Origin of the sequence: Photobacterium aquae (genome assembly GCF_001029445.1) — a bacterium.
Taxonomy (GTDB): Bacteria; Pseudomonadota; Gammaproteobacteria; order Enterobacterales; family Vibrionaceae; genus Photobacterium; species Photobacterium aquae.
In genome coordinates this window covers 1-57671 of record NZ_LDOT01000006.1, presented here as the reverse complement: position 1 = coordinate 57671, position 57671 = coordinate 1, and the positions used below count along the sequence as shown (strand labels likewise).

Annotated in this window: 44 protein-coding genes (1 of these 44 running past the window's edge); 23 read left to right on the top strand and 21 right to left on the bottom strand. The window is 46.5% G+C overall.

Features of this window, described 5'->3' with window-relative positions:
- From ABT56_RS05765 to ABT56_RS05745, 5 genes are all read right to left on the bottom strand, one after another.
- Positions 1-531: the 5' portion of a tetratricopeptide repeat protein gene (locus ABT56_RS05765; protein WP_157037783.1), read on the bottom strand. Its footprint begins 588 nt before the window's first position; the window shows 531 of its 1119 coding nt (coding positions 1-531); the start codon lies at positions 529-531; its stop codon lies beyond the left edge, outside the window.
- A 23-nt stretch (positions 532-554) separates the two neighbouring features.
- A complete protein-coding gene (locus tag ABT56_RS05760; RefSeq protein ID WP_047877918.1) occupies positions 555-1505 on the bottom strand; it encodes an LPP20 family lipoprotein in 951 nt (316 codons plus the stop codon).
- Between the two features lie 25 nt (positions 1506-1530).
- On the bottom strand, positions 1531-3072 hold the full coding sequence (locus tag ABT56_RS05755; RefSeq protein ID WP_205626049.1) for a hypothetical protein: 1542 nt from the start codon (positions 3070-3072) through the stop codon (positions 1531-1533).
- Positions 3072-4091, bottom strand: coding sequence for a penicillin-binding protein activator LpoB (locus ABT56_RS05750; protein ID WP_240478257.1), 1020 nt, complete (start codon positions 4089-4091; stop codon positions 3072-3074). Before ABT56_RS05750 ends, ABT56_RS05755 begins: the two co-directional genes overlap by 1 nt.
- 62 nt (positions 4092-4153) lie before the next feature.
- Positions 4154-4765: a hypothetical protein gene (locus ABT56_RS05745; RefSeq protein WP_047877917.1), complete on the bottom strand. Its 612-nt coding sequence runs from the start codon at positions 4763-4765 to the stop codon at positions 4154-4156.
- 867 nt (positions 4766-5632) lie between these two features.
- On the opposite strand from ABT56_RS05745, the gene ABT56_RS05740 reads away from it, so the two are divergent.
- From ABT56_RS05740 to ABT56_RS05670, 16 genes are all read left to right on the top strand, one after another.
- Entirely contained in the window at positions 5633-6226 is a 594-nt protein-coding gene (locus tag ABT56_RS05740; protein WP_047877916.1) for an HD domain-containing protein, read from the top strand.
- A gap of 166 nt (positions 6227-6392) precedes the next feature.
- Positions 6393-8891 (top strand): diguanylate cyclase domain-containing protein, encoded by a 2499-nt coding sequence (locus ABT56_RS05735; RefSeq protein ID WP_240478256.1) that lies wholly within the window; start codon positions 6393-6395, stop codon positions 8889-8891.
- Positions 8831-9541 carry a putative bifunctional diguanylate cyclase/phosphodiesterase gene (locus ABT56_RS24475; RefSeq protein ID WP_240478255.1) on the top strand — a complete coding sequence of 237 codons (711 nt, stop codon included), beginning with the start codon at positions 8831-8833 and terminating at the stop codon, positions 9539-9541. The genes ABT56_RS05735 and ABT56_RS24475 overlap by 61 nt, the downstream gene beginning before the upstream one ends.
- A 100-nt stretch (positions 9542-9641) precedes the next feature.
- Positions 9642-9977 (top strand): hypothetical protein, encoded by a 336-nt coding sequence (locus ABT56_RS05730; RefSeq protein ID WP_047877915.1) that lies wholly within the window; start codon positions 9642-9644, stop codon positions 9975-9977.
- A 576-nt stretch (positions 9978-10553) separates the two neighbouring features.
- The gene (gltS, locus tag ABT56_RS05725; protein ID WP_047877914.1) at positions 10554-11780 is read left to right on the top strand and encodes a sodium/glutamate symporter; all 1227 of its coding nucleotides are present in this window, start codon (positions 10554-10556) and stop codon (positions 11778-11780) included.
- A 300-nt stretch (positions 11781-12080) separates the two neighbouring features.
- Positions 12081-12317 carry an HP1242/YdcH family protein gene (locus ABT56_RS05720; protein ID WP_047877913.1) on the top strand — a complete coding sequence of 79 codons (237 nt, stop codon included), beginning with the start codon at positions 12081-12083 and terminating at the stop codon, positions 12315-12317.
- A gap of 417 nt (positions 12318-12734) precedes the next feature.
- Complete coding sequence (locus ABT56_RS05715; protein WP_047877912.1) at positions 12735-13961, top strand: L-lactate MFS transporter; 1227 nt, start codon at positions 12735-12737, stop codon at positions 13959-13961.
- Between the two features lie 453 nt (positions 13962-14414).
- The gene (locus ABT56_RS05710) at positions 14415-16772 is read left to right on the top strand and encodes a cytochrome c peroxidase (protein WP_047877911.1); all 2358 of its coding nucleotides are present in this window, start codon (positions 14415-14417) and stop codon (positions 16770-16772) included.
- Positions 16773-17081: 309 nt separating this feature from the next.
- A complete protein-coding gene (locus ABT56_RS05705) occupies positions 17082-19358 on the top strand; it encodes a cytochrome c peroxidase (RefSeq protein WP_047877910.1) in 2277 nt (758 codons plus the stop codon).
- 186 nt (positions 19359-19544) lie between these two features.
- Complete coding sequence (locus ABT56_RS05700; RefSeq protein ID WP_053062381.1) at positions 19545-20489, top strand: SPOR domain-containing protein; 945 nt, start codon at positions 19545-19547, stop codon at positions 20487-20489.
- Positions 20490-20774: 285 nt separating this feature from the next.
- On the top strand, positions 20775-22004 hold the full coding sequence (locus ABT56_RS05695; RefSeq protein ID WP_240478254.1) for a transporter substrate-binding domain-containing protein: 1230 nt from the start codon (positions 20775-20777) through the stop codon (positions 22002-22004).
- A 30-nt stretch (positions 22005-22034) separates the two neighbouring features.
- Positions 22035-23243 carry an amino acid ABC transporter permease gene (locus tag ABT56_RS05690; RefSeq protein WP_420835119.1) on the top strand — a complete coding sequence of 403 codons (1209 nt, stop codon included), beginning with the start codon at positions 22035-22037 and terminating at the stop codon, positions 23241-23243.
- A 17-nt stretch (positions 23244-23260) separates the two neighbouring features.
- The gene (locus ABT56_RS05685; protein ID WP_047877908.1) at positions 23261-24358 is read left to right on the top strand and encodes an amino acid ABC transporter permease; all 1098 of its coding nucleotides are present in this window, start codon (positions 23261-23263) and stop codon (positions 24356-24358) included.
- A 22-nt stretch (positions 24359-24380) separates the two neighbouring features.
- Positions 24381-25130, top strand: coding sequence for an amino acid ABC transporter ATP-binding protein (locus ABT56_RS05680; protein WP_047877907.1), 750 nt, complete (start codon positions 24381-24383; stop codon positions 25128-25130).
- Positions 25131-25495: 365 nt separating this feature from the next.
- On the top strand, positions 25496-26161 hold the full coding sequence (locus ABT56_RS05675; protein WP_047877906.1) for a Bax inhibitor-1/YccA family protein: 666 nt from the start codon (positions 25496-25498) through the stop codon (positions 26159-26161).
- A 148-nt stretch (positions 26162-26309) separates the two neighbouring features.
- Positions 26310-26639, top strand: a complete 330-nt coding sequence (locus tag ABT56_RS05670) for a TusE/DsrC/DsvC family sulfur relay protein (RefSeq protein WP_047877905.1) — start codon at positions 26310-26312, stop codon at positions 26637-26639.
- Positions 26640-26712: 73 nt separating this feature from the next.
- Here ABT56_RS05670 and yccX read toward each other — a convergent pair whose 3' ends face one another.
- The gene (yccX, locus tag ABT56_RS05665) at positions 26713-26985 is read right to left on the bottom strand and encodes an acylphosphatase (RefSeq protein ID WP_047877904.1); all 273 of its coding nucleotides are present in this window, start codon (positions 26983-26985) and stop codon (positions 26713-26715) included.
- A 98-nt stretch (positions 26986-27083) separates the two neighbouring features.
- Between yccX and ABT56_RS05660 the strand changes: the two genes are divergently transcribed.
- The 5 genes from ABT56_RS05660 to ABT56_RS05640 all read left to right on the top strand — a co-directional run bounded on the left by ABT56_RS05660 (position 27084) and on the right by ABT56_RS05640 (position 35645).
- A complete protein-coding gene (locus ABT56_RS05660; RefSeq protein ID WP_047877903.1) occupies positions 27084-28484 on the top strand; it encodes a methyl-accepting chemotaxis protein in 1401 nt (466 codons plus the stop codon).
- Positions 28485-28597: 113 nt separating this feature from the next.
- Positions 28598-29788 carry a class I SAM-dependent methyltransferase gene (locus tag ABT56_RS05655; protein WP_047877902.1) on the top strand — a complete coding sequence of 397 codons (1191 nt, stop codon included), beginning with the start codon at positions 28598-28600 and terminating at the stop codon, positions 29786-29788.
- Between the two features lie 292 nt (positions 29789-30080).
- Positions 30081-30731, top strand: coding sequence for a YccT family protein (locus ABT56_RS05650; RefSeq protein WP_047877901.1), 651 nt, complete (start codon positions 30081-30083; stop codon positions 30729-30731).
- A 612-nt stretch (positions 30732-31343) separates the two neighbouring features.
- Entirely contained in the window at positions 31344-34532 is a 3189-nt protein-coding gene (locus ABT56_RS05645) for a chitinase C-terminal domain-containing protein (protein ID WP_047877900.1), read from the top strand.
- 465 nt (positions 34533-34997) lie between these two features.
- Positions 34998-35645, top strand: a complete 648-nt coding sequence (locus ABT56_RS05640) for a murein L,D-transpeptidase catalytic domain family protein (RefSeq protein ID WP_047877899.1) — start codon at positions 34998-35000, stop codon at positions 35643-35645.
- A gap of 152 nt (positions 35646-35797) precedes the next feature.
- On the opposite strand, the gene ald is transcribed toward ABT56_RS05640, so the two are convergent.
- The 9 genes from ald to ABT56_RS05595 all read right to left on the bottom strand — a co-directional run bounded on the left by ald (position 35798) and on the right by ABT56_RS05595 (position 45241).
- Positions 35798-36913, bottom strand: a complete 1116-nt coding sequence (gene ald / locus ABT56_RS05635; RefSeq protein WP_047877898.1) for an alanine dehydrogenase — start codon at positions 36911-36913, stop codon at positions 35798-35800.
- 482 nt (positions 36914-37395) lie between these two features.
- Positions 37396-37662, bottom strand: a complete 267-nt coding sequence (locus ABT56_RS05630) for a hypothetical protein (RefSeq protein ID WP_047877897.1) — start codon at positions 37660-37662, stop codon at positions 37396-37398.
- 15 nt (positions 37663-37677) lie between these two features.
- Positions 37678-38325 carry an HAD family hydrolase gene (locus tag ABT56_RS05625; RefSeq protein WP_047877896.1) on the bottom strand — a complete coding sequence of 216 codons (648 nt, stop codon included), beginning with the start codon at positions 38323-38325 and terminating at the stop codon, positions 37678-37680.
- Positions 38326-38399: 74 nt separating this feature from the next.
- The gene (gene arsJ, locus ABT56_RS05620; protein WP_047877895.1) at positions 38400-39620 is read right to left on the bottom strand and encodes an organoarsenical effux MFS transporter ArsJ; all 1221 of its coding nucleotides are present in this window, start codon (positions 39618-39620) and stop codon (positions 38400-38402) included.
- A gap of 63 nt (positions 39621-39683) precedes the next feature.
- On the bottom strand, positions 39684-40685 hold the full coding sequence (locus ABT56_RS05615; RefSeq protein ID WP_047877894.1) for an ArsJ-associated glyceraldehyde-3-phosphate dehydrogenase: 1002 nt from the start codon (positions 40683-40685) through the stop codon (positions 39684-39686).
- Positions 40686-40896: 211 nt separating this feature from the next.
- On the bottom strand, positions 40897-41391 hold the full coding sequence (locus ABT56_RS05610; RefSeq protein WP_047877893.1) for a phosphatase domain-containing putative toxin: 495 nt from the start codon (positions 41389-41391) through the stop codon (positions 40897-40899).
- A gap of 45 nt (positions 41392-41436) precedes the next feature.
- Positions 41437-42204 carry a metalloregulator ArsR/SmtB family transcription factor gene (locus ABT56_RS05605; RefSeq protein WP_084722182.1) on the bottom strand — a complete coding sequence of 256 codons (768 nt, stop codon included), beginning with the start codon at positions 42202-42204 and terminating at the stop codon, positions 41437-41439.
- A gap of 140 nt (positions 42205-42344) precedes the next feature.
- Positions 42345-43427: an alpha/beta fold hydrolase gene (locus tag ABT56_RS05600; RefSeq protein ID WP_047877892.1), complete on the bottom strand. Its 1083-nt coding sequence runs from the start codon at positions 43425-43427 to the stop codon at positions 42345-42347.
- A gap of 179 nt (positions 43428-43606) precedes the next feature.
- Positions 43607-45241 carry a GMC family oxidoreductase gene (locus ABT56_RS05595; protein WP_047877891.1) on the bottom strand — a complete coding sequence of 545 codons (1635 nt, stop codon included), beginning with the start codon at positions 45239-45241 and terminating at the stop codon, positions 43607-43609.
- 316 nt (positions 45242-45557) lie between these two features.
- Between ABT56_RS05595 and ABT56_RS05590 the strand changes: the two genes are divergently transcribed.
- Positions 45558-45824 (top strand): acyl-CoA-binding protein, encoded by a 267-nt coding sequence (locus ABT56_RS05590; RefSeq protein WP_047877890.1) that lies wholly within the window; start codon positions 45558-45560, stop codon positions 45822-45824.
- A gap of 178 nt (positions 45825-46002) precedes the next feature.
- Here ABT56_RS05590 and ABT56_RS05585 read toward each other — a convergent pair whose 3' ends face one another.
- Together ABT56_RS05585 and ABT56_RS05580 are read right to left on the bottom strand one after the other, a co-directional pair.
- Entirely contained in the window at positions 46003-47667 is a 1665-nt protein-coding gene (locus tag ABT56_RS05585) for a wax ester/triacylglycerol synthase family O-acyltransferase (protein WP_047877889.1), read from the bottom strand.
- Positions 47668-47764: 97 nt separating this feature from the next.
- A complete protein-coding gene (locus ABT56_RS05580; protein ID WP_047877888.1) occupies positions 47765-48124 on the bottom strand; it encodes a phasin-related domain-containing protein in 360 nt (119 codons plus the stop codon).
- A gap of 312 nt (positions 48125-48436) precedes the next feature.
- Here ABT56_RS05580 and ABT56_RS05570 point away from each other — a divergent pair, with 312 nt between their 5' ends.
- On the top strand, positions 48437-50686 hold the full coding sequence (locus tag ABT56_RS05570) for an acetyl-CoA hydrolase/transferase C-terminal domain-containing protein (protein WP_047877886.1): 2250 nt from the start codon (positions 48437-48439) through the stop codon (positions 50684-50686).
- A 345-nt stretch (positions 50687-51031) separates the two neighbouring features.
- On the opposite strand, the gene ABT56_RS05565 is transcribed toward ABT56_RS05570, so the two are convergent.
- The 4 genes from ABT56_RS05565 to ABT56_RS05550 form a co-directional block, all read right to left on the bottom strand.
- Entirely contained in the window at positions 51032-51277 is a 246-nt protein-coding gene (locus ABT56_RS05565; RefSeq protein WP_047877885.1) for a hypothetical protein, read from the bottom strand.
- 175 nt (positions 51278-51452) lie between these two features.
- Positions 51453-52595 (bottom strand): carboxynorspermidine decarboxylase, encoded by a 1143-nt coding sequence (gene nspC, locus ABT56_RS05560; RefSeq protein ID WP_047877884.1) that lies wholly within the window; start codon positions 52593-52595, stop codon positions 51453-51455.
- 123 nt (positions 52596-52718) lie between these two features.
- Positions 52719-53963, bottom strand: a complete 1245-nt coding sequence (locus ABT56_RS05555) for a carboxynorspermidine synthase (RefSeq protein ID WP_047877883.1) — start codon at positions 53961-53963, stop codon at positions 52719-52721.
- Positions 53964-54041: 78 nt separating this feature from the next.
- On the bottom strand, positions 54042-56939 hold the full coding sequence (locus tag ABT56_RS05550) for a pyridoxal phosphate-dependent class III aminotransferase (RefSeq protein WP_157037782.1): 2898 nt from the start codon (positions 56937-56939) through the stop codon (positions 54042-54044).
- Positions 56940-57671: the final 732 nt, after the last annotated feature.

The window sequence follows — 57671 nt, the reverse complement described above, 5'->3', positions numbered from 1 at the left end:
TACTCGTGAGTAATCTTGGGATTGTACGGCAGCCGATAGCAATTTGACGGCGCTGCTCTCGACTTCTGCACGCGGAATCGTCACACCGTTGGGTTGAAATTGTTTGCTATCAACAACCACAACGTATTCTTGGATACAGTTGTTTGCGGCGGTATTACGGTCAAATAGCAGCTGATGCTTTAGCACAGTTTGAGCATTCAATTGTGTTGAAACATCCAGCTTAATGTCACTTCGCAACGGCTGAGTAATATCAGCAATACGATCAGAAAAAGAAACACTCCTATCTACCATTTCTCGGGCAAGCATTTTATAGAACTCTTGCTCCGCGGCTTTGGATTCAGCGGTTCCTGCATATTTTTTCTTTGAGAGACACTCTTGCTTTACAACAAAATAGACATGTTCATCTACCGTATATACACCGGTATCATTGTTAGAGAGTGTATTTTGATATACATCCGCTGGCGTTTGTGCCATAAGCATCGGACTCATCATTACACACATCGCTGTGGCAATTCTTTTTCTTAAAGACATGCTAACTGACCTTTACCTAACTGCTATTGGATAACAACATCGCTTGTTGCTGGGTCTAGCAAAAAATTCATCAGAGAATTTGAACGATCGAAATGGCGGTTGAAGACATCCGTTGCGTTAATGAGTGCCGCTTTTTTCGAACCGCTGCTCTTGCCTTCAAGAGCGACCGTTTTGGACCTAACGACTGGCGAACCCAATTCAAAATACAGGGTAATCGCATCCACCCTCTGGGTGCCCGAACGACTCGACTCCGAACTCGCATTAATATCAAGCGTTTCACAGGCCGCATCATTCTTCACATTGACACCTGCCGTAGATAACGCTGACTCAACCATAGGCTTGAATATCTTGCCTTCGTACGAATGCCCTTTGTAATTAACCTTCAGGCAAGATGAAGACTGATACCCATTAAGCTTTGTAAGCAATTCAACAAACTGAGCGTGATAGTGTTTACCGGCCGCAGAACTATCAGAAATAATAGCGGCACGCTTTGCCGACAAAGCGAGCTCATCACGCGCTTCAAACAAGCGTAAGTAATCTTTAAAACTTAACGCCCCCGGCCCTGTTTGACCGCTGAACTCGCTGCTCGATATAGCCAGTGTCCTTTCATACAAGTTCACCAACTCCGTTTTGGAGACTTTCCCCATGACATAATAGATACCGTCTTCGGATGCTATTTGCGGCCATGAAATCTCCGGCAAAAGAATATGATCGGCGTTTGTATGAGTATGGGACGAAGAACGTTGCGTTCCTTCATCCCCTATTGTCTCGACGGTCTGGCTAATTTCAAATGAGTGCGTAGAGCTGATAGAAGATGCGATCTGATTCTTCGCATCTAACTTTGCATTTGCCAATGTATCACCGATTCCAATGCCCACATAGGCACTGGAATCAGGCTTAACTTGTTCAACCCAGTCCGGTTGAGCCCAAGCATTTAGAGAGGCGAATACAACAATAAATAAGCTGTATTTCATCGCGATTCCATTGAACCTATTATTTCTAGCTAGTAATTATTTTGAATTCAGCAGTACGATTATTAATCGTTTCAGCATGCGGTCGACGGCCCTTACCTTCTTGTTTAAACGTACGGTAAATTTCATTCAAACTCTGGTCGAAAGCCTCGCTCAATGGCCCCGAATAACGGAAATCCAGAATCATCACCTTTCCGTTTTTATTCCAGTTCCACCCTTCGACTTGACCACCGCTTCCATTATTTAGCACATGCTTAAATAGCTCTACGTCCGTACGCTTGGCGTTCTTCAGCACAATTTGATAAAGCATTCCCTTTTCCGCATGGCGGGCCAGTGATTGGATAATTTCCACACCCATTGCATTTTTCAATTGCTTATAGGCCACATGCTCCGAAACTTGTTTTGAGCGGCTGATAGGATCTACATAAATCCGACTCTTTAACGGGTCATTGGTAACCGTGAAAAGAATTTCACCAGTCTGGTTATCTTTTAACTCCACACTTACCGCGGTTTCGATTCCGTGGACACCTTTGTGATTTTCTACCGATTTCTGTTTTTGGTTGAGGTAAAAACTATGTGTCGATTTCGTTTTTCCATCATTGATAGAAAAACCCAGTCTTTCCAACTCATCGACTAGCCAGTCTGTCTTAAAGCTATTTTCTGAATGAACATCAAAAACCGGCTGGCCAAAAATTTTCGTATAAAAACTGACGTCATTAAGCAGTTTTCCTGAATTAACTTCAGCTTCGATAATGACGTAGTATTGGCCACGAGCAATATCTTCATCCAACAATTCATATCCACTCACATAGCCTTCGCTTTTAGTAGAAATTGCCAATGCAATTGCATCGTTAAATTTGCCGGATTTTCCTTGCAGCATAACGCCCTGCACTTGCTGAATAGCATTATGCAGCGCATTTGTCAGAGCTAGCTTGCGAGCTTCTGCCTCGCCATGCTTCATATCGGCAAGCCCTTTAGCCTCGACAAATTCAGATTTTAGCTCTGCCTGTGCGATCGAAGCGCCATCACTACCATTGGCGATAATAATCGTATTACCCGCCACACCAGAATGACTCGAAGATGCTCTGAGCTTGCTGATTTTGTTAACGTCAGATTCAGTAATCAGCATCGCAACAAAATAACTGCCGTCATACTTACCAGACTTCAGCTCTTTAACTGCTGACAGTGAACCACTGAAGCGGGTGTTAACAACATCGACAAATGATTCTTTGGAGAACTCGCGATCTTCCTCCGCCGACACCGTGATATATTCCATAGATGCCGAGGAGCTGCCGCTCATTGTAACGCCATTGATCATTTCGTTGAGCTTCCTCAACGCATCAATACGCGCTTCTTCCAACCCCTTCGTTTCATTTGAGCGATCGGATAATCCCATAGCCACTACGTAATAACCTGTCGCAGCGCTGCGGCCTGAGATGGTGCCGCCCCCCATATCAAACAAAGTAAAAACATCATCCATGGGCTCTGCGATTACCGGCACACTCATGGTTGATGAGGCGATAACAACAGCGGCCGTCTTAAGAATATTACGTAGCAGCTTTTTCATCATTAAAGAGCCCAGTCTTCAGGTGTACCGACTGATACGGCGTAGATCTTATGACGTTTTAGGTACTCTTTACCCATGGCTTCCAGATTTTTCTGGACGTCTTGAGCGTCAAGATCATCTTCTTTCCACGTAAACAAAACACCAGAACCGCTTTCTGCTTTTGGCGTTACTTCACCAGAGGCAATTGGAATATCCAGTCCATCATCGCTTAGGAACAAAACAACAGGCTGCTTGGTCGCAAAGCCCTGGTTGATACCTGCATCAATCGCAAAACGACCATTACGGAAGTTCGTCACGCGACCACCCACTGGGTAGTAGTCAATGGTACGGTTTACCAAGACCTGAATTGCCTTTTGCGCAGCTTCTTTATAGGCTTCCTGCAATTCATTTTGCTTACGGTAATCAAAACCGCCTAGGAATGTCCCCTCAACCATAAAGAAACGCTTTGCCGGCATATTGTGGCGAATGGGTTCAAATGAGTGGATGATACGACCCGTTTGAGGATCAACAACTTTTGTCGTCACCAAACTACGGAAAATGATTTCGTTGTGATCGCTTTTCTTTTTGATTACGCTGCCTAGGGCAACGGATGTTTCAAAAACAAAATCCGGGTTCAGTTGGTTACCACGCTGAATCGCACCTTCTTCCTGCGTATTTTCAGCTTGATATGCAACCTCGTAATCACAAGCATCACAGTTACGAGTAAGTACTTCATAACGCTTGGTACGAGCTAGTTCATTTTCCAAAAGCTTTGCGATGATACCGGTATCAATCGTCGTCTTTTCCGCGTCATTTTCGAATCGGATATGATCTACGTATGCTGCAATGGACATTTTGCTAAATGCCTTTACATCATAGTTACTTGGCAATTGGATATTCTGGCTCTCATAGAGTGCTTCTTTGTTGACTCTATGGATTTTTGAGTTGACGTCTACATCAGCCTCAGAGTTGATTTTTAGGCTTGTCGATTGACAGCCTGAGATAGCGGCAATCATCACCGCTAGGCTTAGATATTTTTTCACCACAACACTCTCACAAAAAATAAGAATATTAAAAAAGCCAGGCTAGCTGGCTTTTTTTAAAATTATCCTGCACGGCTGAACGCAGATACTGTCTTGTAGTTGTTGTATGCACTAATAACAGTTGCGTTCAGGTATGAGATTTGATCGATAGTGAAAGAAACGTTTTCTTTCTCAGTTAGCAACTGAGTGAAATCAATACCTGACAGCATATCTGTAGAATCTAGCGCTAGGAAGTGTGATGAGTTTTCAAGGGCAACTTTAGCAGCTTCGCCTAGGCCAGACATCATCTCTTCAGACATAGATGACTTCATGAAATTATCGACAACTTTCTTCTGATCTGCTGGTAGAGCGTCATAAATTGCACGCTTTTCTTCTTCAGTTTCAACTGCTTCTGTTGCTGCAAAATAGTTGCCTAGTACAGGAGTGCTCTTTAGCTCGTCAATGTAACGCTCATAAGTAGGCTTCGCTGCAAGGAACGCTGTATTTACAGTAAAGCGAACAACTTCAAGCTGCTTAACATTCGATGGCTGGTAGCCTTCCGCATTTGCTTTAGTCATCAGCTCAGCACCGTCTTTACGCAGCGCATCGTAATTAACTGTGTCTGATTTATTCAGCATTGAACAGCCTGAACCCAAAGATGCAACAAGTGCCACTGCTAATAGTGTTTTTTTCATTTTTATGCCCTTTATTTAACCAATGCCATGAGGAGCTTATAAATATTAAACGTGCTTAGTCACAATTTAATTTTTGGAAAATTTAGATTAAACCGGACTCTATACACAAAGCAGCCATTTAACTATTAGCCTTGCGAACTTTCGTAAGGTTTAATGAGATTAATGACGCATTTAAAACCACGCGAATTTAGCCAAAAACTAAAGCCGACGCAACTGAGCAAGAGCGATAGAAGCAACCATGAAACATGCATAAAAATGCAAACAAGAAGCCTATAAAGTTGATATTACTCCCATATTTTAAGAGAAAGCCGTTTTTACACATGCTTTTCTGAACATAATTCAACCTACTTATACACTATTTGTCGCGCCATTTTTTTGACGCGCCGGAATTTATTCATCAAACTGAATAAATTTATCATGGTATATATTGGCATAATTTATTTATTTTTGTGATCTTAAACATTAGCCGTTCATTATTTATACTTTTAAGTAGTAAATCATTAAACACCAAATACTCACAAGACAAAATCATCATTCATTACAAAACAATAAAACAACGTTTAATTTATGAATATTTACCTCATCCCCCTCAAAAACATACATTCAATGTAAATAAAATGTTTCATAAAATGCTTTCACCCATCGCATGCTTCCGCGGAATTAACTTATCTCAACAGCGGTGATAAGAAACAGCCAGACTTGAGTAAATAATTTCATTAACAGAATAAAACAAGCTAGATATTGTGCCATCGTGCAATTGCCGTTTACACTCATTCCTTAAGCCTTGTCTAATACAGGCAACCCTATTTCTGGCCTACTCCACCTGCCGAGAAATAACAAAATCACCGCTTACACACCGAGGATATAATGAACAAACTTGAACAACAGTTGGCTTTTATCCATGAATTAGACAAACTCAAAACCGTCTACCGAAAGACAATGGTAAAGCCTGACAATAACCGACAGGAAAACAGTGCCGAACATAGCTGGCATATCGCTCTAATGGCACAAGTACTCAAAGAGTATGTAGCAGAAACAGTGGATATCAACCGGGCAGTATCGATGCTGCTTATTCACGATATTGTTGAGATTGATGCAGGCGATACCTTCGCGTTTGCAGCGCAGAGCGATCTTGATGGGCAAGAAGAAAAAGAACTCATCGCGGCTAACCGCTTATTCGGCCTATTACCTGAAGCACAGTTTAATGAAATGAAAGCGCTATGGATCGAGTTCGAGCAAGCTCAAACTGCTGATGCCCGTTTCGCAAAAGGTATGGATCGCATTTTGCCACTCCTACAGAACATGGCGAATAACGGTGGTAGCTGGGTTCAGCATCACGTCTCTCGTACACAAGTGCTCAAGCGCAATGAATACCTAAAAAATGTCACACCGGCACTTTGGGATTACGCCTGCAGCCAAATTGATCTTGCCGTTGAACGCGGCTGGTTAGTTGACCAGTAACACTCTAGATACAGCCAGTATGGCCACCGTCATACTGGTTTTCTTTTTTTTCCCGCTAAATCGTGATCAACTATGTAAGTTTATCTAGATAAAACCGCACAGTATATGCAACACGTAACAATGCTTAACTATAATAGTTTATACCTAACGCTATCATGGATGATATATGAAGGCTGTACTATTGCGTTTTCTTATACTGTTGTTTTTGCTGCTCGGGCTTACATCCGTTGCAACGTACTATTTTTACAGCGAGGATGTAAAACAACTACACCATCAGATTCAGGATAGGGAACGAAGCCGTCACCTGTCCAACCTTCATATTACCCGTTTGCACTTTTCCCCCATTATCGATGATCTCAACTATTTAACGGAGAAGGCCAAAGAAACTCTCCTGTCAACACCCTCACAGTTCGAGCAACAGATGGTCGCCAGTTTTATTCGCATGAGCCGCACCCGTGGCTACTACGATCAAATTCGCCTGATTGATAGCAAAGGACAGGAAATCATTCGTGTTGACCGAAACGAGGGAAAATCAACCCTAGTCGCCAAATCACAACTACAAAACAAGAGTCATCGTAATTACATTCAATCAGCGCTTAAAATTCCGCTCGATAGCATTTTTACCTCTCAATTCGACCTCAATACAGAACATGGTAAAATTGAGCATCCATACAAACCGACCCTACGCTTTATCAGCCATTTTAAAGTTGGCGAAAAACGGTGGTTATTGTCATTCAACTATCTGGGTGAAGATTATCTCAGCGAATTGAAACGTCAATTTGGCTCAACCGATGTCCAAAACTGGCTAATCAACAACCACGGCCAGTGGTTATTGGGCCCTAACGGGCAAGAGTGGCTGTTCATGGCAGATCCCGAGCGGCGACCAAGTGATGATTTCCTCACACAGTACCCAACATTATGGCAACAGATCTTAAGTCATCCCAAAGGCCAATATGTCCAAGACGGCTTTCTTTATACCTATACACGCTTCTTTTCCGGCTCATCATTTTCTGGCCACAATCATTTTACGCTCCCTTTCAAAGGAACCGACTTACCGTGGACTATCATTTCACGAGTGAATCTCGATCAAGCAGTGGCAAATCTAGCCTATTCACCTTCTCGTGTTATCAAGTTCATTGTCTTGGGCATTCTGCTTGTATCCTTACTTTCAGGTTGTATGGCACTATCCTGGCATTTATTCCAACTACTTTCAGCACAACGGATCCTCTCTCAGGCAAATGAAGATTCCGCAAAGAAGTACCGTACCGTTCTTAAACACGCACCTGATGGCCTACTCACCATTAACGAAAAGGGTGAGATCATCACTATCAATCAGGCAGCCAAGACCATTCTCAACATTACTAATCAAGACACCGAAGGTCGTATCCTAATAAAGCAGTTATCTGGAATACAGGCCCGTAAAGAAGTCAGAAACCTTATCAAAGACATTAAAGGAAAGAATTACAAATCGGGGCCGTTAAAGACTCGAATCCAGCTAAAGAACCTAAAAACCAAACACATAGAAATCATTGCGACTCAAACTTTATACAGTAACAGCACTGAGATTCTGCTCAATCTACGCGACATTACCTATTGGATTGAACGTGAAGAAAAACTCAAAAGCATGTCTCGTGCTTTAGAACAAAGCAACGATGCGATTATCATCACCGACTACAAAGGTATCATTGAATACGTAAATCCATCATTTGAAAAAAATAACAAAGTTAAACACAAAGATGTTGTCGGAACTCAATCAATCAATCTTCTTAGGCAGGCTTTACTCAGCAATAATGAAGTCTTTGAAGTGCAGCAACAGCTGAAATCAGGTCAGACAATAGAGCGAATCATCACTCATCGCGATAAAGGCGACGATATCATTTACGAAGAAAAGACCATCGCCCCCATTCGTAATAATAGAGGGAAGATCAGTCACTACATTTCAACCGGTAAAGATATTACCGAAAGGGTGCTTTTCGAGAACAAAATTCACCGACTGGCTCATTATGATATTCTGACCGAGCTCCCAAATCGTATGTTGTTCCAGCAAGACCTCGAACGTGCTATTGCTCAAGCCGGGCTAACAAAAAGCGTGTCGCTAATGATTTTGAATTTGGACCAATTCAAACACGTCAACGACTCCTATGATCATGAGGTCGGCGACAAAGTTATACAGTCTATAGCAAAGCGGCTCAAACACACCTTACGTGAAGGCGATATACTCGCGCGCCTTGGCGGCGATGAGTTTGCAATATTGGTTTCACAGAACTTGTCCCCCACCGAGATCGCTCAAATGGCCAGCCGTATCATTTCACATATTTCATCACCGTTAGCCATTGATAGCCTCGAGCTATTCCTCACAGCGAGTATTGGTATCAGTATTTACCCCCAAGACTCAACCAACCCCGAGGAAATCAACAAATATGCGGATATTGCCCTACACCGAGCCAAAGAGCTTGGCCGTAATCAATTCTGTTTCTATACCTCACAAATGCGAGTAGAGAGTACGCGTCTACACCAATTGGAATCCGAGCTGAGAAAGTCATTGGGCACGGATCAATATGCACTCTATTATCAACCGAAAGTCAATTCTCGCTCGCACAAGATATGCGGTGTAGAAGCCCTCTACGCTGGCATAATCCTCAGGGAGAAATCCAACCGCCGCTAGAAATCATCCCGATTCTAGAACGCTCTGGACTTATCATCGACGTGGGTGAAGATCTGATCTATCGGGCTTGTAAACAATTAAGACAGTGGCAAGATAACAACATCTTCTTGTACTTTGCCCTGAATATTTCGGCGCGACAGTTGCTGAACTCCCATATTGTCGAAACAGTACAAAATGCCATTACAGAATCCGGTTGCGATCCAAACTATCTCGAATTAGAAATCACCGAGTCCGTTTTGATGTCAGATGTCAAAAATGCACTCGACAAGCTCATCAAACTTGAAGCTATTGGCGTTAAAATTGCCATTGACGATTTTGGCACCGGCTATTCATCACTGGCTTACCTAAACCGGTTCCCAATCCATATCTTGAAAGTCGATCGTGAGTTCGTCAAAGATCTCCCATGGAGCAATGACAATATCACTATTACACGTTCTATTATTGAGCTGGCCCACAACTTGAACATGCGTGTCGTGGCTGAAGGGGTAGAAAACGAAGGGCAAGCAGATTTCCTTGCCAGTGTCGGTGTCGAAGAATTTCAGGGGTACTACTTCGGCAGGCCTATGTCGGTCCCTGAATTTGATGCCATGTACGGTTTTTCTCTCACTAAACGGCCTACCCCCTACCCAGATGAAATTGCGACACATTAAATTTGAGCAAGGAATTGATTTTCGGACAGAGAGCAGATAACGTTTAAGTAGATACCCATGCGGCCAATGTGTTATTGGCCATGACAGACAGGGTTAGCCCATGAGTTTTAGTGATCATTTAGACAATATATTAAAGCAGCGCGAACAAAAAGCACAAGGGCTCTCAGTAGCTGGCCAACCGCGCAAACACACTATTCAGGATCCTACGAACCAAAGCCTGGCACGAGAAGCCATGGCCAAAGCTCAGGAGGATGCTTCTCGCCAGGCGGAATACGATACCAAACTCCCCCATTGCTGTATTAATGGCCGCTATGTTACAGAGGAAGAAGCCGAAGCGATGAAAAAAATGCACACAAAGTGTGCACCGGCCAACCCTGACCGCATTGCTTATATAAACCAACTACGTCGCAATTTAAAATTAAAAAAACGCAATTAAGATTAAGAGGAGGCAATAGCCTCCTTTTTTGTAAAAAGTGTCAACACCACTATCAAACGCCGTTTTATTAAACAAAATTTAGCGCAAAATACATTGCGTATCTCACCCAATTCTTACTGTGTGCAATTTTTTTTATTTATTTCGACAAAATTTTAGCTTAACTCCTGCTTGTCGGTAGAGTCACTTGAGAATTGGTCAACAAACAACCGCCACCGCCACGACATTAACATATCAGTCACAAATGGCTTATCTGCTTCAATCTACGCTAAACGCTTAACCTGTTTACCTATATTGGCTAGCAACAATGATTTGATAGGGAATCCATACGGTAAATATACTGGATAAATGACCAGTTATACAAAGATACCCATCAATTCAAAATGCAAAGATAAAAACAAATTACGAACAAATTAGCACCAAACACAAGCAATTAATCAACATTAGATTGCAATAATAAACATGAATAACAATTAGGAAATCACAGCCCTACACTATTTTCATTGGGCACACAAGATATGCAGGCACGTTTTCTGGCGGTAAAATTGACGTCTAAAAAAACAACGAAAAGACATAATCATGAATACAACTTTACAAGTGAACGAACTTGAATCATTTCTGATCGCGATTATTGTGCTTTTTCTTGGCTACTTTATTAATAGCAAAGTAAAGGTATTGCGGAAGTATAATATTCCCGAACCTATTGTTGGTGGTTTAATTGTCGCTATCATTATCGCTTTAATGCACAAGCAAGGCGTCGACATTACATTTAAACTGAGCCTAAAAGACACGCTCATGCAAATGTTCTTTGCCACAGTAGGTCTTGCTGCCAGCGTGAAACTACTCGCTAAGGGCGGCTCTCGCGTATTTCTGTTCTTGGGTGTTGCTACACTGTATATCATTATCCAAAATGCTGTCGGTGTAAGCCTAAGTTCGATGCTTGGCCTTGATCCTCTAATTGGCTTGATGGTCGGTTCGATCACCCTTTCTGGCGGCCACGGTACAGGTGCGGCATGGTCTCAAACTTTTGCTGAGCAATATGGTCTTCATACTCTTGAACTTTCTATGGCTGCAGCCACTTTCGGCTTGGTGATGGGCGGTATCATTGGTGGCCCTGTTGCACAGCGTCTTATCGACAAATTCGAACTAAAATCTGAGTTTGGTGGCGGTAGCGAAAAACACCACCACGATCATCCAGATCTCATTACCTATAGCGAAAATGAAGAAGATCGCATTACTTCCAAAAATACTATCGAAGTTTTGTTTATTCTTCTGATCTGTGTCGCTGGTGCTGCGCACGTTAAAGAACTGGTAGATAGCTTTGGTATCAGCTGGCTACGCATCCCAGACTTTGTCTACGCACTGTTTATTGGTGTTTTCATCACTAACTTTTGCGAAACCACCAAGGTATACAAGATCAACAGCGAAACCGTCGATGCCCTAGGCACAATCTCACTGTCTCTGTTCTTGGCGATGGCGCTGATGAGCCTGCACCTATGGGAACTGACTGGGCTCGCTATGCCAATGCTGGTGATCCTTGCGGTTCAAACACTTTGCCTCGCTGCATTCTGTTATTTCGTCACCTTTCGTCTGATGGGCTCAAGCTATGATGCAGCTATCATCGCTGGCGGCCATTGCGGCTTTGGTATGGGCGCAACGCCTACCGCGGTGATGAATATGGGCGCATTGGTTACACGAAATGGCCCTTCACCGCAGGCATTCATGGTGGTGCCTATTGTCGGTGCGTTCTTTATTGATATTGCCAACTTGGTGGTCCTCCAGACCTTCATCAGCTTTATCCAGTAACCGCTCTCCGGGCCTGTCATACGACAGGCCCGTTTTCTATCTCGCTCTCGAAAATCCCTTGGCCTCCCCCCACATCATGTCACCTTGAGCAGCGCTCATGCAGCAACTATTCTTACAGATATAAAGTAGGCTATTGCCTCAAACCAGCCAGTGGTGGGTTTTCACTGCTGATACAAACAAAAAACAATGCGACTTATTCACTTGGGGATCTGTAAATCAAAAAGCAGGCATTAAACCTGCTTTTACCAGCCAGGCCACGCAACGTGCGCCACCGCCCACTCGACTGACGGAGTTATAACAATGCTAGGTGAAAGTCATTCATTGAACGTTGAATTTCCTGAGCATCAGGACCGCATCCAAGAGCTCAAATCGTCTAACGAACATTTCAAACTGATGGCAGACAGATACCACCACCTTGACCACAAAATAAGAGGCTTAGAGTGCAGCAATGTCCCCACTGATGACCAGCACTTCACCCAACTCAAGCTAGAACGGCTTCAACTTAAAGACCAAATATTCAGTATTCTCTCCAACTAGCCCACCGCACCCCGCTCAAGCGGGGTGATTCTTTTCCGTTAGGAAACAGGCCCCCCGTCCGCTGCAAAGTAGCTAAACAGAATCTACAACCCAGCGTGGAATTTCATCGACTTACAGAATGTAAATACACATTTTTACATTTGTCACTCTCTACAGCCTTTTTTAATAAAAACGATCCAACTCATTGATTCATAATGGCAACACCGATGAACAAATTATGAATACATCCGCAACCAACGGAAACATTTGTAACAGTGTGTGTCTACCTGTTTTCTCGCCAAATAAACTTGATAGAATCCGCGCAACTTTGGCAGCAGTATAACTTTTGTTGATAAAGCCAAAATTTTTTGAGCACATATTTTTAGCGTCAGCAGCCGGTATCCATACCGCTGTCACGTCGTGGTGACTGAGAGCAAAATGAAAAAATTCGATAAAGCTATGCAGATCCTGTTCGCAGGTTTCTGTATCAACCTGTGTATGGGTATCCTGTACGCATGGAGTGTATTCAAACAAGCACTAGTCGTTGACCTAGGTTGGTCAAACGCTGATGCATCTATGCCATATACCGTTGCTGTTATTACTTTCGCAGCTTCTCTGCTTGTTGCAGGTGTACTACAAGACCGCATGGGTCCACGCCGTATCCTTATCCTAGGTACTGTGATGGTTGGCCTTGGCATGATCATCTCTAGCTTTGCGACATCTCCACTGCTACTTATCGTAACTTTCGGCCTACTCACTGGTTGTGGTATCGGTTTCGGTTACGCGTGTCTTGCACCATCTGCAATGAAGTGGTTCCACCCTTCTAAGAAAGGTATGGTAAACGGTCTTATCGCTGCAGGTTTCGGTCTGGCTGCGGTTTACCTTGCACCACTGACTTCTATGCTAATCAGCACTTACGGTATCAACACCAGCTTCCTGATCCTAGGTGGCGCAGTATTGGTGATTGCCGTTCCTCTTGCATGCACTATCAACAACCCACCAGCAGACTACACACCCGTTGCACCAGCGAGCGCGGCAGGCAAGCCAGCATCTAAGCCTGTTGATATCAACTGGCGTGCAATGGTTAAAACACCACAGTTCTACTCTCTGTGGGTAATGTTTGCACTAGCCTCTTCTGCGGGTCTAATGGTTATCGGTAACATCACGTCTATCGCTGCCCAGCAAGCTAATATCACTCAGGCGGCTTACCTTGTTGTGATCCTATCGATCTTCAACTCAGGCGGCCGTATTGCGGCGGGTATGTTGTCTGACAAGATTGGTGGTGTGAAAACCCTAATGATCGCCTTCATCATGCAGGGCATCAACATGGCACTATTCGCCAGCTTCACATCAGATTTCACGCTGATGATCGGCGCGGCACTAGCCGGTGTGGGCTACGGTACGCTTCTAGCCGTATTCCCATCAATCACGGCTGACTACTACGGTCTGAAAAACTACGGCGCAAACTACGGCGTACTGTACACCGCTTGGGGCGTAAGTGGCTTCATCGGTCCAGTAGTTGCAGCTGTTGCAGTAGATACCACAGGTACTTACACGCTGGCTTACACCATCTGTGCAGCAATGATGGCAGTGGCCGTATTCCTGTCGTTCATCACTAAGCCTGTTGATGCCGAAGCACTAGAGAAAAAACTGGCTAACGCTTAATACGATACAGCCTCGATAAAAAAGCACAGCTTCGGCTGTGCTTTTATTTTTAATCCCAGCAAAAAGACACAAATCTCTCTTTCAAATAAATAACACATAATCTTACATCTCCACCCATTTCTTATTCTTACTGAAGCATACTCTCCAACCCTTAAAACCCCATATTTCCCATTGATTTATAACTTATAACACCAGAAATCCGCATAATCTCTATTATTAGAAAACGGACAAATCTTCATTATTTACTATCTTCCCTGTCAGTAAATTGCTTTATTGCTACGAATTCGACTTATCTTTAATAATTTTGAATATTTTTATCTGTACTTTATTTACCGATGAGTTCGGTCTTTCACATTATTGATAATCAAAAATACCAAAACGCCACCATTCTTATCCATCGAGAGGTAACTTCAGAAGTAAACACAGTAATTAGATGGATTTTAGGGGTGAGTGATGAACGACAAATCAATCAAAAACCGCCATCGACTTCAAGCATTAATAGCAATGAGTCTATTGGGCTTGTCGGCAGGCTTTGCCGTCGCGGAGGTCGAAGAGGAAGTTCCTGAGCCTATTGATTTCTCAGGCATAGGTTCACTAAAAGGTATTCAACCAGCCCCCGTTCCCGGGTTGGATTACTACATAAAAGATAAAGAGGCTGCGATCAAGCTCGGTAAGGCCCTGTTCTGGGATATGCAGGCGGGTAGTCAGGGACAAAGTTGCGCCAGTTGTCACTATAGTGCTGGTGCTGACAACCGAACGAAAAACCAACTCAGTCCAGGTCTCAGACACACAGATCCGGCCAAACGCGAGATTTTTGACCCTACCCTCTCGGGTGGCAAAGGTGGTCCTAACTACACTTTGACTCAGGCAGACTTCCCGTTCCGACTCTATGCCGATCCCGATGACCGCCATTCGGCCGTACTTTTCGATTCCGATGATGTCGCGTCATCACAAGGGGTCTTTGCCAGTGTATTTAATGATCTGTTCGGGGCTACCTACGATCAGCAATTTTCAGATGGGCGGGAAGATTGTTCTAGCGTCAAGGACATCTTCCATGTAAACCATATTAGTACCCGTCGGGTTGAACCACGTAATACGCCAACCGTCATCAATGCCATTTTCAATTTCCGCAACTTCTGGGACGGCCGGGCTAACAACTCCTTCAACGGTGTAGACCCGTTCGGACGTCGCAACAAAGACGCGAGAATAATGCATTACGATCGCTACAGCGGGAAAATTAGCCTCAAAGAGGTTGATCTAATTAACTCCAGTGCTGCCTCGCAAGCCGTAGGGCCTCCTGGTAGTGATTTCGAAATGACCTGTGCCACTAAAGCGTTTCAGGAAATGGGCAAGAAACTGCTACGTCTGACACCGCTGGGTATTCAGAAAGTCGACGTCAGTGATAGTGAACTGGGCCCAATGAGTGCTTTTCCAAACAACGGGTTACGTACTTCATATCGCCGAATGATCCAAGCGGCATTCCACGATACATTTTGGGGACACCCAGGGAAAATCGATGGCTATGAGCAGATCGAGCACAATTTCAGCCTATTCTGGGGACTCGCTATTCAAGAATATGAAGCGACATTGATCTCCGATGACTCCCCGTTCGATCGATATATGGATGGCGATGACTCTGCGCTGACCGAGCAAGAAATCAAAGGCATGGAAGTATTTGTCGGCAAAGGTAAATGTGTCAACTGCCATAGCGGGCCTGAATTCTCCAAAGCCGCCACTCACCTCGTTGCAGAGGAAGAGGAAGAAGGCTTAGTAGAGCGCATGCATATGGGTGACAATAATATCTCACTCTATGATAACGGTTTCTACAATATCGGTGTCCGTCCAACCGAGGAAGATATCGCATTGGGTGCAGAAGACCCGTGGGGTAACCCGCTGTCATTCACCCGTCAGTACCTTGATATCCTACGAGGCAAGAATGTACCTGATAACTTCGAGGTTGATCCGTGTACCTTTGAAGCCTTGGTCTTTGAGCAAAGCCCATGTAACTCAGCACAACAAACAGCCGCTCTAATACCGCGTGTTCTCAATAACCAAGAACGGACAGCCGTTGATGGTGCGTTCAAGACACCTGGCCTGCGTAACGTAGAACTCACCGGCCCGTATATGCATAACGGCAGCATGTCTACCCTTGAACAGGTCGTTAACTTCTACAACCGTGGCGGTAACCGAACCGGAGATGATAACGGCGATTCATCTGGCTTCAACGGCACACCTTCTAACCTTGACCCGGATATCCGCAGTCTTGGCCTAGACGAAGATGAAAAAGCCGCACTTGTTGCCTTTATGAAAGCACTGACCGACGAACGTGTTCGCTGGGAAGTCGCACCGTTCGATCACCCGCAGCTGTTCATTCCAAATGGCGCTATCGGTGATGAATATGCCGTCACAGACAATGGCAACGGCACAGCTGAAGAGGAATGGAAAGAAATTCCAATGGTAGGTGCTGCTGGCCGTTACGCTAAAGGACTAAGCCCTGTAGAGCCATTCCTCAACGAGGAGCCCGTGAGCAGTGTGGTCGCCAACGATGATGATGCACAGGTCAAGCGAGGCTACACCGTCACTATCAACGTCATCAGCAATGACAGTGCAGGTAGCGGCAGTATCGATCCAACCAGTGTGACTATTATTAGTGAGCCAAACCTTCGTTATGGCCGCTATACCAATAATGGCGATGGTACGATCAGCTACACGGCATTACGCGATACGGATGCCACTATTACCTATACGGTAAAAGACACCAACGGTAATATTTCGAACGAAGCCACCGTCAATATTGACGCCTATCGCTAATAACAACGCTCATCCAATGGGTACATGATATAAAGCCGATCATTTATTGATCGGCTTTCTTTATGAGAGAAATAATATTAACGATGATGCGTATCATTTTTAACTGAATAAATCACCTAATCACAACATGATTAAATAAATGAATTTCCAAAACATAATAACAACCTATCTAACGTATCAACCATACTTTTATTATTGATAAAAACTATAACCACACATTATCGAGATGCTAATTCCGCCTGCTCTGAATCCAGCAACTGAGACGTGTGGGTATCAATACCAATAACTATAATATTTACGGAGCAAACAATGAGATTCTCGTCATTGAATAAACGAGCGGGGCTAGGTGCTATCATTACATCTATATGCCTTGTGACAAGCAATGCTCAGGCAAAGCCAAGTGATTATCTGCCAGATAACTTGCCGCCTGTTCCTCAATTAGATAATTTTATCAAAGACAAAGATGCCGCTATCCAATTAGGTAAAGCTCTCTTCTGGGATATGCAAGCCGGTAGCCAAGGTCAGAGTTGTGCGAGTTGCCATTTTGCCGCCGGCGCTGATAACCGTTCAAAGAACCAAATTAGTCCGGGGTTACTACACACTAACGAATCACTCCAAAATCTATTTAATCATGTTGACTACCCTCATTTACCTTCTGGTGGTGATGGAGGGCCTAATTATCAACTCACTAAAGATGATTTCCCTCTTTATAAATTATCTGATATGAACGATAGAGATTCTGATATCGTCTATGAGACAGATGATGTTATCTCTTCACAAGGGGTTTCTCTGGCTAAATTCAGTGGCCTTAACGGAAATGATTATCGCAGTGATTTCGAAGATCGACGTGAAAAATGTCAAACAATTCCTGATATTTTCCATGTCAACCAGCTAAATACAAAACGAGTCGAGCCAAGAAACACCCCAACGGTTATCAATGCCGTTTATAATTTCCGTAATTTCTGGGATGGGCGTGCAAATAATATATTCAATGGCGTAGATCCCTTTGGCCTGCGTAATAAAGATGCCTATATCTATGTCTATGATTACAGCTCAGGTAAAATGAAACCTGAAAAGGCAAACCTAATTAACTCCAGCTTAGCATCACAAGCGGTCGGTCCTCCAGGCAGTAATTTCGAAATGACCTGTGATGGAAAACCATTCCAAGCTATGGCTAAAAAATTACTGTCCCTGCGACCATTGGGCTTACAAGAAGTGCATCCCGCAGACAGCGCGTTAGGCGAAATCAGTGCTTTCCCGTCACCCGGACTCCGTCTCGACTACCGTAAGCTAATCCAAACCGCCTTCCATGACAAACTATGGAAATACCCGCACCGCGATGAACAGGGCTACAGCCAAATTGAAAAGAACTTCTCCCTCTTCTGGGGGCTTTCCATCCAGATGTATGAAAGCACCCTAGTCTCTCTGGGGGCAACGCGAAATGAGCAAGGTGATGATAAGCTAACGGCACAAGAACTTGCGGGTAAGCAACTCTTCAACAGCCCTCAAGGTACATGCGTATTCTGCCACTCAGGCCCTGCATTTAGTAGCGCAACGCGATCATTGATTAACCCAACCGGCGATGTCGTCAATCGCATATTTGTTGGCCCGACCAACCCATTCCCACCTGGCCCTCAAACTCGCAGTGCATTTTCCGATACCGGTTTCATGAATATTGGGGTACGACCAACTAGTGAGGATCTCGGGCTTGGCGGCGTCGATGATTTCGGCAACCCACTCTCTTTCACCCGTCAGGCACAGGCTTTATCCTCTGGTGGATATGCACCTGACGGCCAGTTATTGAGTGGGCAACTCCCCCCAACAGCAGCAACCGCAGTTGATGGCGCATTCAAAATCCCACTGCTTCACAACATCGAATTAACTGGGCCGTATATGCATAACGGTAGCCTTGCGACACTGGAAGAAGTTGTTGAGTTCTACAACCGTGGTGGTAACCGTCGAATCGTCAATCAGAATCCACTTCAAGATTCTTCTGGGCATAATGGTACCGATTCAAACTTAGCCTTTAACCTGCGTCCTCTTGGACTTACCGAAGAGCAAAAGGCTTCTCTGGTGGCCTTCATGAAGACCCTCACTGACGAGCGGGTTCGATGGGAGCAAGCTCCATTTGATCATCCGCAACTCTTTGTCCCTGTCGGTCACTTCGGTGATGAACACAATGTTCAAGACGACGGAACCGGCAGAGCAGAGACTGAATGGCTGGAAATTCCGAGTGTGGGTGCCGCGGGCCGAAGTGCAGAACAGTTACCGCCCGTCAAAGGATTCTTGAGCGAAGAGCCCGCAAGCGCGCCTCAGGCCAACGACGACACCTTCAACGTTAAACGGGGTACAAGAACCACCTTCAATGTACTGGCCAATGATATCGCCGGAGATGCCCCTCTTGGCAATCAGGTTATCATTGGCACCGAGCCTAACCGGCGATTGGGAGCCGTCTCAGTTAATCCTGACGGCACTCTCCTCTACACGGCACTACGTGATGGTGAGAGCACCTTTACCTATCGGGTCATTGATGAGAATGGTCAGGCATCGTCATCTGCAACCGTGACAGTACGAGCTAGCCGATAGCTAATTCTACTGTTTGAATAAACAAAACCCTGCCAAGGCAGGGTTTTTCTATGCAAGAGACCCAATACACGTTAGATATTTAACCATTGGCAAATTTCACTTAGATAACTTCAGATGATTTCACATTCTTTTTAGTTATTTTATGTTAATGATATGAATGTAAGTAATCTAATGAGTGTTTGTGTCATGTTCAAGTTGCACTGCCCTGTCATCTTTGGCGGTCTGATTATCGGTTCTTTGTTTACATTTACCAGCCCCATCTTAGCTACCGAAACCACCTCACCATCTTCCTGCTCGGCAAAAACATTAAGCAGTGCATGGCGCATACTGGATCCGAACTGTGATATCGGAAAGGCACTGTGGGGCAAGGAGCCGATTAACGCTTCGCAAAGCCAGTACTGGGTACAGTGCAACTACAGCAAGGCAATGCCCGACAAGGCGTTTAGGGAGAAGATCGCCAAACTCTTTATCAACAATTTATTTTTATATAATGATCAAGGACATTATCGCTGTTTAATTGGGCCTATCGATAATTATCCAGCGGCACAGCAGATCACCCAAATATTGTCTGCTAACGAGATTAAAAATAGCTTTATACGACAAACTACAGACACTGTAGAACTTGAGGCGATCCACACAGCATCTAATCATGCTGCATCAGCCACTCACGAGGTTTCAGAGAACCTGTCTCGCCATCGTCCCGCGCAAGACACGACCTCAAAAGAGAGAATTGCCACAGATCGAGTCATTCTTGATTCTGCCATTTATGCCTTTACGTTTAATAACCTTGAATATTATCAACCATTAACGATTGACTCTACCCAAGACATGCCCCCGAGCTTCATCAAGGAAAACGGTGAATTCTGGTCTAAAGTCAATATCCAAGCAGCAACGAATTGGTGTACCCGGTACCAACTCCGTTTGCCTAGTTATGATGAACTAAAGCAACTACAAACCTATGGTCAACGCTTCTTGTTACGCAATCATTGGCCGATATCAAACAATTACTGGAGCAGCACCATCAGCAGTTACTCAGGTGAGATACAAACCCTGAATCTTCGCAGTGGCCGAGCCGATGATTACCGTCCTCTCGCACAGCTCTATACCACATGTGTAAAAGAAGCGAGCTAACGTAAACTGCCGCCGCTATCACACGAACTCCGCACTCCAACGCCGAATAAATACGGCTCTGGGATGGCACACTCCCTGCCTCCGGATTCTCTTTCCTTTCTTCGTAAATGTTAGGGATATGTTAACTAGACGTATCCCCGTCAGTTCCTATACTGAATAATGACACTATTTCAGGCAGTTATTTTTGTCGAAATACACAACACAATAAATCATTAATAAATGCGGCATACAACACCGTCAACATCTGCTGTCGGTGCATTGACTAAGGACTGATAGGACATCGATATGAAACCATCCATTCGCTCTACGCTCGCCATCTCTTCCTTCGCCTTATTCCTGTACGGCTGTGATAATGGGAGCAGTCAAGACAAAGCAACTATTACAGCGCTTGAATCGAAAATTAGCGAACTCGAAAAGCAATTAGAATCCTCAGGCAATGCTGAAATCATAGAGGCCGGCTCAGAAACTGCTCAGCTCGAAGCTAAAATTGCCGAACTCGAAAAACAGCTAACAAATAGCCCGTCACCATCGTCCACCAGCCCCAAACCAACAACCGCCTCATCCAGTGACACTCTCGCAAAAGTCCAAAAACAGGGATATATCCAATGCGGTGTGACCACTGGCTTACCGGGTTTTTCAAACCCCAACGAAAAAGGTGAATGGGAAGGCTTGGATGTGGAATTCTGTCAAGCCGTGGCTGCGGCCACTCTTGGTGACAAAACCAAAGTGAAATATATTCCGCTTACCGCCAAAGAGCGCTTTACTGCCCTGCAATCTGGTGAGATAGATCTACTTTCACGAAATACCACATGGACCTTGCACCGCGATACCTCCTTGGGGATCAATTTTGCGGGTATCAACTATTATGACGGACAGGGTTTTATGATCAGCAAATCGTTGGAGATCGAGAGTGCAACTGAACTCGACGGTGCCGCTGTTTGTGTCCAATCCGGTACGACAACCGAGCTCAATCTCGCTGACTACTTCCGCTACCGTGAAATGAAATATACGCCAGTGGTGTTCGATACCGCCGCCCAAACAGTGAAAGGATTCGAGGCCGGTCGCTGTGATGTTCTAACGACTGACCAATCAGGATTATACGCACTGCGCCTTAATCTCCAAGACCCCAGCTCTGCCGTAATCCTGCCCGATATTATTTCCAAAGAGCCGCTAGGCCCTGCCGTCCGCCAAGGTGATGACCAATGGTTCAACATCGTAAAATGGACGCTATTTGCCATGCTCAACGCCGAAGAGCTCGGTGTTTCTTCACACAATGTTGACGACATGAAAAAATCCAACGACCCCAATATTCGCCGCTTAATTGGTGTCGACGGGCCGAAGGGCAAAGGGCTGGGTCTCAATGATGATTGGAGCTACCAAATCATCAAACAAGTCGGTAACTACGGCGAAAGCTTTGAGCGCACAATAGGAATGAGCTCTCCGCTCCAGATCAAACGTGGCCTGAACGCACTGTGGAACGATGGCGGTCTTCAGTACGCCCCGCCTATGCGTTAATACAAGATACCTTGCTATCCGGCGGGGAAATTGACTCCCCGCCCAGACCTTTCTTGCACAGGACGTGAAGTAGTGAGTAATTCCAAACGCAACCTGTTCTATAACCCCGTTTTCCGCTCAATTGCCTTTCAAGCTGTGGCACTGGCCATCCTTGGATTTGCTATCTATTCCATTGTTGACAATACGCTATACAACCTCGAGCAACGCGGTATCACCACGGGGTTTGATTTTCTCCACCAAGAAGCTGGGTTTGGTATCGGGCTAAGCCTGATCGACTACGACGAAACATACAGCTATGGGCGTACATTTTTTGTCGGCCTGATTAATACGGCTTTAGTGTCTATTCTTGGCATTCTACTCGCTTCGCTTCTCGGCTTTACAATTGGCATTGCAAGACTATCGGGTAATTGGCTGGTCAATCGGCTGGCTGCTGTTTATATCGAAACCTTTCGCAACATCCCACTTTTGCTACAGATCTTCTTTTGGTACTTTGCGGTACTACAAGCACTGCCTTCCCCCAAACAAAGCATACAGCTCAGTGATGCGGTATTTCTCAATGTCAGAGGCCTGTACCTTGCCAAACCGGTACTGCAGGAAGGGGGCGGATGGCTTATTGCCACCGTCGTGGTTGCCATCACGCTGGCCATCATATTTCGATTTTATGCCAAGCGAAAACAGCGAATAACGGGTCAGCAATCTCCCATCATGTTAATCAACTGTCTCATCCTGATCGGGCTACCTATCTTTGGCTATTTTGCCAGCGGCATGCCCGTTAACTTTGAGTACCCCGAACTCAAAGGCTTCAACTTTCAAGGTGGCATCGCCATTATTCCTGAATTGGCAGCACTGCTATTGGCATTGAGTATCTATACTGCCGCCTTCATTGCCGAGATTGTCAGGGCCGGCATCAATGCCGTCGATACAGGGCAAACCGAAGCCGCACGCTCTCTGGGCCTATCTGCAGGTAAAACCCTCCGGTTAATTGTCATCCCTCAAGCACTTAGGATCATTATTCCCCCATTAACCAGTCAGTACCTCAACCTAACCAAGAACTCTTCATTAGCAATGGCCATTGGGTACCCTGACTTAGTATCAGTTTTTGCCGGTACGACCCTCAATCAAACGGGGCAAGCCATAGAGATCATCGCTATGACGATGGCGGTCTATTTGGCATTGAGCCTACTCACCTCTTTGCTCATGAACATCTATAACCGCAAAGTTGCCCTTGTCGAACGATAAAACTATGGTTATCGCCTATGAATAAACATTCCTTTCGCCCCGATCTTCCGCCTCCGGTCAACACGACAGGCGCGATTGAATGGCTGCGTAAAAACCTGTTTTCGTCACCGCTCAACTCTCTGACTAGCATCGTGCTCGGCTTACTGATCATGGCGGGGATCGGATCGATTATCGAATGGGCGGTAATAAACGCTGACTGGGTAGGAACCAGCCGATCCGACTGCAGCAAAGAAGGGGCATGCTGGGTATTCATCAAAATGAGAATAGACCAGTTCTTGTATGGGTTTTATCCTAGTGATCAGCTATGGCGCCCCCAGCTCTTCTATGCGACTCTGGCGGTGTTTATCAGCTTACTCGCCATAAACAAAGTCCCCGGAAAGCTCTGGATCTGGCTTATCTTCGTCAATATTTATCCTTTTTTTGTCGCAGCTTTATTATATGGCAATGTCTTCGGGCTACCTTTAGTTGAAACCCACCTTTGGGGCGGCCTGCTAATCACCCTGATTATCGCCATCGTCGGCATCGTCGTCTCTTTGCCCATAGGTATTATGCTCGCGCTGGGTCGCCGCTCAACAATGCCGGTCATTCGAGGCCTATGTACCCTGTATATCGAGATATGGCGCGGCGTACCACTTATCACCGTGCTGTTCATGGCCTCCGTCATGCTCCCCCTATTCTTAGACGCAGAAATGGAAACAGATAAATTATTCCGGGCATTGGTTGGCGTCGTCTTGTTTAGCGCAGCCTACATGGCCGAGGTAGTGCGTGGCGGGCTACAAGCGATACCTAATGGCCAATATGAAGCCGCCGATGCCCTTGGCCTTAACTACTGGAAAAAAATGGCACTGGTTGTACTACCCCAAGCATTGAAAATTAGCATTCCAGCGATCGTCAACACCTTCATTGGCCTGTTCAAAGACACCAGTTTGGTACTCATCATCGGCATGTTTGATGTCTTGGGTATTGGTCAAGCGGCAAATACTGATCCCAATTGGCTTGGCTTTGCCACTGAAAGCTATGTTTTTGTCGCCTTGGTATTCTGGGGATTTTGTTTCAGCATGTCCCGCTACAGCATTTATCTTGAACAAAAATTACACACAGGCCACAAACTCTGATCGATAAACAAGGAAGCGTTCTATGTCAGCATCCCCTCAACAACCGGTCATATCCCTTTCTGGCGTTAATAAATGGTATGGGCAATTTCATGTATTGAAAGACATTAATTTGACCGTCAACAAAGGAGAGAAAATCGTTATCTGCGGCCCATCCGGTTCAGGAAAGTCAACCCTGATACGTTGTATAAACCGACTTGAAGAACACCAACAAGGCACGATCCAAATCGCTGGGCACGAATTGACCAACGACCTAAAAAATATCGAACTTGTCAGACGGGAAGTTGGCATGTGTTTTCAACATTTCAACCTGTTTCCCCATCTGACGGTATTGGAAAATTGCACTCTAGCACTGGTTTGGGTAAAAAAAATGCCACAAAAAGAAGCAGAGCAAACGGCCATGCAGTTTTTGGAACGGGTAAAAATACCAGAACAAGCCGGGAAATACCCAGGCCAGCTCTCTGGTGGCCAACAACAACGAGTCGCCATTGCTCGTGCGCTATGCATGACCCCCCAGGTAATGTTATTTGACGAGCCCACCTCCGCACTCGACCCGGAAATGGTCAGGGAGGTACTCGATGTCATGACCGAACTGGCCAACGAAGGGATGACCATGATCTGCGTGACCCATGAAATGGGATTTGCACGCGAAGTGGCTGACAGAGTCATCTTCATGGATATGGGGGAAATTATCGAAGAAAGTGCCCCGCAAGCCTTCTTCGAGAATCCCGAATCAGACAGAACCCAACTGTTCCTAGAACAAATATTGCATTAACGTGAGTCGATATTTCGCAGAAATGACAGTCAAAGATCCGCACTGGCAAACCATTGCTGTAAAACAAAATAGTGGCGTAATGTTACATTCATTTACAACTTGGCATTCAATATTAGACCATTGTTAAGTATTATCTTAATCGTTAGCGTACTGATTTTGTTATAGGTTAGTCGAGAATATGCATATTTGAACCTTGCATTTCATCTTGATTAGCTCAATATAGGGTTTAGCAATCAACATAACGAACCCTTTAGGGACGACTGATGGTTGATCACTGCACTGTCGCACAGTATAACTGCGGCAGAGGCGCTCGAGCATTTGAGTCGACGTTTTAAAACATATATTGCATTGATACAGGGCTTATTATGAATTTCAATGAACAATACCAATCTAGTTCTGTAGGCTTGAACATCCCTACAAACAAGGTTTTGCGTAACACTTACTTTTTGCTCTCTCTGACGCTGGTATGGTCTGCTGTCGTGGCAGGCTTTGCGATGGCAATGAACATGCCGCACCCAGGGTTTATCCTTACGCTGGTTGGCTTTTACGGCCTGATGTTCCTGACCGAGCGTAACCGCAACAGCAGCTTGGGTATCGTATTTACCTTCGCCCTAACAGGTTTTATGGGTTACACCCTTGGCCCGATCCTCAACATGTACATTGGCGCGGGCATGGGCCATGCGATTATTCCGGCGCTTGGCGGTACAGCGGTGACCTTCCTCGCCTGTTCAGCCTATGCACTAACCACAAAACGTGATTTGTCTTTCCTTGGTGGCATGCTAATCGCAGGTTTCGTGGCTATTCTGGTTGCTATGGTGGCGAATATCTTCCTACAGCTGCCGATGCTATCACTCGCAATCAGCGCAATGTTCGTCTTGTTCTCATCAGCAGCAATCCTGCTTACGACTCAAGAGATCGTTCGCGGCGGCGAGACAAATTACATCTCAGCAACCGTGACGCTTTATGTCTCAATCTACAACCTGTTCCTGAGCCTACTGCAAATCCTTGGCATCATGGGCAGCGACGACTAACCTGTCGTCTGTCATTAAGCAAAAAGCGCCTGAGGGCGCTTTTTTTGTATCAAGCAAAGCCCACCACAACCTCACTGTTTATAGAACAATGCTTGCAGCACACGGTAATAGTCACTATTCTTGGCGCGTTCCATTGACGAGGCTTATCATGCTTGAATTTGAAGGCAAACAAATCGAAACCGATGCCCACGGTTATTTAAAGAATGTTGATGACTGGTGCGACGGCTTGGTGCCATTACTGGCTGAAGAGGAAGGGTTAACTCTAACAGATGCGCACTGGGAAGTTGTCCTGTTCGTTCGTGACTTCTACCAAGAGTTCAATACCTCTCCAGCGATCCGAATGCTGGTTAAGGCAATGGCTCAAAAATATGGCGAAGAAAAAGGTAACTCCCGTTACCTATTCAAACTCTTCCCTAAAGGACCTGCGAAGCAAGCGACCAAACTGGCCGGCTTGCCAAAGCCAGCAAAATGCTTGTAAGCCACTCATAGCATTTCCATGGCTATCCATAAGGACGGTATCCCGTCCTTATTTCATTTTCAACCAACAAAGATTACATAATTTCAAAGCCGTCAATATGGCGCCATTCCACATCCTCTACGACCAGCGCATCAACCCGTGACGTCTTTGGCCCGTCCTCAAGCCATACCATTAGGGCATCAACCTGCTCCTCCTCACCACATGCGAGCACCTCAACGGTTCCATCGGGGAGATTCTTGGCGTAACCGCTCAAGCCGAGTTTCAACCCTTGATGAGCCGTATGAAAACGGAAACCCACCCCCTGAACCATCCCTTTTATTAGCGCTTTTACACATTTATGTGACATGCCTCACCTCAAGCTTTCTATCCATTCACTGATAACAATATAAAATTAGACCTGTTTTGTTTTCCCCAGCTAAGCTTCTGTTTTATAAAGGCACAATTATGAAAGAAGTTGCATTTCGATGGATCGACCGATACCTTATTCACATTACTCTAAAGGAAAAGTTTTATCTTCTCTTCCTGATGCCTCTCGTTACTGTCCTTACCGTTGGATTGATTCTAGCGGATGCGGCAAACAAGCAACGTATTGAAATCACGACTCAACAATTAAACACAACCGCTACCCTGTTTTCGCAACACAAAATCAGCATGGCTGATGCGGGCCAGCTACTGGCAGGAAGCGCGCTCAAAGTAGGACAAGGGGAGCACTCAGCCGCCATTAACGAAATGGGCTATAGCATTAGCATCAGCGAACTCCCAAATCTACTGTCATATCTCAGTCCGCTTCAAATCGCTATTGCGGCAGCTATTCTCATTGCCGTCTGGGCAACCATCTACTACATCATGACCTTTATCGGCGGGGCAATGTTCGTGACAAACCGCGCTTTGCAGTCGCTTGCTGATGGTGATCTCACCTCTCGCCTAAATTTCTTCCCGGTGCGAGACGAATTCAGCACCATTGCGATTACCATCGATCGGGTCACAGAACGTGAGCACCAACTCGTACTGGCAACCCAAGAAGCCACGCAGTTAATGCAGCAAATCAGCCAGAGCCTGCAACAACGAAGCCTTGAGAATGAACACTTATCTTCATCCCAACAGCAGCACTTGAATTCTCTGGCCAGTGCCACTGAAGAGATGGCAAGCTCTATTCGAGAAGTCGCCAGCCATGCCCACGACACCTCGGCCCAGACCCGCGAAGCCCAGCAAGTATCAGAACATGGCCGGGCTCAAGTCGGCCAAACACGCAGTGCTATCGCAGTACTAAGCAACGAAATCAGCCAAGCCGCTGACGCTGTTGCCAAGCTCGACAGCAATGCCGCCAGCATCGATGATGTGGTCACCACCATCAATGGTATTTCTGAGCAAACAAACCTGTTAGCCCTAAACGCAGCGATAGAAGCCGCACGTGCGGGTGAACAAGGCCGTGGCTTTGCCGTGGTTGCCGATGAAGTCCGAACACTTGCTGGCCGTACCCAAGGGGCAACCGTTGAAATACAGCAGATGATCGAATCACTGCAGCAGAACAGTCAGCAGCTACTTGCTGTCATGCGCCGCACTGTCGAGCATGCCCAAAACAGTGAGTCATTAATGAATTCGGTTGACCAAGAAATCGCACAGATTACCTCTCGGAACGAAACGATCTCCGAACGCAGTACCGAAATCGCAGCAGCCGCAGAGCAGCAAGGCAGTGTGGCCGATAATATCGCCGCCAACGTCGAGCAGGTACGTTCGCAATCAGAGCAGGTATGCGGGGTTATTCGCGAATCAACCCACGACATTGCCAAACTAAACGAGCAAGCCAAAGTGCTTGATTCGCTGATGCGAGGTTTGCGCACTTAACATATCGCTATAAAATCAAGGGATGCCAACGGCATCCCTTTTTTGTTTCATTTGCTTTTCCCTTGATTCGACAACATAATACGCCCCCTCCTTAAATCCATACTGGGCATGTCATGACAGCTTCAATTTATCTGGTAAAAGGCCGTGAAAAGTCACTGCGCCGTCGCCACCCTTGGGTATTTTCTCGTGGTATTCAGCGTATTGAAGGTACACCTTCTCTCGGTGAAACCGTCGATATTTACGATCACAAAGGCGAATGGCTAGCACGTGGCGCGTACTCTCCTCAATCACAGATCCGCGTTCGCGTATGGACTTTCGAGCGTAATGAAACCATTGATGTCAATTTCTTCATCAAACGCCTGAACGCAGCACAAGGCCTGCGTGATATCCTTGCTGCCCGTGACGGGTTGACAGGTTACCGCTTGATTGCAGCCGAATCTGACGGCCTTCCTGGTATCACCATCGACCGTTACCAAGACTACCTGGTTTGCCAGTTGCTAAGTGCCGGTGCCGAAGCTCAAAAAGACAACCTCATCACCGCCCTGAATACCTGCTACCCAGAATGCAGTATCTACGAACGCTCTGACGTCGCCGTTCGTAAGAAGGAAGGACTGAAACAGCGTACCGGCGTACTGTCGGGCGAAGAGCCACCTAAATTTGTCACCATCGAAGAAAATGGTGTCAAAATCAATGTCGATATTATTGGTGGCCACAAGACAGGTTTCTACCTTGACCAACGCGACAGCCGCGAAGCTGCCGTTAAGTATGTCAACGGCAAGCGTGTGCTGAACTGCTTCTGTTATACCGGTGGTTTTGGCCTATATGCCCTAAAAGGCGGAGCTAAGCAGGTTGTCAACGTTGATGTGTCACAACCAGCCCTAGATACAGCTCGCCTGAATGCCGAGATGAATGGCTACCCGGTAGAAAATGCCGAGTTCCTTAACGCCGACGTATTCAAACTACTGCGTGACTACCGCGACCGTGGTGAGCTTTTCGATGTTGTGATTATGGACCCGCCTAAGTTTGCCGAGTCTAAGTCTCAGCTTATCGGCGCTTGTCGCGGCTACAAAGACATCAATATGCTAGCGATGCAAATCATCAAGCCTGGCGGTATGCTGCTGACATACTCTTGTTCTGGTCTGATGGACAACAACCTATTCCAGAAAATCATCGCTGATGCCGCACTTGATGCGCACCGTGACGTCCAGTTTATCGAGCGCTTCAGCCAAGCTGCTGACCACCCGCTTGATAGTGCCTATCCTGAAGGTTTCTACCTCAAAGGCTTTGCTTGTTACGTCAAGTAACCATTGAGCATGTCTAACAACACAAAGAGCTGCTATTGCAGCTCTTTTTTTCTCTTTCCGCCAAGAAAAGACGTACATCGGAAACGCCCTAGTCCCAGCATTTTGATATAATTTGAGGCGAATTGAGTATATTAACTGTGATCACCATTAGCTAAACCCTATAGAACCAAGCAAGTTAGATTACTTTGTCATACTTTAAGGCTATGATTCAGGGCTGATTAAGCTTTTGCGCTGTCTAATTAATATAACTGACCATAAATGCAGTCAGACACCCCAATCACAAGGACAACTTATGAAACTTCGTCATGCTTTGCTTGCGCTAGCAGCGTGTGGCATCAGCGTACCTGCTTTCGCTGATGTAAGCCTAGACCTGCCTTACCAAGCCGAACTTATTCTGATCAATGGCGTTAAAAAGGATGTAAAAAGCCCACTGACATTGCCAAACGGCGAGAACCAGATTGCCTTCCGCTACGAAGATTCTGTTCGCGAAAACGGTGACGACAACTTCTTCAGCTCCGACATTGTCATTGTCAAATTCAACGCCACCGATGAAAAACTCACGCTTAGCCTGCCAAAACTCCGTACAAGTTCAGATGCACGTAAATTCAACCAATCACCAGAATTGACCCTAACCAATGAAGCGGGCAAGGTGATCGATACTCAAAAAGACAAATTGATGAAGTCCGGCCTACAGTTCGGCCGTAACTACGAAAGCGAAATGGCTGCCTACAACGCCGCTGGCAAAATTGCATCAGTCTCAACACTTGCAGCATCAACGACAGCACCTGTCACTGCAACTGTGGCAACCACAGCCCCAGCGTCATCAACGGCATCAAGCAACCAACAAGGTGCAAGCGTGGCAGAAAATATGCTCAACTACTGGTATGAGCAGGCTGATGCCGAAACTCGCGCCCGCTTCAAGGCAAGAATCAATCAGCAGTAATCCCCCTCTCAGTGCCTTAGTGTAGATACCCTATCTACAAACTGACGCCCTGATATGAAACTCAAGGTCGACTCGCTGAAACGAGCATCTTGAACGAGCATGGGTATATACCTAAGCGAAAAAGGTATACGCTCCAACGCGGTGAGAGACTCATAACCTCGCCGCGTGCTCTTCTTTCTTCCCGCGCCCCCTCCATAACGACACCTAACACGACGAAATTAACAAGCTCTTATCCTTGTGACTTACTGATCTGCATCCCAATTCTGTCCTGCGCAACTTCAGTTAATTCGCCTGAATATGCACTGGTTTACAGTTGTTAACGTCAACTCTGTCACATTATGCAATTACTTTCACCATCGATGCATAAGTGACGGACATAGCCATCGTGCTTCATCGGGCTCTGCTTACACCAGAAAAATTCGTTATCGGTGCAAAATAAGCCTGTGGCTTCTGCAAATTCTTACCCATATTTTGCGATATGTTTTCTAAATCTGAACAATGCTCGGTGATAGTTTTGCTATCAAAACTATAGTTATTTCACGGCAAAACAAAAGGCAAAAGCATGCCGTTACAATGTAACTCTGCTTAATTTCAATAAGTTAAGGACTATCAATGAAATACTTGAAACAAGGAAAGGCAACCTCAAGAGTATTCAAACTCTCTGCCCTTGCAGCTAGCTGCATGATGTCGTTTCAAGCCTACGCTGCAATAGACTGTAGCGCTATCCCTGAGTGGAATAGCAGCAAGGCTTACACTACCGGCACCCAAGTTCAGGAAGCGAACAACGTTTATAAAGCCAACTGGTGGACACAAGGCAATGCGCCATCCTCTCACTCAGGCCCATGGCAGGAGTGGACCTTGGTTGATCAGTGTGACGGTGCAGGCCCTGGCCCAGGTCCCGGCCCGGATCCAGATAACCAAGCGCCAACCGTGTCGATCACTTCCCCTTCAGGCAACCAGCAGTTTATCGTTGGTGACATTGTCAGCATTTCTGTTGATGCCGCTGATGCCGATGGCAGTGTAGCCAAAGTCGAGTTCTTTGTTGGCGGTACGCTAGTTGATACAGCCACTGCAGCACCATACGCGGCACAATGGACAGCCGTACTAGGTCAGCAAACTATCAAAGTAGTTGCAACTGACGACAAAGGTGCAACCTCAGAACAAGTTGTTGTCATCAATGTTCAAGACGTTGCTAACGAACTGCCAACGGTATCTCTGAACGTTTCGGCCACTACAGTAGAAGTGGGCACAGCCGTCACTCTAACAGCGGATGCCGCCGATACTGATGGCACTGTTGCCAAAGTAGAATTCTTCGCCAACGGCAAGGTTTTCCACACCGCGAACAAAGCACCGTATGTGGCAACCTACACTCCAGATGCTGCTGGTAACGTATCACTCTTCGCCCGTGCAACCGATAACCTAGGTGCAACAGGCGACTCTTCTGCAGCCTCGCTGAAGGTAACTGGCACTGGCCCAATCGTAGACAACTGTCGTCCAGATGGCCTATACCAAACTCCTGGCGTGAAAGTTCCTTACTGTACAATTTACGATGCAGAAGGCCGCGAGCAAATGGGTGCCGACCACCCTCGCCGTGTGATCGGCTACTTCACCAGCTGGCGTGCTAGCGATGACCCACAAACTCAATACCTTGTGAATGACATCCCTTGGGAACAGCTGACCCATATCAACTACGCTTTCGTCAGCATCGGTTCTGACGGCAAGGTTAACGTAGGCGACGTCAATGATCCGAGCAATGCTGCAACAGGCCAAGAATGGCCGGGGGTTGAAATTGACCCAGCTCTAGGCTTCAAGGGCCACTTCGGTGCGCTTGCAACCTACAAAGCCAAGCATGATGTTAAGACTCTGATTTCTATCGGTGGCTGGGCAGAAACAGGCGGCCACTTCGGTCCAAACGGCGACCGCGTTGCTGATGGTGGCTTCTACACCATGACAACGAATGCTGACGGCAGCATCAACCACGCAGGTATCCAGAAGTTTGCTGACTCTGCTGTTGAAATGATGCGTAAGTACAAGTTCGACGGTCTAGATATCGACTATGAGTACCCAACCTCAATGGCCGGTGCGGGTAACCCAGACGACAAAGCCTTCATGGAACCTCGCCGTCCTTACCTATGGGCCTCTTACCAAGAGTTGATGAAAGTACTTCGTGAGAAGTTGGATGCAGCTTCTGCACAAGACGGCATCCACTACATGCTGACCATTGCAGCGCCATCATCAGGCTATCTGCTACGTGGTATGGAAGACTTTGATGTGACCCAGTACCTTGACTATGTCAACATCATGTCTTACGACCTACACGGTGCATGGAACGAACACGTTGGCCACAACGCAGCCCTTTACGACACAGGTAAAGACTCCGAATTGGCAATGTGGGATGTATACACCACTAAAGAGTATGGCGGTATTGGTTACCTGAACACTGACTGGGCTTACCACTACTTCCGTGGCTCTATGCAGGCTGGCCGTATCAACATCGGTGTTCCTTACTACACCCGTGGCTGGCAGAGCGTAAATGGCGGTGAAAACGGCCTATGGGGTAAAGCTCCGCTTCCAAACCAAGCTGAGTGTGCACCAGGTACCGGTGAAGGCCAGAAGAACAACTGTGGCTACGGCGCAATGGGTATCGACAACCTATGGCACGACAAGAATGCTGCAGGCGATGAAATGGGCGCTGGCTCTAACCCAATGTGGCACGCGATGAACCTTGCTCAAGGTATCTTCGGTAGCTACAACAAGGCTTATGGTGTCGATCCTGCCCTTGACCCAGCTTACGAGCTAGTGGGCAAGTACAACCGTCACTACGATAGCGTCGCGGTTGCACCTTGGCTATGGAACGCACAGAAGAAAGTCTTCCTATCAACTGAAGATAAAGACTCTGTAAGCGTTAAAGCTGATTACATTATCGACAAGGAAATCGGCGGCATCATGTTCTGGGAACTAGCCGGTGACTATAACTGTTACGTGCTAGATGCCAACGGCAACCGTACTTCTATCGATACAACAGAAGCTGCTTGTAAGACTGGCAACGGTGAATACCACATGGGTAACACCATGACCAAAGCCATCTACGACAAGTTCAAGTCTGCTACACCTTACGGCAACAAGATTGCGGCAGGTGCCGTTGCGACAGAAGCACTGGATATCAGCGTTGATGTTTCTGGCTTCAAAGTGGGCGACCAGAACTACCCAATCAACCCGAAAATTACCTTCACCAACAACACAGGCTCTGAAATCCCTGGCGGTACCGAATTCCAGTTCGATATCCCAACTTCAGCACCTGACAACGCCAAAGATCAATCTGGCGGTGGCTTGAAGGTTATTGCATCTGGCCATACAGCTGCCAACAACATCGGCGGCCTGAAGGGCGAGAAGCACCGCGTAGCATTCAGCCTACCAGGTTGGAAGAACCTACCGGCTGGCGGCACCTATGTGCTTGATATGGTTTACTACCTACCAATCACTGGCCCGTCAAACTACTCTGTAACCATCAACGGTAAAGAGTACGCGTTTGCTGCTGAGCAACCAGATCTGCCAATCGGCGACCTGAATGGCGGCGGCAACCCTGGTGGCGGTGACGGTGGCAACCCTGGTGACGGTACTTGTGACACCAACGGTGTTAACACTTACCCTAACTGGCCACAAAGCGACTGGGGCGGTAACCCTAGCCACGCAAACCAAGGCGACAAGATGATCCACGATGGCGTTGTTTACAAAGCCAACTGGTGGACAAGCTCTGTACCGGGTAGCGATGGCAGCTGGACTAAGGTGTGTAACATCTAATCCCTAACGTCAGTAATACCAAATTAAGCGCAGGCCTCCGGCCTGCGCTTTTCTATATGTCAGCCCCCTCACCAACAGCGATGCTTTTTCAACCAACTTCCAAGCAAGATATCGTAACTTGATGGACAAAAAACAACCAATCAGTCATTTTTATGATAATTCTATTATTACAAAATGTGATGCCACTTTTTTATATCCCAAACAGCAAGTTACTTTATCAAAAATCACAACTTTCAATTTATCAATGCACCACAGACAAACTTGAATATTTTTATTAATAAAAAATACAATTCAATTTAATTTACTGTCATTAAACCATTTTTTCTTGTCGCTCATTAAATAAATCCTGTTTTTTAATGCTAATCCCCATCAGCCTTGCTTTTCTACAAAAGTAAAACAATGAAATTTTTATGCTAAAGTCACGCCACTCAATTACTAACTTCAATTTTGATCAATTTAGGGACAATGAAAAAAGTACTTCTTGTATTGGCACTCTCATTGATTGCCATGCCAATGTACGCTTCTGCCAGCGTCATTAGCCACTACACCTATACCAAGCATAATAAAAGTGACCTGCTAGCCAAGGATGTTTATAAAAAGGCCAATTTAAAGGGAGTTATTGATTTTAAAGTATTTAATGAAGGCTATCAGGCCTATTACAATACCCCAAAGCGCAAGAAACAGCTTTTGACGATCATCGACTACAGTAAACCATCGACCCAAAAGAGATTTTATGTCATTGATCTTAAAAGAAACAAATTGGTTTACAACACCTATGTCTCCCACGGCGTCAATAGCGGTGGCAAAACATCAACCCGCTTTTCGAACATCGTCAATTCACGCCAAACATCATTGGGAACATTCCTAACGGACAGCACCTATTACGGCGGAAACGGTTACTCACTGCGACTTGACGGCATGACCCCGGGCATCAATGACAATGCTCGCCGTCGCTATATTGTTGTTCACGGCGCAGACTATGCCAACGAATCTTTCATCCGTCGTAATGGTTACTTGGGACGCAGTTGGGGATGCCCAGCATTACCGACAAAACTAGCAAGACAAATTATTGATACCATCAAAGGTGGCAGCGTTATTTACGCACGCGCCTAATTAATAAGACATGACGTTTAATATAAATATACATAGATACATTCACTAATTACAAATCAATACCTTAGTTAAAATATATCTTCTGTATTTATTTACCGGTCACAAAACAAATAATAAAAAGCCCCTTCGTCGGGGCTTTTATTCTCAATAAATCAGACAATTATTTTATATGGATCATGGTAGGGAAGGTTCAATGCCATAGATACTTGCTCGCAAGTTATTTTCCCTTGATAAACATTCAAACCTTTCATCAAATACTTATCTTCTTTCAGAGCTGCTTTGTAACCTTTGTCCGCTAAGGTGAGAATATACGGCAATGTGACATTGTTAAGGGCAAAAGTCGATGTTCGAGCAACCGCTCCCGGCATATTGGCAACACAATAATGCACTACATTATCAACAATGTAGGTCGGATCGCTGTGTGTTGTCGGATGCGATGTCTCAACACATCCCCCCTGATCAATCGCAACATCAACGATGGCCGATCCAGGCTTCATCATTCTTACCATCTCAGCCGTCACCAATTTAGGGGCCGCAGCTCCAGCCACCAGTACCCCACCAATCACCAAATCAGCTTCCAACACATGCTTCTCGATCGCGTCTTGGGTGGAATACACACACCGAACCTTACCTGCAAATTGGTTATCAAGCTGGCGAAGCACATCGATATTACGGTCTAATACAACAACATTGGCACGCATGCCAACCGCTATTTGCGCTGCATTAGCCCCCACGACACCACCACCGATAATCACGACATTGGCAGGCTCGACCCCCGGCACCCCACCAAGCAACATACCGCTACCCCCTCTGGATTTTTCCAAAGAAAAAGCACCAGCTTGGATCGACATCCGCCCTGCCACTTCAGACATAGGGGCCAACAATGGCAAACGACCATGCTCATCTGTAACGGTTTCATAGGCAATACAAATGGCTTTGCTTTCCATCAGGGCATGTGTCTGCTCTGGATCTGGGGCAAGATGCAGATACGTAAAGAGAAGCTGCCCGTCGCGCAGCATCCTGCATTCTTTCGCCTGCGGCTCCTTGACCTTTACGATCATATCCGATTCGGCAAAAACAGCCTCTGCGGTTGAAAGGATCTGAGCACCAGCCTCAATATAGTCTTGATCACTAAACCCAATACCCACCCCAGCGTTGGATTCAACATACACTTTATGGCCATGGGCAACGGCTTCGCAGACTGATGCCGGAACCATACCCACACGGTATTCATGGACCTTGATTTCCTTTGGTACACCAATAATCATTTCCTATTCCCTACTGAATGATTAAACCTTATCTACACGATAAATAAAAAACCTTGGAATGTGCCACTGAATTTTAACAATATGACAACATGAGAAACCAAGAATATCTTATTTGGCAGGACATGACTCCTTTCATGATCGTCGTCACACACAATATCACTACGCAAAGAATCAAAATCAGATTAGAAAGCTAAAAAGGACAATATCGGCGGTGTATTAGACTACCAATACTGTAACACACCAAAATCTGACACTAGAAAATACAGCACAAACACCGTATCAATATCGTGATGCACGTAAATTTATGCATCCAAAGGGAGGGAATATTCTAACAATCAGAAGAAATAACTAAATCTAGCAGTGGATAATTGCGCAGAGCCTATATAAACCGCTCAAGTCGCCAACACACGCGCAACAAAAAAGCCACATCACGTGGCTTTTGGATCGTTCCTAGATATTCCTTTTAGGAGCAGCAATGAAGATTAATCTTCAAATTCCCATGGCATATCCGGCAAAGCAGACAGGTTCTCAGCATATCGCTTAAGATCAAAGCTCCCACCATTCTTTACCACATCAAAGACCTCAACCGACAATGCACAAGCAATCATCTCAATGGCTTCTTCGCGTGGGGTACCTGTCATCATTAGACGCATCAAGGTTTCTTTTACCTGAATTGGGTTACCGTCTGCCAACTGGTTTTCTACTGTCTCAACCAGCATCTCGCCAGTCATGATATCTTCATCTTGCATGTTAGTGCCTTTCGTTTAAGCCACCAGCCAGTCTGACTGATGTTGTGATGCGTGCGTTAGCGTTGGATAGCGGTAATTTGTTTTGCCTACCCCTACCGAGTGTAGATCATTGACAACAACCAAGCGCAGCCCCGCAGAATGTGCTGACTGGGCGCCGGTTTCACTGTCTTCAATCGCCACCACTTTATCTGTCGGTAATCCTAACCGTTCACAGGCTAATAGGTAAATATCTGGTGACGGTTTATTTGAAATCACATCTTCTCCGCACACTATGTGGTCAAAATATGCTAGCCAACCCAACTTACCGAGAATACCTTCAACATAATGCCTTGGTGCCCCAGTCACAACCGCCAGCGGTAAACTCCCGTGCAGTTGCTTTATCATATCCTCAGCCCCAGGGCGTACCGGCATCAACCCCGCCACAAGCGCATCAAAGGTCAAGGCCTCCATGTCACGAACGGTAATTGTCGGGCAATGTGCCAAACCATGTGCCTCATGGAAAGCTGCCGCCACTTTCTCCCACGGCACCCCTGCAAACTCCTTCAAAAAATCAGCAGGGCTCACTTCAACCCCATAACGGGCAAAATACTGGCTCCAATTACCAGCATGGAAAACCTCTGAATCAACCAGAGTTCCATCAAAATCAAAACATACTGCCTGCATGAACGCTTATCCTCCATTATCGGAGCGATATCATACTGGAGTAAGGCGTTGGCAAAAACACCAACACCTCACAATTATGATTTGGGATGGGCGGGTAACTTAATCGAAATCAACGTCGTTGCCGCCAAAAAGGCAAAAGAGACCCACAAACATGCCGCAAGCCCATACTGCTGGTAAATCAATCCAGACAAGATGGTGCCGATCAAGCGTCCCATGGCATTAGCCATATAATAGAAGCCGACATCCAGCGACACACCGTCATCTTTGGCATAGCTAACAATCAGGTAGGAATGCAACGAAGAATTTACGGCAAAAATAGCACCAAACACCAACAGGCCAATCACAATCATCAACTGCGGCTGCCATTGATAGCCTATCCCCAAAGCTATCACCGCAGTAACAACCGCCAGGCCACCAGCCCATACCATAGCTGCACGCCCATCAGGAACAACGCCTTTGGCTTTACCTGTGATCCGCGGTGCAAATCCCTGTACCAAACCATAGGCAATCACCCAAGTGGCAAGGAAGCCCCCTACCATTAAATGATCCCAATTAAAGACCTGGCTTAAGTAAAGCGGCAATGCCACCACAAACCAAACATCGCGTGCCCCAAACAAAAACATCCTGGCCGCAGAGAGAATGTTGATACTGCTACTTTTTGAAAATATCTGTGAAAACTTAATCTTTTGCTTGGCTTTCCCCATGTCTTTCTCAAGCCACATCAGGCTCAGGATCAACACAACAAACAGCACTGCAGCCATAGCAACAACGGCTCCTTTGAAGCCAATAACTGCCAACAACAAACCACCAAGGAAAAAACCGGTCCCTTTCAGCGCATTTTTCGAACCGGTCAAAATCGCGATCCACTTGTACAATGCCCCCTGCTGCTCATTGGGCACTAACGTCTTGATCGCGCTTTTAGCACTCATTTTATTGAGGTCTTTCGCAATACCCGACATCGCCTGAGCCAACATCACCCAAGGCACCGTCAGCATGGTCGAAGGCACCGCCAGCATAAGCAAAGCAATCACCTGCATCCCCAAACCAATGTTCATTGTTCGGTTCAGGCCTAGCTTGGCACCGAGCCAACCACCTATCAAATTGGTCACAACGCCAAAAAATTCATAGAACAAAAACAAAGAGGCGATTTCCAACGAGGTATAGCCAAGCTGATGGAAATGCAACACCACCAGCATCCTCAATGCACCGTCAGTAATCGTAAAATTCCAGTAATTAAACGTCACCAGCATGTACTGGCGGACATCCTTAGAAAGGTTCGATATAGCAGCAATCATACCTGTAAGCCCGATTCACTCTTAAACAAGCTGGCCGCCTTATTGCGACCAGCTCAGTACCTCTTACGCCAACCCGACCTTGCGGATCAACTCGGCGGTACGGGTGGCATAGCCCATTTCATTGTCATACCACGCGTACACCTTGACCATGCGATTATTAACAACCATGGTAGACAGCGCATCAACCACCGTCGAACGCTGATCGCCTTTATAATCAATGGAAACCAACGGACGATCTTCGTAGCCCAGAATCCCTGATAACTCACCCTCGGCCGCTTCCTGCAACGCCGCATTGATTTCCTCTGCCGTTACATCACGGCTCACATCAAAAATAATGTCAGTCAGCGAGGCATTAGCAAGAGGAACACGTACCGCATGGCCGTTAATCTTGCCTTCAAGCTCAGGGAAAATTTCAATAATTGCCTTTGCTGAACCTGTCGTGGTCGGGATCAGACTCATCCCACAAGCGCGTGCCCGACGCAGATCCTTGTGCGGCGCATCCAAAATTGTCTGGGTATTGGTTAAATCGTGAATGGTCGTGAACGATGCCTGCTCAATACCGAATTTCTCTTGGATGACCTTTACGACCGGTGCAATACAGTTTGTCGTACAGGATGCAGCGGTGACAATCTTGTGCTGCTGTGCATCAAATAGGTGATCGTTGACGCCAACGACAACGTTCAATACCCCTTCTTCCTTGACGGGAGCCGAAACAACCACGCGCTTAACCCCCTGCACAAGATACTTGTTCAGAAACACAGTCTGGCGATGAACTCCCGTTGCTTCAAGAACCACATCACACTGTGACCAATCAACAGCATCAATATCGCGCTCTTGCGTGCAACGGATCGACTTGCCGTCAATTGTCATCGTATCGCCTTGCGATGTAACGGCATGGTGCCAACGCCCTTGTACCGAATCAAACTCAAGCAAGTGCGCCAGCGTATGGGCATCTCCCGCAACATCGTTAATCTGGACAAATTCAACATCCTGCCAGTCAAAAGCAGCCCGCAGTGCCAAACGACCAATTCGACCAAACCCGTTAATACCGATTTTCAGTGCCATAATCACTCACCCCTATATATGGTTAAACGTATATATGATTTTTCAAATATACTAGCAGCTAACCGAGAAGATGCCAGATCTTTTTTAGGAAAGTAGTTCAATAATTGATCCTATGCCCTCTCGAACAACGGGTTATAGGCTGCAAAAACAAAACTGAAGATATAAAAAAACCCTGCCTATGCAGGGTTTTAATCAACGAGAAATGGTTTGGTTATTTGTAGGCTTGGATATAATCAATATGCGCCTGACGTGTAAATGCCCCAGGCCGCAAAGCTTGAATTTGCTTAATCGTAGGTGCCAACTCATAACCTCGAGCCAACATAATGCGCGCGGCAATCAGACCGGTGCGGCCAGAGCCCCCCATGCAGTGGATCACCAATCCATCACCGTTATCAAGCATCGCCTGAGCCGCTTTGTTCGCTTCCGCCCAGTTGGCATCAAATGGCAATCCTGGCGCACAATCATCCTCTATCGGCAAATGGTACCAACGCAGCCCTAATTCTCGGCACTGATCAGCAAGAGCATCCAACCCGCCTTCCGGCAAATCATCAGCTTCAAGAGCCGTAAAAACGGCTGTGGCTCCTTCCGCCTTTAACTGAGCCAGTGAGTCAGCCAACGAAACCTCCTTGCTTCCCGGACAAGGGGTAAGCAACAGCTTTCCGCTATCAGTCATCGGCAGAGTCCAAAATGGATGTGTGTTTGACATAATTTTACCTTTTGTGATTGTAGATGAGAGACTAACCCCATCTGCTTATTCAGTATGTACCTGTAAAAAACCCGGCTTCTTACGCTCACTCAATCGGCTTAATTTTAGTTTTTCCTGATTGATCATACCGGGGTTGCCATTTCTGACCGTGGCCAAGGTATGCTTAACCCATAACGGCAAAGCATCGCTGAAATGGTAAAAAATCCACTGCCCCTCACGCTGAGTATCCAGTACCCCCCCATCACGCAAGAGTGCCAAATGGCGTGAGACCTTAGGCTGGCTCATCTCAAGTACAGAGACCAAGTCCCCGACGGTGAGCGCTTTTTCGTCTTCGATCAACATCAAGATCCGCAAGCGAAGAGGATCGCTCATGATCTTGAATAACTCTACCGGCCCCATTACGCAGGTCTGCTCTTCCCCGTTGAGCATCAAAAAAAGGGCAATACGTTGTTGCAACCCATCGCAAACCTCACGAAACGGCGCAACACCAACCTGAGGCTTGGGATCTTTAAAATCCCAATGCAACAATGCGTCAGAATCAGCAAACAAGGCACATTCATTGCTGGCCTTGTCGCACAATGTGATCACTGTATCGAAATGCTGATCCTGAAGATCAAGCGCTGACAAACTTTGCAAATTATCCGCAGCAATGCCGCGTTCTGCCAACACCTCATAAACCCGAGGATCAACGGATTCTGGCTTGGTGCCGGCACTGAATACCTCGTAGCTCTCCCCCGCCATATGACGCATCATCGCTTCTGCCAACTGTGATCGGGCTGAGTTGCCAGTACAGAGAAAAAGAATTCGCTTCATCATTACATCCGGCATTAGTGACATTAAGATCATAGAATCAATATATATGATTTATCGAATATATGATAGAGCAGATATAAAAATCCCGCATCCTGTCGAGACAGGCATGCGGGATCACTGACTATATTGTATGGGCAAAACTAATCCGTATTTTGTAACACCCAACCTTTTACTTTTGCTTGCACCACAGGGTGATACAAAAGATTAAGATGGCTAATACCGCCGACAAGCCACTGATTTTCAGGCTTATATCCCAAAGCCATCGTTGACTTCTCAGCCAAGCCCAATGCACTGCCTACCGGTACTAAACCATCACCCAGCCGCCTATTGTTTTCATCACTGGTATTTTTGCCCAAACAAGAAGCCACTGCGTAACACTGGGTATGCTTGGGTAAGGCTGGGCGTACATAAATATTCGGGCCATCGGTTAGCAGCCGCCGGGTATCTTCTTCCATCCAGCTTTGGTGACGAATAAAGCCATGGCTCAGATCTTTGCTGCCATTACTGCGGATTTCTCCCAATTTCTGTAAAAAACGCAATTGAGGCGTCACCGTAATTTGTTCGTCAATCCAACATGCCAGCCTTGCCAGTGGAGCTCCGTTGTGTGGCGTACCTAAGGTAACAAAAGTACGTAACATTCCAAGCCAGTCAAGCTGATGTTCTGCCGCATAAAAGCAGGCACTGCGAGTCACCAAACCACCCATACTATGGCCTATAATCACCAGCTCTTTGACCTCAACCGGCCAAGCCTTCAATAGTTTCTCTAACCTAAACGCCAATTCCTCACCATTAAGAGAAATATGATTGCCCGTGTTGTAGCGCAAGTAAATGGGTGTGTAACCCGCATTCACAAACTGCTGACCATGATCCGGCCCCTTTTTGATCCAGCCTTTATCTGCCATGCACCATCCATGAATACAAAGCACAATTCTAGAAGTATGCACAGGCAACTGCCGCTCAAGCTCAGCGGTGTCATAACTCAATACTTGATGCAAATCGGTAAATACCATGGGGGAAGCCAATCGGCTATTGCGCTTAAGCAGCACATCACCAACCATACCGTTCAACATCGCGATCAGCGACTCTTTTTGAGAAGGCGGTAAGTTTTGATCAAGCATGGTCAAAACATGTTCTTTTGCATGAATTGAGTTCTCTTGCAAAAAAATAGAAATTTCATCTTTGAGGTGTCGAAATGTATGACTAATAGAATGCTTGGTGATCATAATGCAACCTCAATATGGATCTAAAATAAAAAATAAAATGCAGATCAAATAAAATATAACGATTTATCACCTTGTCAATTTCAATTTAAATAACCTCGATACGATTATATATAAAATAATTAGAATAAGCATTCCAATTTATTTAAATTTAAAGCGGGAACTTTCCCGCTTTAATACAGCTAGGCCGCATAATGCTCATCACTCGCCTGATGCTTTATTCCCTGCATATCTTCTAGAATCATATCTGCCGCTTTTTCTCCGATCATAATTGTCGGCGCATTAGTATTACCCCCAACAAGCGTCGGCATAATTGATGCATCGACAACACGCAATCCTTTAACCCCATATACCTTTAACGACGCATCCACCACAGCCATACCGTCTGTTCCCATTTTACAAGTACCAACGGGATGATAAATAGACTCAGCCTTACGGCGGATAAATGCCCGCAGCTCCTCATCACTTTGCACCTCTTTTCCCGGGTAGACCTCGTCACCTCGGTATCGATCAAATGCAGGCTGCTTAAGTATGTTACGCGATAACTTTATGGCTTTGAGCATCACCTCAATATCGTCCGGATGCTGCAAATAATTGGCGACAATAACGGGAGGATCGTTAGGGTCTGTACTTCTCAACGTCAGATGACCTCGGCTCTTCGGCCGCAAATTACAGGCGTGCAAAGAGTAACCGTGGCGAACCGTCTGCCACAAATTCAGCCCGTGGTTATCCAAAAAACAAGGAGAAAAATGAAATTGCACATCAGGCTTATCAAGCTCAGGTTCGGTTCTGGCAAAGCCCCCCGCCTCGGCTACATTTGTGGTGAAATTTCCCTTTTTAAACAAAAGGTAATCGACTATCCCCTTAAGGGCTCGCAACATCGCCACGGGGGAGAATCCCACCGAATGGAAAGTACGCTCACGGGTCACGGCCAAGACATCGAGATGATCCTGAAGGTTTTTCCCCACCCCTGGCAGATGGTGTTTAACCTCTATACCCAATTTTATCAGCTCTTCCTGATCACCGATTCCCGACAACATCAAAAGCTGCGGGCTATTTATTGCCCCACCAGCCAACAAAACTTCTCTACTCGCCTTAACGCTCTTAACTTCGCCTTGTTCACGATATTCAACGCCAACAGCTCTATCGCCATCCATCAGAATACGAGTTGTCAAAGCCCCTGTTATCACTGTCAGGTTCGGGCGAGATTCTGCAGGTCGCAAATACGCTACCGCACTGCTACAACGCTGCCCGTTGCGCTGAGTAACTTGATAAAAGCCAACACCATCTTGACTTTCCCCATTAAAATCAATGCTGTAATGATGACCTGCTTGCTTACCCGCTTTTATAAAAGCCTCAGATAACGGGTTACGAATACGCAAGTCCGAGACACTCAAAAAGCCTTCCGTACCATGGTAGGTATCCGCCCCACGCTCCTGCGCCTCTGACTTACGAAAATACGGCAAGACATCTTGATAGCCCCAACCTAGATTGCCCAACGACTCCCACTCGTCATAATCGCTCGCGTGACCTCGGATATAACACATAGCATTGGATGAAGAGCTCCCACCCAACGTCTTGCCTCTTGGCCAGAAAAGTCGTCGGTCATCCAGTCCTGGTTCTGGCTCGGTATAATAGCGCCAATTCATAGTCTTTGAATGCATCATACCAATCAGCCCCAGAGGGACATGTACAATGGGACTGGAATCTCGCGGACCCGCTTCAAGTAAGCAGACTTTTACTGCTGGATCATCAGACAACCGATTAGCAAGAACACAACCGGCCGATCCTGCTCCTACAATAATGAAATCATACATGCTATCCCCTTAATCCATATATTTAATGCCAGCCAAGATTTCCAGTCTTTAATTAAATAACACTAAATAATATTAGTGTATTTTAACCCCATCGAACTTTATTTATTTTGGCTTCCACTGCAATTGAAAAATAAATAGTGATCTATATTAAATTTCTTGCATAAGAGTAAAGACAACTAAGCCGACCAGTGTAAATTAGCTATAGGAAAAAGGAATAAAGCATTTTTACTTATCTTTCGCTTTTATCCCATTATTTATTGCTTTCTCAATTGAGTATTTGCATTAGTAGTACATAACGGAAATAAAGGAACATATCATGGCAGATTTACAAGCATGTTTTGAACAGGCACAAGCAGATGTTAAACAACTCACCAAACGTCCATCAAACGACGAACTGCTGGCCCTCTATTCTTTGTTCAAGCAAGCCACAGAAGGTGACGTACACGGCAAGCGCCCAGGAATGTTCGATTTTAAAGGCGCGGCAAAGTACGATGCGTGGGAAAAACTAAAAGGCCTGGACAGCGCATCAGCCATGCAGCAGTACATCGACAAAGTCAGTGAACTGCAGGCTGTCTACGCGTAATTCCAAACGCCATTTACAGATCACGAAAGGCCACCCAAACCGGTGGCCTTTCTCATTTTGCTCCTCACCCACAAATCCAGCGGAATCGGCTTTGTTGGCCTCAGACAGCAAAAAGCCCGAATTCTAATCACAAATTCGGGCCCTCTTTAATTGCAAGCTGATAATCTACTGCTCGAGTTTAGCGAGAAATCTGTTTTGGCAATTCCTCGTCGTCAGCCAAATGGTCTTGATTCTTTGCTGGCTGCTGCGGGTCAACCTCCACGGTTGCCGACATCATATCCATCAGCTTCTCTAGCTGTTTTTCCAGCTCTTCGACTTTGCGCTGCTTTTCCAAATACAGAGCCTCAAACTCCTCATCCTCAGGCGTCAGTGACTTCTGCGCGGCCTCTACCGCCAACTGCACGGATCGTCCTTCCTCATTAGATTGCTCCAATTGCTCGGCGACCGCCATCGCTGCCTCGTCCATGACCTGCTGCTCAATATCGGCAAATGCCTCACACATATAATCAGCAATCACCTCAAATCCCGGCAGAGACTGACGACACCCAACCAACGAGAAGTACATAACACCCGCATTACTAAAGAAAGTAATGTTCAGTGTCTGCCCCGGCATCAACAAAGAGACGGGGTACTGCTCATGCACCTTGGCCCCCATGAAATAGAGCTCTTCACGCGTGCCCGGCACATTGGAGATAAGCAGGTTACTGGCAGGCGGAATAAAACTGTTCAAGCCAAATTTACCACTGATCAGCGACACCCCGTTTACCAGCAAGGAATAGTTCACATAGGCATCAGGGGATATGTTGAGAGCCTCTCGTTTGAGGTCAACCGTCGCTCGCTTAATGGATGCCAAACGTTCGAGTGGCAGCATATTGGCCCGACCAAGCTCAACATGGCCTATCGACATTTTGTTGCCCTTCGCGTCCAAATCGCTCTTGTCACGCAAATTTATCGGCATCATTGCAACCAACGGTTTGCGCAATGGAATCGCCCTGTCGTTAAGGTAGCGGTTCAACGCGACATCACAAATGGTATACAGCACATCATTCATTGAAGAGCCGGTGATCCGACTGACATGCTTCAACTGAGACATGGAAAATTGCCCTAGGCTCACACCCCGCGAACGCTGTGGACTAAGATTGAACGGGGTTTTCGGCGCAGTAAAAGGGACTTTCAAATCACAATCGGCAATATTCAGTGCTTTCAAAGCCAGCTTGCTGCCTAAGCGAAACATCGATGGCAACAAAGAGAGCTGCTTGCTGGCCGTCATAGCCGTTTTCAACACCATATCCGTAAGGTGCTTCTCCTCACGCTGCTGTCTGGAGCTCTTGCGCAGATCACACTGCCAAATTGGCTTGGCAAAGGAATTCTCTACCTCAGCGGCACAGCTCTGAGTAAACAGGTTACTTGCCCTGACGCCATCAGCCATTGAATGGTGAATTTTGAGTATCAGGGCAACACGGTTGCCTTCCAACCCACCGACAACCCATACTTCCCACATCGGTCGGCTGCGGTCAAGAACCTGACTGTGCAGGCGTCCCACCAACTGCTGGAGCTGCCGCTGATCACCCGGTGCCGGTAGCATGGTGATTCGAAGATGATCCTCAAGATTGACATTTCTCACCGTCTGCCAACTCGGCTTGCCGGTCAAAGACCACTGCAATTTCCAGTTAAACGGCGGCACAACGTCAGGTTGTTGCAAGAAAGCAGAGTATAAATCCTGCGCATAATTGGCTGCATGTGATTCAGGCGGCTCAAGGGTCACCAACCCGGTCACATGCATTGGGGTTTTGGCCGTCTCAAAAGCTATAAAGCTAAAGTCCAGCAGAGACAAACTTGGCATATCCAGTCCTTATGTCTATCCATGTCAGGTGGGCTGGCAGAAAATCACCACGGCCATCGGATTTCTAGCCTTTGACCCACCTGTGTACTTCCGGTAATTATTTATCCGTCATGCCATTAATGACGGCCTGCATACGATCCAGTTTCGCTTCAAGATGAGTAAGGCGCTCGCGATCCAGCCCGCAAGACGTCTTCAACGCACGGTTAATCCCTGTTTCAACCTGATCGGCAAGCATCTCGCGGGTATCATTAACCCGTTCCAAGAGCTCCGATTCGGCCTCTTCCCCTTTTTTCACCAAGCCGTTAAACCGACTTTGGGCCAAATGTTGAGCCATACCAACCTGCTCCAAGCCCATCTTATATGCTCCCAGACCCGCATAGATGGTGGTTTTGACTGACTCTTGCCCAATCCTAGTGACGGACTTCACACTACCTAGCATCTTCATTGGATTGATCATTTTTATTCCCCTTCACGAGAGTCTTGCTATTACTACTATTAACGTACCAATTAGAATTAGAGAGCTCTTTCTAATTCCGGAAGGGAATTGCTAACAAGTTCACACAACCAAAGACCCCTTTTTCTCAACCGTTTCACCACAAATTGCCCCCTCGCCTCTGGGCTGTGACTAAGTTCACCAAACTGATATAAAAATGCTTTCAGGTTATAAAACTGCTCAAAATAGAGTGAAGGCTCTAAGTTCGGGGACAACAATGGAAAGATAACAACTATAAGAACACTATTGAATAATAACCCGAACAAGGAATGCGCCATGTCAGTCATAGAACGTCTGGATTCTGAATCCTCTAACCCTACGTTTACTGCTGTTACCACCGATACACCGACCAAGCCACCCGCAAAGGTGATCAGCAAAGCCGATGCGCTCGTCGATCACATCATTGCAACCGTGGGTAAGGAAATCATTCTCGGGCTACCTCTCGCAATAGGCAAACCAATCAATTTGGTTAATGCGTTGTACTTGCGTGCCAAGAAAGATCCGAGCATTACGCTACGTATCGAAACCGGTATAACCCTTGAAAAGCCGGTTGGAAAAAGTCGGATCGAGAAGAACTTCCTTGAACCCTTCGTGGAGCGTGAATTTGCCGGTGTCCCTGACGCAGAATATGCTCTGGGTCTGCGTAGCAACACTGTGCCGGACAATGTGACAATCAGCGAGTTCTTCTTCAAGGCGGGCAGCCATATCAACTCGCCGCAACAGCTAAACTACACCAGCACCAACTACACCCATGCGATGCGCGACTTGCTGGACAAGGGCGTTAACGTTATTGCTCAATTGGTCGCCAAGCGCACTGAAGATGGGATCACAACCTACAGCCTAAGCAGTAACTCTGATCTGGCCCTTGATATGATCCCAGAGATGGACAAGCTCAAGGCGATGGGCAAAGGCATTGCGGTTGTCGGCGAGGTTAATACCAACATGCCGTTTATGTACAACCACGCTGAAGTGGCAGATAACCAGTTCGACTTTATTCTCGACGGCAACAGCGAGCCTGACCACAAAGACTACAACCTGTTCGCAGCCCCCCATGCCAGTATCTCTGCCGAAGACCATATGATCGGTCTCTACTCAAGCTGCCTGCTCAAAGACGGCGGGACATTGCAGGTTGGGATTGGCTCGTTGAGCAGCGCCCTGACTTACAGCACACTTGTCAGACAGCAAAACAACCGCATATACAACAAAATGCTCTCTGAGTTGAACGTCTATGAAAAATTCCCGATTTGCCGTGAAGTCGGAGGAAGCGGCACATTCGAAACGGGGCTCTATGGCTGCAGCGAGCTCATGGTTGATGGATTTGTCCACCTCTACAAGGCTGGAATCTTAAAACGTGAGGTGTTCGAAGACCTCACGATTCAGAACCTGATCAACCAAGAAAAAATTGGGGTGGATGTCGATATCAGCACAGTCCTCATGCTATTTGAAGCAGGAGCCATTCACGCTCAGCTCACCTCTGCTGATGTCCGTTACCTCAAGCGTTTCGGTATCTTCAACAAGGAGGTAGAACTGATTGAGGGCTCACTTCATGTCCAAGAAGAGAGCTGCGCGGCAGATCTGCAAAACACCGAAGCACTGGAATGGATTAGCAAGCATGCCCTTGGCAATCGCCTGAGCGGTGGCGTCGTGATGCATGGTGCATTCTTCATCGGCCCTCAAGATTTTTATCAGGCGCTGCGTGACTTCAACGAGGATGACCACAGCAAGTTCTGTATGACCAGCGTGAACTACGTGAACGATCTCTACGATCATATGCTCGGCAATCAGCAGATCAAGCAAGCCCAGCGCAAACACGCCCGCTTTGTTAACTCAGGGATGATGGTAACCCTTGATGGATCTGTCATCTCCGATGCCCTGGAAAACGGCCAGGTTGTCAGCGGGGTTGGCGGGCAATACAACTTCGTTGCCCAATCTCACCAAATGTGGGATTCCCGCTCTATTATGAAAGTTCGCAGCTGTACTTTCAGAAAGGGCAAGCTGATCTCTAATATTTTGTTTAACTACGGTCACAATACTATCCCACGTCAATTGCGGGATATCGTGGTCACTGAATACGGTATCGCCAACCTTCGCGGCAAACCGGATCACGTTGTCTATACCGAATTGATCAAAATTGCCGACTCACGCTTCCAGAAACAGTTACTGGAACAAGCCAAAGCCGCAGGTAAAGTCGCCAAGGATTACCAGATCCCGAAAGAGTTCACCAACAATACGCCTGAAGCAATTCAGGCATTCTATAAAAAATACACGAATGAGGGATTCTTCGGGCCATTCCCGTTCGGCTGTAGTTTTACCGATCAGGAACTCCAACTCGGCAAGGCACTAAAAGCTCTAAAAGCCAAAACCGCAACACCGCTTGGTAAGTGCAAGACCATCGCGAAGGCACTCTCCGCACCTAAGCCGGATGATCGCATCAATACCCTACTAAAACGAGTCGGGCTGAACGAGCCACAGAACTTAGAGGAAAAAATAACACGTAAACTACTTGTTGCTGAACTCAGTATATAAGTAGGAGCTCTATCTTCACGAGCCTAACCCCTAATCACCAGAAAGTGGCAACACCGATGGTGATTAGGTCTAACTGGAAGCGAGATGCCTATGAAGAAAAAGAATAATGAAAGTGCCCTATGCCCCTATGCTGCAATATGGGGTTGCCCGAATTGCCCGGTAAAACGTATTTGCCCAGGCAAAACGACGATTGGTGATCAACCGATTAAGCGACAGAAAAGCAAACAGAACTAGGTTCACGGCACCTTGGACGGCATCCTACCATCGTTCAAGGTGTCCTGTTTTGGCTACGCAATATGAATTTCAAACCCAGAAATTACAATCCCCGAAACACGACTACTTTACTCAATCATAGAGCGATTCAATTTCCTTCTTAACCTGATAGGACTTATCGACAACAATTTTCTCCAGCACCGCAACGCGCTCTTGAAGCGACGAAATCTCCTGCTGCAGCTCTTGGTGTTTATCACTGGCTTTTTCCGAGGCAACCTTCTTCATCTCAAGTGCGTGCATGGCTTCTCGATGTGACAATAACCGCCTGATCACTTCATAACCAAAAATAATCGCAATTATTATGATAGCGATATCCATATCGTTCTCCTTGTTGGCTTAGGTAACACACAAATGCGCATCAAGTGGCATAATCTCAAGCCTACAGACCTCTGCCCATGAACAAAAGCTCAAGATGTGACAGATAACAAAAAAGAGGACCAATAGGTCCTCTTTCATTCAATTGCACGGGCTCGCCAATGGCATTAGCTCGGCATTACTTTACCGACCACTGCGACAGTGAACGCTTGAAATCTTCATAGCCAAACTCATTGAGTTTCTGGATTTCACCATTGCTACGTTCACAATACACGGATGGCATCTTCAAACCGTTGAACCAGTTCAGCTTCACCATGGTATAGCCGGCACTGTCCAAGATATGGAGGCGCTGACCAATTTCCAGTGGCTGATCAAAATTAGCAACACAGAACTGATCACCCGCTAGGCAAGAGCAAGAGCCGATAATATATTCATTGGTGCCATTCTCAGATGCTTCGAGAATTGAAGCTGGCTCGTTATAGATCAGGGTATCAAGACGGTGTGCTTCCGTCGCCGAATCTACGATTGCTGTTTTTTTCACGTTCTCTACGATATCGACAACTGTCACAACCAAATCAGTTGTTTTGGTGATAATCGCTTCACCTGGCTCAAGGTACATTTGTACCCCATGCTTTTCAGAAAACGCTTTCAGTGCTTTTGCCAGCTTTTCGATATCGTAGTTTGGCCAGGTAAAGAATACCCCGCCCCCCATGCTCACCCAATCCAGTTTGTCGAGGTATTCGCCAAACTGAGCCGAGATACCATCTAGAAGACCGATAAATGCATCAACATCTTTGTTCTCACAGTTCATGTGGAACATCACGCCGTCAAGAGTATCGAAAACCTCTGGGTTGATATGGTCAGCCTGCACACCAAGACGCGAATACTGGCGAGCAGGGTTAGCCAAATCTTGCCCCGCGTAGCTAATACCAGGGTTCAGGCGCAAACCCAAAGACACATCTTTGCCTTCAACAATGTGACGGTATGCCGCCAGCTGAGTCTGCGAGTTGAAAATCATCTTGTCACAAATATCAGCTACTTCGCGTACGTCGTCTTCACTGTAACCTACGCTGTATGCATGTGTCTCGCCACCGAATGTCTCGTAGCCCAGTTTCACCTCGAACGGGCCACTACTGGTGGTACCGTCTAGGTATGGCTTGATGATGTCAAACACACCCCATGTCGAGAAACATTTCAGGGCCAATACCAACTTCACGCCAGAAAGCTCTTTTAGCTGCTTGGCTTTTTCCAGATTAGCAATCAACTTGTCTTCGTTGATCATGAAATATGGCGTTTTCAATTCTTCTTTTTTGAATGTCATTGTCTTTTACCGCAAACAAATCTGATCCTATAGATAAGAAGGGAGCTGTTGCTCCCTTCTTGCCTATCAACTTGGCTTCAATTGCCGTATCTCTATATAACGACAATCATCAGGCAGCCTAGGTTATTTCAAAATTTTTATGTCAGGCTGACCGACTTCCAGCTCTTGTACTTCCCAGCCAAGGCCAATTGACGGCATGGTTTCTAGGAATGGATCCGGATCCAGCTGCTCCATATTGAACACGCCGGCATCTGCCCACTTGCCACGGAAGAACTGAAGCGCAGCGGTAATCGCCGGAACACCGGTTGTGTAAGAGATCGCTTGGTGCTCCACGTCTTCGTAAGCCACTTCGTGATCAGCGATGTTATAAATAAATACGCTGCGTGCTTTGCCGTCTTTGGTACCTTGTACCCACGTACCGATACAAGTATTACCTGTATAGCCCGGAGCCAGAGATGTCGGGTCTGGCAACAGTGCCTTAAGCACATGCAACGGCTGTACTACCGTACCATCATGCAGTGTCAATGGTTCTGGACTTAACAAGCCGATATCACGCATACAATTGAAGTAATTGAGGTAACGGTCACCGAAGCCCATCCAGAATTCGATGCGTTTGGCAGGAATGTACTCTTTCATCGAGCGCACTTCATCGTGTGCCATTGAATAAACTTTCTGCTTGCCGACAAGTGGGAAATCGAACTCAAGCATACGCGAGTGACACGGTACTTGTTTCCACTCACCGTTTTCCCAGTAGAAAGAGTCGCCCTGAATTTCCAGCATATTGGTTTCAGGATCGAAGTTTGTAGCAAACTTTTTGCCGTGATCGCCGGCATTAACATCCATAACGTCGATGGTGTCGATTTCATCAAACAGGTGCTTCACGGCATAAGCTGCGAACACACTCACAACGCCAGGATCGAAACCCGCACCCAGAATACCTGTGATGCCAGCTTCGTTGAATTTTTCGCGGTAACCCCACTGCCAGTCGTACGCTTCAGGTACTTGCTGGCCTTCTGAACAAAGGTCCACGGCTACGGATGTATCAAGGTAGGAAACTTTGGCCTGATAACAGGCTTCCATGATTGGCATATTCACCCAAGGTGGGCCAGCATTGATAACAAGATCAGGCTGCACGTCCTTGATCAGGGCAACCAGTGCATCGACATCGTCTGCATTCACTGCACGGGACTGCAGTTTCTTAGACGGATCCTTCAGGTTATTCTTTCCTTTGATAGAGTCGATAATCTTGTCACATTTACCAACAGTACGCGATGCAATAGTGATATCGCCAAGTACATCATTATTTTGAGCTGCTTTATGCGCTACAACCCAACCAACACCACCTGCACCAATCTGTAGAATTGCCATTTCTTCTTTTCACCATCCATTTTAAAAGTGAGTAAGAGATACAGCCTGCCCCGTGCAGGCTGTATCATTTCGGTTTACTTAGTTGCCAACTTTTTGCTCAGCCTGAGCTGCAACTTGGCGAATTGCATTAAGTAGCGATTCGAAATCTGCCTGAGTCAGACATGGGTTCAAAATCGTGAACTTCAGAGCAACCTTGCCATCCACCACGGTTTCACCCAGTACTGCCTTACCTTCAACCAGCGCATCGATACGTAGCTGCTTGTTAATGCGATCGTGCATTGCCGCATCATTGTTGCCAACGTAACGCAACAACACGGTAGACAGCGCAGGATCAGCCAACAGCTCGAAATCAGCCGACTGATTCACCATATCAGCAACTTGCTGAGTCTGGTTCAGAAGATGATCGTACATCGCACCCAGCGCCTGCGGACCTACGCTCTGCATAGTCATCCACACTTTCAACGCATCAAAACGCTTAGTGGTTGCGATTGACTTGTCTACCAAGTTTGGTAGCAAATCATCTTCACGGTTCAGGTAATCAGCATGGTGCAGCAGGTACTTAAAGTTTGCCTTGTCCTTGATCAGAACAGCACCACAGCTGATTGGCTGGAAGAATAGCTTGTGGAAGTCAACACTGATTGAATCCGCTTTCTCGACACCTTCCAGACGCGTCTTGTGACGGCTCAGAATCAATGCACCGCCGTAAGCACCGTCAACGTGTAGCCAGATGTCGTGCTGCTGGGCAAGCTCGGCCATGCCATTCAGATCATCAATGGCACCGTGGTCAGTCGTACCTGCGGTACCGACCATTGCAAATGGCAACAAGCCTTCTTGCTTCAGCGATTCGATAGTCTCAGCCAACGCTGCCAGCTTGATGGTACCGTTCGGGTTAGTATCAACAGTCACAACCGCACTTTCACCCAAGCCCATCAGTGATGCTGACTTCTGTACGGTGAAGTGTGATTTCTTCGAACATAGGATACGTAGCTTAGCCGCGTACTCTGGCAGACCTTGTTTCTGGATATTGTGACCAGAGATCTTGTCTGCTGCACGATCACGAGCAAGTAGTAGACCCATCAGGTTAGATTGAGTACCACCGCTAGTGAAAATACCGTCAGCGTTATCGCCGTACTGGTACACACCACACAACCAGTCGATCACTTTCTGCTCAACAAACGTACCCGCACTTGATTGGTCCCATGAATCCATAGACTGGTTCAGGGCAGCAATGAATGCTTCTGCAGCAACAGCCGGCAATAGCGGCGGCGTATGCAGGTGAGCAATACAGTGTGGGTGCTGAACCATGATTGAGTTCTTGGCGATTAGCTCACCAGTTTGCTCGATAACCAAGTCCAGAGGCAGTTGCTGGTTGTCCAGATCAATCGCGTTGATCAAAGACTTAAGCAGCTGTGGATCCATACCAGAGTACGGTGTTTCAGTGTTTTCGAATACTTTCTTCAGAACCTGAGTTGTCTGGTTCAGAGCCGCTTCGAACTTATCCGCACCGCCTTTACCCGTGTGGATAAAGTGATTGCGCCATTCTGCCGCATCGCTCGCTGTCTCTTTTGCTTTCGCTGGACCAGCCGTTGCCATGATCGCCTTAGTTAGCGCATCAATAGCAAAATCAAGCTGCTCGTAAGAGATGATCAATGGTGGCAAGAAACGCAGAACAGAGCCCTGACGGCCGCCCTTCTCGATGATCAGACCACGCTCAAGCGCTGCACGCTGAATAGCAAGAGCCAGTTTCGGATCAGCCTCAGGCTCACCAAACTTGTTGCGAGAACCATCTGGGTTACAGATCTCAAGACCTAGCATTAGGCCTTTACCGCGAACTTCTGCGATACAGTCAGTCTGCTGAGCGATACGCTCTAGGCCTTCACGCAGGTACTGACCCGCATTGCGCGCGTGTTCAACCAGGTTGTCACGACGGATAATTTCAAGTGCCTTGGCACCCGTTGCCATCGCTAGCTGGTTACCACGGAACGTACCTGTGTGCTCGCCCGGACGCCATGTATCGATCTCCTTATCGAAGATCAGAATAGACATCGGCAAACCACCGCCTACTGCTTTAGACAGACACAGAATATCTGGGTTGATGCCTGATTCTTCAAACGCAAAGTTGAAGCCAGTCTTACCAATACCACACTGGATTTCATCAAAGATCAGCAGGATGCCATGCTCTTTGGTGATACGGCGTAGTTCACGCAACCAGAAAGCAGGAGCTGGGATCACACCGCCTTCGCCTTGTACAGGCTCAACAATGATCGCAGCTGGCTTCTGCACGCCACTCTCGTCATCGTTCAGCATGCGCTCGATGTAACGAAGAGTCTGCTTGGCACCTTCATCACCGTGCATGCCAAACGGGCAGCGTAGGCTGTATGGGAATGGTAGGAAGTGAACATCCGCCATCAGGCCGATACGGCGCGCTTTGGTGTTCAAGTTACCCATCATCGCCATCGTACCGTTAGTCATACCGTGGTAAGCACCGTGGAAGGCTGCCATGGTATTACGGCCAGTTGTCTGCTTAGCCAGCTTAATCGCAGCTTCAACAGCATCGGCACCAGAAGGGCCACAGAACTGGATACGGGCATTTTTGGCAAATGACTCAGGTAGGAAGCTCATCACTTCTTTGATGAACTTATCTTTGGTCGGCGTAGTAATATCCAATGTCTGGTAAGGAACACCAGCATTTAGCTGCTCTACGATAGCCTGGTTGATTTCTGGGTGGTTGTAACCCAGAGCCAACGTACCGGCACCAGCAAGACAGTCTAGGAATAGCTGACCACGGCTATCTTCAACCAAAACACCAGAGGCTTTGGCAATAGCAAGTGGCAAACGACGCGGGTATGAACGCACTTCTGATTCATAATGCTCTTGACTCAGCAGTAGCTCGTCCGGTGTCAGATCATATACACCTTGTACCACAGGTACATTTGAGGCGAGTTTTAGCTCGTCAAGGTCAAACACATTACTCATGATTTTCATCTCATCACATGCACTTTGATATCTTCACCGAGACTGACAACAACCAATAGTGAGATATCATAAAGTGCTAAGCCACATCAATTATGATGTATTAACAATAACTTATCGAAGGCTTCTAAAAGCAATCGACGTGACAAACCCACGTACAGGTGCGCGAGAAAGGCTCTTATAAACTGGGACGCAACAACCAAATACGAAGGAAACAAAGTCTTGTGATCAGAAGATCATGGCTCAGTAATAATACTGCAGTTGGGTAAGACAAAGCTGATTGGGTTTGATAAGGATATAACATTCACAGTTGGGATTCCTCAATATGCCGTCGCTTTACTTCCTAGCAACTGACGCTATTAGTGCCCGTCTACTAACCACTAGCATGGCTAATACCTACCTAGTACATGGATGCAATCAGCCCGAATACTCCACATACCGTATGTCTCAGTACAACTTCCCCCTGAGATTGCGCGAAAAGTAACACATCGTAGATGTGTAGCCAAGTATTATTTCTATTAAATAGCATGAATGGATTATTTCAATCCTCCAGCCGTTATGAATAAAATTTTAATCATACAAATGAATATAAAAACGGCATGACATGACACAAATCGTCAACAAAAAAACAGACCCCCTCTGAATGAAAGTCGATATAGCCAGAAGCGATAAAAAACATACGAAAAAGCCCCAGCATTTCTGCTGGGGCTCAATGTAATATGGAGGCGCGTCCCG

Bases quoted from the DNA above. Each gene is read 5' to 3' on its own strand.
- ABT56_RS05595 (WP_047877891.1), bottom strand. From the start codon at position 45,241: ATGTATGATTTCATTATTGTAGGAGCAGGATCGGCCGGTTGTGTTCTT.
- ABT56_RS05755 (WP_205626049.1), bottom strand. From the start codon at position 3,072: ATGATGAAAAAGCTGCTACGTAATATTCTTAAGACGGCCGCTGTTGTT.
- ABT56_RS05550 (WP_157037782.1), bottom strand. From the start codon at position 56,939: ATGAGTAATGTGTTTGACCTTGACGAGCTAAAACTCGCCTCAAATGTA.
- ald (WP_047877898.1), bottom strand. From the start codon at position 36,913: ATGATTATTGGTGTACCAAAGGAAATCAAGGTCCATGAATACCGTGTG.
- ABT56_RS05600 (WP_047877892.1), bottom strand. From the start codon at position 43,427: ATGATCACCAAGCATTCTATTAGTCATACATTTCGACACCTCAAAGAT.
- ABT56_RS05660 (WP_047877903.1), top strand. From the start codon at position 27,084: ATGAAAGAAGTTGCATTTCGATGGATCGACCGATACCTTATTCACATT.
- ABT56_RS05680 (WP_047877907.1), top strand. From the start codon at position 24,381: ATGTCAGCATCCCCTCAACAACCGGTCATATCCCTTTCTGGCGTTAAT.
- ABT56_RS05625 (WP_047877896.1), bottom strand. From the start codon at position 38,325: ATGCAGGCAGTATGTTTTGATTTTGATGGAACTCTGGTTGATTCAGAG.
- ABT56_RS05730 (WP_047877915.1), top strand. From the start codon at position 9,642: ATGAGTTTTAGTGATCATTTAGACAATATATTAAAGCAGCGCGAACAA.
- ABT56_RS05585 (WP_047877889.1), bottom strand. From the start codon at position 47,667: ATGCCAAGTTTGTCTCTGCTGGACTTTAGCTTTATAGCTTTTGAGACG.
- ABT56_RS05745 (WP_047877917.1), bottom strand. From the start codon at position 4,765: ATGAAAAAAACACTATTAGCAGTGGCACTTGTTGCATCTTTGGGTTCA.
- gltS (WP_047877914.1), top strand. From the start codon at position 10,554: ATGAATACAACTTTACAAGTGAACGAACTTGAATCATTTCTGATCGCG.
- ABT56_RS05570 (WP_047877886.1), top strand. From the start codon at position 48,437: ATGTCAGTCATAGAACGTCTGGATTCTGAATCCTCTAACCCTACGTTT.
- arsJ (WP_047877895.1), bottom strand. From the start codon at position 39,620: ATGATTGCTGCTATATCGAACCTTTCTAAGGATGTCCGCCAGTACATG.
- ABT56_RS05685 (WP_047877908.1), top strand. From the start codon at position 23,261: ATGAATAAACATTCCTTTCGCCCCGATCTTCCGCCTCCGGTCAACACG.
- ABT56_RS05720 (WP_047877913.1), top strand. From the start codon at position 12,081: ATGCTAGGTGAAAGTCATTCATTGAACGTTGAATTTCCTGAGCATCAG.
- ABT56_RS05675 (WP_047877906.1), top strand. From the start codon at position 25,496: ATGAATTTCAATGAACAATACCAATCTAGTTCTGTAGGCTTGAACATC.
- ABT56_RS05705 (WP_047877910.1), top strand. From the start codon at position 17,082: ATGAGATTCTCGTCATTGAATAAACGAGCGGGGCTAGGTGCTATCATT.
- ABT56_RS05610 (WP_047877893.1), bottom strand. From the start codon at position 41,391: ATGTCAAACACACATCCATTTTGGACTCTGCCGATGACTGATAGCGGA.
- ABT56_RS05565 (WP_047877885.1), bottom strand. From the start codon at position 51,277: ATGGATATCGCTATCATAATAATTGCGATTATTTTTGGTTATGAAGTG.
- ABT56_RS05640 (WP_047877899.1), top strand. From the start codon at position 34,998: ATGAAAAAAGTACTTCTTGTATTGGCACTCTCATTGATTGCCATGCCA.
- ABT56_RS05605 (WP_084722182.1), bottom strand. From the start codon at position 42,204: ATGAAGCGAATTCTTTTTCTCTGTACTGGCAACTCAGCCCGATCACAG.
- ABT56_RS05615 (WP_047877894.1), bottom strand. From the start codon at position 40,685: ATGGCACTGAAAATCGGTATTAACGGGTTTGGTCGAATTGGTCGTTTG.
- yccX (WP_047877904.1), bottom strand. From the start codon at position 26,985: ATGTCACATAAATGTGTAAAAGCGCTAATAAAAGGGATGGTTCAGGGG.
- ABT56_RS24475 (WP_240478255.1), top strand. From the start codon at position 8,831: ATGCGGTGTAGAAGCCCTCTACGCTGGCATAATCCTCAGGGAGAAATC.
- ABT56_RS05735 (WP_240478256.1), top strand. From the start codon at position 6,393: ATGAAGGCTGTACTATTGCGTTTTCTTATACTGTTGTTTTTGCTGCTC.
- ABT56_RS05655 (WP_047877902.1), top strand. From the start codon at position 28,598: ATGACAGCTTCAATTTATCTGGTAAAAGGCCGTGAAAAGTCACTGCGC.
- ABT56_RS05740 (WP_047877916.1), top strand. From the start codon at position 5,633: ATGAACAAACTTGAACAACAGTTGGCTTTTATCCATGAATTAGACAAA.
- ABT56_RS05650 (WP_047877901.1), top strand. From the start codon at position 30,081: ATGAAACTTCGTCATGCTTTGCTTGCGCTAGCAGCGTGTGGCATCAGC.
- ABT56_RS05710 (WP_047877911.1), top strand. From the start codon at position 14,415: ATGAACGACAAATCAATCAAAAACCGCCATCGACTTCAAGCATTAATA.
- ABT56_RS05670 (WP_047877905.1), top strand. From the start codon at position 26,310: ATGCTTGAATTTGAAGGCAAACAAATCGAAACCGATGCCCACGGTTAT.
- ABT56_RS05700 (WP_053062381.1), top strand. From the start codon at position 19,545: ATGTTCAAGTTGCACTGCCCTGTCATCTTTGGCGGTCTGATTATCGGT.
- ABT56_RS05695 (WP_240478254.1), top strand. From the start codon at position 20,775: ATGAAACCATCCATTCGCTCTACGCTCGCCATCTCTTCCTTCGCCTTA.
- ABT56_RS05715 (WP_047877912.1), top strand. From the start codon at position 12,735: ATGAAAAAATTCGATAAAGCTATGCAGATCCTGTTCGCAGGTTTCTGT.
- ABT56_RS05590 (WP_047877890.1), top strand. From the start codon at position 45,558: ATGGCAGATTTACAAGCATGTTTTGAACAGGCACAAGCAGATGTTAAA.
- ABT56_RS05645 (WP_047877900.1), top strand. From the start codon at position 31,344: ATGAAATACTTGAAACAAGGAAAGGCAACCTCAAGAGTATTCAAACTC.
- nspC (WP_047877884.1), bottom strand. From the start codon at position 52,595: ATGACATTCAAAAAAGAAGAATTGAAAACGCCATATTTCATGATCAAC.
- ABT56_RS05580 (WP_047877888.1), bottom strand. From the start codon at position 48,124: ATGATCAATCCAATGAAGATGCTAGGTAGTGTGAAGTCCGTCACTAGG.
- ABT56_RS05555 (WP_047877883.1), bottom strand. From the start codon at position 53,963: ATGGCAATTCTACAGATTGGTGCAGGTGGTGTTGGTTGGGTTGTAGCG.
- ABT56_RS05760 (WP_047877918.1), bottom strand. From the start codon at position 1,505: ATGAAATACAGCTTATTTATTGTTGTATTCGCCTCTCTAAATGCTTGG.
- ABT56_RS05630 (WP_047877897.1), bottom strand. From the start codon at position 37,662: ATGCAAGATGAAGATATCATGACTGGCGAGATGCTGGTTGAGACAGTA.